Here is a 56394-nt window from a genome sequence, read left to right on the forward strand (position 1 = left end):
ACCGAAGATTTCCATCTTGATGGTGTAGCCAGTAGTAACGCCCACGACCATGTTGTTGATCAGGGAGCGGGACAGGCCGTGCAGGGAACGGTTCTTGCGGCGGTCATCGGGGCGGGAGACGACGAGTTCTTCGCCTTCCTGAGCCACGGTGATTGGTGCCGGAATCTCTTCAGCCAGGGTGCCCTTAGGACCCTTGACTTCAACGTTCTGGCCGTTGATGGTGACGGTGACGCCAGAGGGGACGGTCACCGGTGCCTTGCCAATACGAGACATGGTTAAACCTCCTCTTACCAGACGTAGGCGAGGACTTCTCCGCCCACGCCCTTGTTGTTGGCCTCACGGTCAGTCAGCAGACCCTGGGACGTGGAGATAATAGCCACGCCCAGGCCACCGAGAACCTTTGGCAGATTAGTGGACTTTGCGTAAACGCGCAGACCCGGCTTGGAAACACGACGCACGCCAGCGATGGAACGCTCGCGAGATGGGCCGTACTTCAGGTTAAGCTCCAGGGTCTTGCCGACGGTCTCGTCGTTAACGGAGTAGTCGGCGATGTAGCCTTCCTGCTTCAAGATTTCGGCGATGTTGGCCTTGATCTTGGAGGATGGCATAGACACGGTGTCGTGGAACGCATTGTTTGCGTTGCGCACTCGTGACAACATGTCCGCAATCGGATCAGTCATGGTCATGTGAAGTGACCTGTTGCCTTTTTCGTTACGGTTCCCGTGCTCACCCTTGATGAATCGCGTGTACCGCACGATCGCTGGCTACTCACGCTCCGCCTAACTCAGTAGTTAGGGGTGCTCGCTGCCTTTATCCGTGCGGCCGCTTCGGGCGAGGGGCCTGTAACAAAGTGGATGTACAGTTTTTCTCCCTTGTAGCGGGAGACTCTTTCCGCAGGTCATGTGGCATTCCCGGGATTTTGACGCGTTAGCGTCGAAAAAAAGAACATGGGGGTACCTACCTACGGCAAGACCTGACTAGCCTAGCAACCAGCTAAAACATGTCCAAATCCCTGCTCAGAAGCATAGAGCTGAGGTGTAGGGTCGGCGCCATTCAGGGCCGACCGACCTCACTAGCCGCACCTGCTGGCTCACACACTCACCTGCACAGCTCCACAATCCCTCCTTGTAGTACTTTGATTAGGCTTACCTTGTTCATATAAGCTTGCTCCCGTTAAGATCATGGACTTTCACGCGTCAAGGAGGGATGCATGGCTATCTCTACCCCGCATGCGCAATCCCCTTCTCAATCACACCTGGGGTCTCGCGCGGACGCTACTGCGGACGCTTCTGCCAGCGCTCCATCAGGTAAAATCCCGCGTCGCCTCGTCGGCCTCGGCGTCCTTTTCCTCCTATTGCTCGCCAGCATCGTTGCCAGCATCGTGTTTGGATCACGGCAGATCCCTTTTGGAGAAGTGTCCGCCGTGTTCCGCGATCTCGGCACGGCGTTCGGCCACGCGGAGGGGCTGAATGTGGATCAGCGCGTGATCGTCGAGCTCCGCATTCCCCGCACCCTGTTGGGCCTAGTCGCCGGTGCTGCCCTTGGCGCCTCCGGTGCATTGATCCAAGGGCACACGCGCAACCCTCTCGCGGACACGGGCATTCTCGGCATCAACTACGGTGCGTCCCTGGCCGTGGTTGCCAGCTTCTCCTTGCTGGGTGTGACGTCCGTGTGGGCTACCAGCATGTGGGCGTTCGGTGGGGCCATCGCTGCTACTGCGTTGGTGTTTAGTTTGGCGTCCATAGGAGGAGGACAGGCCAATCCAATGACGCTGGTCCTCGGCGGCGCGGCTTTGTCCGCGGTCCTCAGCGCCATCATCAGCGGTTTTATCCTCACTGACGATGCCAATCTGGATCGCATGCGCTTCTGGACCGTCGGCTCCATCGCGGGCCGGGATCTCACCGTGTTCTACGGCGTGCTGCCGTTTATCCTGGTGGGCCTCCTGCTGGCGTTCATCACGGCACCGCAGCTAAACCTCCTGAATCTGGGCGATGACATCGCCTCCGGACTGGGCATCAACACCCAGCGCGCCCGCCTGATTGGCATGGCTCTGATCGCACTGCTGGCCGGTGCCGCGACAGCTGCCGCCGGCCCCATCACCTTCATCGGCCTGGTGGTCCCGCACCTCGTGCGCGCCATCACGGGCCCTGATTACCGCTGGATCCTCCCTTACTCTGCCCTGACGGGTGCGGTGATGATGCTGTTCGCAGACGTGGTGGGCCGTCTGATCGCTCGTCCGGGCGAGTTGCAAGTAGGCATCATCCTCGCGTTCGTGGGCGCGCCGTTCTTCATCGCCCTTATTTATCGACGCCGGGTGGTGGCCATTTAATGAGTTCCCTCCTTGCCCGCCCTACCTCTTCCACTATCCCTGGGCGCCCGCCATTCCGCGTGGGCTCATTTTCTGTGGTCTGGCGCCCTCGCGCGTTGACGGTGTCTCTATTGCTGCTCGTGGCGATCGTCTTGCTAGCGGCGGTCTCCATCGGCCTGGGTGACTATCCTGTGTCCCCGGCTCGTGTGCTGGAGGTGCTGTTCACCGGCCAGGGCACCCGCATTGAGCGTCTGGTGGTTTTGGATTGGCGCATGCCTCGTGCGCTGACGGCCATTCTGGTGGGCTGTGCGCTGGGATTATCCGGAGCCCTCACTCAGTCCGTGACTCGCAATGCGCTGGCCAGCCCGGATATCTTGGGCTTCACTACGGGCGCGTCCGCGGCCGCGGTCACCGTCATCACTCTGGGTGGTGGCGCTGGTGGTTTCCTCGGCTGGCTCAGCAGCATCGGCATTCCCTTGGCCGCGGTGCTTGGTGCGGCTGTCACCGCAACGGTGATGTGGGCTCTGGCGTGGAGGAGATCGACTGATTCCTTCCGGCTAGTGCTGTTCGGCATCATCATCTCTGCTCTGTTGACCTCGTATATCAACTTCCTGATGATCCGCACGGAGTTGCGCGATGCCGCGGCCGCGCAGTTCTGGCTTACTGGCTCCCTGAGCACTGCGGACTGGTCCAAGATGTGGCCCATCGCCATTGTTGTGTTGGTGTTTACACCGCTGCTGGCCTGGATTGGTCACCAACTTTTAGCCACCTTGCTGGGCTCGGATACTGCACGGGCTTTGGGACAAAACGTCCAGGGTGTGCAGGTGCTTCTGCTCGCCGCTGCCGTGGCTTTGGCAGCAGTGGCGGTCTCGGCCGCTGGCCCCATCGGGTTCGTCGCCTTCGTGGCCCCACAGGTGGCGCTGCGCTTGTGCAACTGCTCTGCACCACCGCTTCTGGCCTCTGCGCTGACCGGCGCTGCGCTACTCCTGCTGGCAGATATCAGCACCCAAACTCTTCTGCCCGTAGAGCTGCCGGTGGGCATTCTCACCTCGGCAATCGGCGGTGCGTTCCTTATTTATTTGCTGGTCCAACGGAATAGGTCAACCACGGCATGAGAAAAGATCCCACGCTGGAAGTTAGCAGTGCCGCGAACAAAGAAGGACACATGACTCAGAAGCACAGCATGAGCGCACGCGGCCTCGCCGTGGGCTACGGCGACCGGACGGTCATCGAAGGCTTGGACGTGGACTTTCCTCGCGGGCAGATCACCACAATCATCGGCCCCAATGGCTGCGGCAAATCCACGTTGTTGCGAGCCATGTCTCGTCTCCTTCCGGCGAATGAGGGCGAAGTGCTGTTAGACGGCGCCGATATCTCATCCATCAGGCGCAAGGACCTCGCACGGACCATCAGCGTGCTGCCACAAACCCCTACCGCCCCGGAGGGACTCAACGTGGCTGATCTCGTCTCGCGCGGTCGGCACCCACACCAATCGTGGATCCGTCAGTGGTCGTCCACGGACGAAGCCGAGGTGCACAAGGCGCTGGAAATGACTGGCTCGATGGGGCTGGCGGAGCGCACCCTGGATTCTCTGTCCGGAGGGCAGCGGCAGCGTGTGTGGATCTCCATGGTTCTTGCGCAGAACACGGACATCCTGTTCCTGGACGAGCCCACCACCTACCTGGATCTGGCCACGTCGGTAGAGATTTTGGAGCTGGTGCAGCGTCTACGCCGAGAGCTGGATCGGACTGTGGTGATGGTGCTGCACGATCTCAACTTGGCTGTACGCTACAGCGATAATCTCGTGGTGATGAAGGATGGACAGGTCCTCGCCACCGGGCGTCCCAGCGAGGTCATTACCCCAGAGCTACTGCTCGAGGCGTTTGCCCTCAACGCGCTAGTCATCGAGGATCCTGTCACCGGCGGTCCGCTGATCGTCCCCAAGTGACGATCAGGGCTTAGTCCTCCATCAGCTCCTGGGCGGGAGTCTTCTTGGACTTCCGCCAGTTGATCATCGCGGAAATCACCACCGGAGTCACAGACACCAGCACGATGACGATGGCGATCATGTCGATGCGATCCGCAATGCCCGGGATATCCCCCAGCAGCACGCCAATGCCGACCATGCTGACAATCCACAGCACTGCACCCGTGACGTTCCATCCCACGAACTTCTTGTACGGCATCTCCGCGGTACCAGCGGCCACGGGAATGTAGGTACGCACGATCGGGATGAAGCGCCCCAGTACCAGAGCCAACGGCCCGTACTTCAGGAAGAAAGCCTCGGCTTGTTCGAGGTGCTCGGTTATGAGGATCTTGGCGTCGGGCTTAAACAACTTGCGGCCAAAGCGGTGGCCGAGCCAGAAACCTACCTGGTCGCCCAAGAACGCCGCGACGATGGCCACGCCCACCAGAATCGGAACGTTCAAGCCCAGCTGATCGCGCAAGATTGCCGCGGTGACCAGCATGGAATCGCCGGGGAGGAACGGGAAGAGCACGCCGGATTCAATAAAGATAATCAGCGCAATGCCGCCGAGCGCCCAGCCGCCAAAGTTCTGGAGCAGGGTGGTGGCGTCCATGAGGTCGCTTAAGTGCACAGGGAATCCCTTCTAGAAAACAACTGGTCTATTCTTACCCCGGTTTCTGACCGGAATACAGGCAGCTCGCCCCTAGCGTGCATCCGTTATCCCCATGAGTGCCCGTCCCCTAGCCAGCAACAGCAAAACCGCCCCAGCACGTTCATGCGGGGCGGTTCGGCAGTTGATTCAGACTACTTCGTGGCGTCTGCCAACGGCTGCTCGATCTTGTCCAGCAGGTAGTTCAGGCTCAGCACGGTCTGCCATCCGAAGGCCTTTTCCAGGTCGCCTTCCAGGTAGACACTGTGTCCGTCCTTCACGGCGGGCAGCTTGCCCACGATCGGATCCTCGGTCACAGAAGCCTTGCTCTGCTTCGGAGAGTAAGACAGTTGATCCCACACCAGCACGTCAGAGTTGATCTGGTCTGCGTTTTCCTTGGAGACCTCATCGTAGAACTTGTCCTTGGTGATGCCCGCGTAGGCCGGGTTGATCTTGAATCCCAGCTCGGTGAAGAAGCGGCTACGCGGATCGCCCTCGGCAAAGACAGCCAGGCTCTCGTCGGAGACAGTGGCCACGCCGAGTTCCTTTTCGGCCCATTCTGGGTGGCGGCCCTTGAGCTCTGCGAACTTCTCCTTGACCTGCTCCACCTGGCGCTTTGCCTCTTCAGGCTTGCCCACGGCCTGCCCGATCTCTTCCGTGGTCACGTCCCATGGTTGCTGTAGTTCTTCGTATTCGCCCTTTTGTACGACGACAGGGGCGATCTCAGACAGCTTCTTGTACGTGTCTTCATCGATGTCCGAGTACACGGCCACGATGAGGTCTGGATTGTCCTTGGCGATGGCTTCCGCGTTGACTTCTGTGTCCTTGTCGATCCGAGGAGTGTCGCCCTCGATCTTGTCATTGGACCAGTTGCCCGCAGCCTGACCATCCGGGGTCATTCCGTCCCAGTACTTCACGGAGACAGGAGTAACTCCCAGCGCCAGCAGTGCGTCCTGATCCGTGTAGCCCAAGGAGACCACGCGCTGCGGGGCTTCCTTGATTTCGGTGGAGCCGTAGCGGTGCTCGATGGTGGTGGGGAATGCGCCCTGCTCGGCGTTGACTGCCTGGGAGTCCCCGGAATTTCCGGACTGGTCATCAGTCGAGCAAGCGGTCAGTGCCGCGCCCAAGGTCAGCACAGCAGCGGTGCTAACGAGAATCTTCTTGAGTGTCATTTTTCTCCGTTGTTACTGGTGACGGATTTCCGCGCGAGGCGTGGCCCGTACACAAAAGGGAAAGGTCAAACCTTTGGTTGGATATATCCAGCCCTATGTCCAAAGAATTCGGTGGCGGTCAGTTCCGAGTTGTCGTCGAGACGAACACGATCCAGAACAATCGCCGGCGCCGGCACGTTGGCACGGGGCGATCCACAGACCACCGCGATTCCTCCCTCGTGAGGGATGGTGACTCGGCCGGGGGTTCCGCCGAAGCGGCCCTGCGAGACGTGCGCGGAAAGCACGCGGACGCGCTGGCCTCGGAATTCAAAGTAAGCATTGGGGTACGGGTCGGACTGCGCCCTGACCAGCAAGGCGATATCTTCCGCAGGTTGGGTGAAATCTATGCGAGATTCCTGCTCGCCGCGCTTGTGGAAGTACGTAGCGCGGGTGGGATCTTGAGGTTGCGCAGTGGCGGTGCCTTGGGCGACGTCACTCAATGCGCGTTCCACGAGGGGCTCGATGAGGTCGATGGTCTTGGCCACGAGATCCGTGGTGGTGTCCTGCGGACCCACGGGGATCGCGCGCTGGGCAACGATGGGTCCGCCGTCCAGCACTTCATCCATCTCGTGCACAGTGACGCCCACGTGAGTTTCCCGGTTCAACAGCGCCCACAGGATGGGCGAAAATCCGGCGTACTCGGGCAGGAGACCATCGTGGACATTCAATGCGCCGTGCTTGGCCAGGCTGAAAACCTCGGGAGGAAGCCAGGTTCGCCAATTGTTGGCCACGATGATGTCTGGTGCAGCATCGCGCAACGCCTCAATGACGTCTTGACCCACGCGCTCAGTGACACACACCTGGAGCTCATGTTCGCTGGCGAGCTCCTCAACGGAGTCTGCCCACATTTGCTCATAAGGGTGATCGCTGGCAGGGTGCGTAACTACCAAAACTACTTCATGACCAGCATTGATGACCGCAGACAACGTCCGGTGTCCCCACGACTGATAGCCGAAAACAGCAACTCGCATGCAGGGGATGTTAGCTTAGGTTTACCTATGTAGTCAATGATGAAAGTGGCGCAATTTTCATGCCAGACTCCCCGGACGTGACCACCCTTCACCGAATCTCGGTGCCCGCGGATGCGGAAGCCCTCGTTTTCCCGGACCCCTACCGCTCGAACGTCGAGCTCACCGAATCGATGTCCACCGTCGATGTGCGCATCCCGGCGCACTCAGCAGTGACCTATAGCTTTCAATCCGGCGAGCTGAAATATCCCGATCCACATAACGCACACGGCGCAGGCCCACAGGCGAGCCTATTGAGCGGCGATTCTGTGGACCAGACACTCTGGCCGCCTCGCTCCCCAGAAGTCATCGCGGACTTGCCCGGCGCACGCCTGTCCATCGACCGGAAGGTATTCGGCAGGCGCTGCACCGCGCGCCTCGATGACCGCGGTGCGGATACCACCGTGGTGTTTTTGGATGGCGATGACTGGATCCATCTGCATGACCTCACGGGCGCACTGGACCGGGCAGTCACGGCAGGGCTTATCCCCCAGATCAACCGCGTCTTCCTGCCGGCAGCCAAAGACCGCAGCGAGGAGTACACCTCCCAAACATTCGCCAGCGCACTGGCCACCGAGCTTCCGCCGATCATCAACAGCAGCCACATAGTCCTGGTGGGGCAAAGCTTCGGCGGTCTCTCCGCCCTGCGCGCAGCTCTTACGGCTTCCACCGAAACCACGCCTGCAATCAAAGGAGCCATCGCCCAGTCCCCTGCCGTCTGGTGGTCCGCTGACCGTTCTGCAGAGCTCGCGGACACGCTCTCGGACGGGCCCGCAGGAGGCGACATTGCCGCACAGCTCACTGGCCCCTCACTCGAAAATCCTGCGGCTCACAGTGGCTCCGGTCTGGCACGCATCGTACTGACGTGCGGTGCAGAAGAGCCGCCCATGCAACGACACGTGGATGCAGTGGCCGATGCCCTGACACGCCGCGGCTTTCCCACCACCAATCACCGCACGCCCGGTGGCCACGACCCTGCGATGTGGCGCCACGGGATCATCCCGGCACTCGCCGAATTGCTGGGCTGAATCTACGAGCGCGCCTCCACAAACTCCGCCACGCGCTCGACTGTCCGCAGACCGTAGAATTCGCGCACGCCAACCTCCACTCCCAGCTCTCCACGCAGCAGTGCGCAGAGCTTGATGACCGCCATGGAGTGCCCACCCATGTCAAAGTAATCAGCATCCACCGGCACGTCCTCGGGCTCAATATCTAGCGATTCGGCAAACAGCTCCGCCGTGATCTCCTCGGTTTCGTTCGCCGGTTCGCGGCCCTTCTCCATGATCCTTTCTCCCTCACCCAGTGCAGCAAGGTCGGTCTTTCCATTCGACGTCACCGGCAACTCATCCACGATCGACCATCGATCCGGGATCATGTAGCTGGGCAGTTCCTCGCGCAATGCATTACGCACGCCAGTCAGGAAACTCTGCCGCTCCCCCTGGTCCGCATCGCGCAGTTGTGGGGCCACGAGGTGACAGGCCAGGAGTGTGGCGTCGGATATACGAACAGGAACGGTCACGCAGTGGAGGATGCGGGGATCAACGCCGCGGGACACGGCGGCCGAGACGTCGCCGGGATCCACGCGGTGACCACGAATTTTCACCTGATCGTCGCTGCGTCCGAGGTACTCGAACATGCCATCCGCACGCACGCGGACGATGTCTCCCGTGCGATACATCCGCTCACCCGGGGCGCCCCACGGGCAGGCGACCATGGAGCTGGCGGTGCGCGCCGCGAGCCCATGATACTCCTGCGCTAAGCCGCTGCCCGCGAGGTAGAGCTCACCCGGCGCTCCTGTAGGAACGGGGCGCAACCACGGGTCCAAAACGAACGCCGCCGTGCGATCCACCGGCATTCCGATCACGGGCGTGGCGCTCTCATCCGTGCCAGCACCCAGGGCGTTGATGGTGTACTCGGTGGGTCCATAGAGGTTGTATCCGCGCACGTCATCGGCCTTTCGCAAGGTCTCCCACACGCCGTGCGAGACAGCCTCGCCGCCCAAGAGCACCAGCCGCGGGCGATGCGCGCCGGATTCCAGCATCCCCTCCGCGAGCAGCTGCTCGGCAACGGTCGGGGTGACGTTGATGACATCCACCTGATGCGCGCGAATGGCCTCAACCATGGCCGCAGCATCGCGTCGCAAATCCTCGGAGAAGATCCGCACCTCGTGGCCTTCCACCAGCCAAAACAGCTCTTCCCACGACATATCGAAGGCGAAGCTGATGGCATGCGCGATCCGCAACGTCCGCCCATCGGCAGCAGCTGGGGCGAAGATCTTGCGCCGGTGATTGTCCAGCATGTTGTGCAGCCCGCGATGCTTGATCACCACGCCCTTGGGCTTGCCGGTCGATCCGGAGGTGTACATCAGGTAGGCATCGTCCCCGGGCACCGCCGCAGGCGTGTGGGTGGTGGCGTGGGAATCGGCAGTGGTGACGTCGACGCAAGGAAGCGCACCGATCCGCTCCATGCGCTCCCGAGAACTCGAGTCCACCAGCGCGGCTGCGGGCTGGCTGTCCTCCACGAGGACCCGGAGCCGCCCATCGGGGTGCGTCAGATCAAGCGGCGCGTAGCGCACCCCTGCCCACAGGGCTCCCAGCAGAGCCACCACCGAATGCGCGGAGCGCTCCACCGCAATGGCGACAGTATCGCCGCTGGTCACGCCGCAATTCTTGATCTTTTCCGCAATGTCGGAACAGCGAGCAATCAGCTCACCGAACGTCCACTGCTGTGCGTCATCCGCTAGCGCGATGCGATCTGGGAAGCGCTGGGCGGTGTCCTTGAGCTCATCCGCAATGGTGCGGTCAATGCCTTCGGCCTTCTGCCAGGAAGCCATCTGCTCCGTCGTGCTTTGCGGGGAAGAATCCTCCGCTCGGGCTGGCGCCAACTGGGCCAGCTGAGCGAGCGGGACCTCTGGTGTGTCCACAAACGCGGTCAGGACTTCGGTCGCGGCCTTGAGCACGGAATGTGCGAGGGACTCGTCCACCACGTCGTGGCGGAATTCCAGCTTGATGCCCAGCTTCGGCCCCGGAGTGAATACCCAGGTCAGAGGGAAGTGCGTGGAATCTTCCGCGCGCTCCTCCACAACCCCGTGGCGTTCCCGAAGTTCCGCTGCTGCCTGCGGATCGAGGAAGTTCTGCACCACCACCATGGAATCGAACAGCGTGCCTACCCCCAGCTGCCGCTGGATGGCGCCGAGGTCCGCGGAATCGTGGTCCATATCCTCGATGCGCTGGCGATAAACATCCTGGACCAGTTCTTCTATGCTCTGGCCGGGCCGAGCTGTCACTCGCACTGGCACTGTGTTGAGCAGCACTCCCACCACATCAGACATGGCGGGGTCGCTCAAGGCATCGCGGCCACTGACAGACTGACCAAACACCACATCCGAATCCCCTGTGACAGCACCCAAGGCCACGGCCACGGCTGCGTTGACCACGGAGGTCAACGTCACGGCCTGCGCCCGGATCTTTTCCTGCAGTGCGCCGGTCAGCTGCTCGCTGACCTCGGCAAACACCTGGCGAGGCAACTCGCTACCAGCGTGCTCTGAAGAGATATCCGCGGCCTGCGGGGCAACGAGCGTGGGCTGAGACAACGTCTCTAGGCGATGTACCCAATAGTCGCTATCTGCCTGCTCTTTGCGAGTGTCAACGGACTCGAGCAGGGCGTCAGCAATAGAACAACCGCGAGGAACCAACTCTCCCGCACCCTGCGTGCGGGCCTGGCCGGACCTCAACGTCAGCCTCTCGAGGAAGGTTTGCAGCATCACTGCACGCGACCAACCATCGACCAGAACCAGGTGGTAGGTAAGAAGCAGCGTGTCGCCAGGCTGTCCGTCACTTCGGCCGGTGACGATGGTTGCCTTCGCCAGCGGCACGGATGCGAGATCGATGCCCGCGCTGCGATCAGCGTGCATGATCGCCTCGAGATCCCCTTCGGTGGTCTCGACGGGGAGGTCAATGCCCTGTCCACTCCACGGCAAGTTCTGCACGGGTTGGCCGGAAGCATCGGTGTGGAACTCCGCGCCCATGGCTGGATGCACGGTCACTGTGTCCCGGAAGGCTTCCACCACGGCCTCGGCATCCAGTCTCCGGTCAAACGTCAACGCAGTCTGTGCAACGTAGGCACCCGGTGCTGCCACCTGTGACTGGAACCAGATTCCGCGCTGCAGCACGCTCAGCGGAGCGCGGCGTCCTGAGGATTGCTCGCGGCTGACGTGCTCCTGCAACTCGCGAGCAACCTCGCCGATGGCGCTGCGCAAACGCTCGGCGGAAATCACCGCATTCACCACGGACAGCTCCATGCTTACGGCCCGCTCGCTAGACCACACATCGGCCTCCACCAGGTAATCCGTCCACTGGCAGGCGGCATCGCCCGGCGCGTGGAGGACAGCGCCAGTCTCTCCCCGTCCGAGGTAGTTGACCAGGATCTGTGCCCCATGGGCCAGGGTTCGCTGCCCTTGCGGGTGTGTGTATCGCAGTGCCTGATAAGTGCGGCGGTCCGGGGCTGTGCCGTCCTCGTGGAGCGCGCGCATTTCCGCTGCGGCACGTGCTGCATCCGCTGGATCAGCCAACGGGATTTCCACCGGCGCGATGGTGGTAAACCATCCGAGGGTTCGACCATAGGAATGATCAGCCGGACGTCCGTGGCCTTCTACGTCCACGGCCCAGCTCCGCGCGTCCGTGCCCATTGTTCGAGCCACCGCGACGGTCACCAGTCCTGCCACGAGGTCCTGAACGTCCACACCCATCACGTCGGGTGCAACGCTCTGCAGGACCTGCGCGGTCTGTCCGTCAATGTTCACTTCGAGCGTGCTCACATGATCCGTACTCCACTGGTTCGAGTCCTCGACGGGCCGTGGCAGCGTAGCCAGTTCACTCCAGTGCAGGGCATCCTGAGCTGCTGCGGTGTGAGCATCGTGCAGTTCTTGCAGGCAAAGATCCTTGTAGCTCGCCTGCCCGGAGAGAATCCTGCGCCCTGCGAGCGCATCGCGCAGATCGTCTTCCAGAATCATCCAACTGGCGCTATCGATCACCGCGTGATGAGCAACGGCCTTGACGTACCCATCCACACACCCGAGCACCACGCTACGACCAGCAGCAATATCGATGTGATCGATCAATGCATCCACGTCCAAAGCCCGCACAACCATAGGGCCGTCTCCCTCGGCACCAACAAAGTGCGCGAACGCAGAACTGGTGTCCACGCGCGTACGAAGCATCGGATGTGCCTGCGCTACCTGCTGCAGGGCCTGTTCCAAGTCCTCCACAGCGACTGGCCCCAGATCCAAGCGGCGCGCCTGCACAAAGCGGTCGCTCATGCCTCTTTCCATCTGCCTGCGCAGCATCGCCGGGATGGGGAAAGCCCCCGAGATCTCCTGGTGCCCGTCCTTGGGCAGGGCTTCTTCCTGGCTCTGCCTTGTTTCCTGGATTTTCTGCTGGGTGGCCTGCGGCGTGACCCGCTCGGCAATCTTGCGTGGCGTGCGGCCCAAGAAGAAGTCCCGCGGAGTCACGTTGAGATCAGCGCGCGCCAGCGCGTGAGTAACGCGGATGGCAAGAATACTGTCTCCACCTAAGCGGAAGAAGTCCGAGTCCGGCTCCACCTCGGCGCGGTCCAAGCGAAGTGCATCAGCAATTGCCTGCGAGATCGCCTCCACCAGATCCGAGGTGCCCGAAGCCTGCTGAGCAGCAGGAATCTCACCCAGAAGGTCCAGGATCGCGCGCTCATCCCGCTTGCCATTGATGGTCTGCGGCACCTGCGTACTCACCGCGAATAGCTGCGGAACCATGTAGGCAGGGAGCGCGTCTCGGGCCGCTGCGGCAGCTCGGGAGGTGATCGCCTTTGCGTCGGCACGAGAATCCGTAATCAACAACGCACCCGGCACCTGGCCTTCGGGCAGATCGACGACCACCACGGTGGCCTCCCGCACACCGCTGACCTTCTCCAGCGCGCTCTCGATCTCCCCCAAGCTCCACGCGATAACCGCGCAGCTGCACCTGCCTATCGGCGCGGCCCACGTAATCCAGATGACCGTTGTTCAGCACCTTTGCCATGTCATTGCTGCAGTACATCCGCGCGCCGCCGCCAACGAAAGGATCGGCCACGAAGCGGGAGGCCGTGGTAGAAGCAAGCCCCCAATAACCCGCGGTGACCTGCGGCCCGGCAACGTACATCATGCCGGTCTCTCCAGGCTGCACCGGCTGTAATTGCGCGTCCAGAACATAGGTACGCAACCCGTCCATCGGGCGGCCGATCGGGCTGCGGGCCTCCCCTGCGTTCTCGGAGCATTCGTGTGCTGTGACGTGCACTGTCGTCTCCGTGATGCCATACATGTTGATAAACCGAACATTCGGATGAGCACTGCAGTAGGCAGCCTCCGCGCGGGCCTCCAAGGCCTCGCCGCCGAAGATCACCGTGCGCACCGCAGAGTCCTGCCCGAGGTGCGGCTCCAACGCGGCAAAGGCGGTTGGGGTCTGGCTCAGCACCGTGATGGCTTCGGCACGCAACACCTCTGCGGCATCCTCGGGCGAGCGCATCAGCGCATACGGCATCACCACGGCACGCCCGCCGGAGCTCAGCGCTGCCCACATCTCCCACACCGAAAAGTCAAAGGCGAAGCTGTGGCTGATCGACCACACGTCCTCCTGCGAAAACTCCACGTGGCTGCGAGCATTGCCCAGCATCGCGGTCACGTTGGCGTGTGTGACGGCCACGCCCTTCGGCCGCCCTGTGGAGCCGGAGGTGTAGATCACGTAGGCGATGTCATTGGCACGGGCCACGCTTGCCGACCGGCCCGCAGGCGGCTTCGCTTCCCCGCTCATCGTCTGTTCACTGACCACGAGGACGGGACAATCTACCAGCTCAGAGACCATTTTTTCCGCGCTGGGAGACACCAGCACGGCATCGGGCTGGCAATCCTCCAGGATCAATTCCACCCGCGCTTGCGGGGACAACGGATCCACGGGAACGTAGGTGCCGGCGGACATCGTGGTCGCCAGAATGGCCGCAACCTGCCACGCATCGCGCTCCATGAGCAGGGCTACTCTCGGGGTGTGGATGGCAACCTTCCGGTCCAGCACAGCGCGTATACGCTGAGCGGCGTCGTCTAGTTCTTCGTAGGTCCAATGCTCCGCAGCACCGTCTTCTCCGATGCTGGTCAGGGCGGGCCGGTCGCGGGAGTGCTCGAAGCTGCGTCGCCACAAAGAAGGAAGCGTGTCCACACCAGATACCGCACCCAACGCCTCTGCAACCTCACCCACGGTCGCCACCGCACCGGATTCAGACAGCAAAGAATCCACACTCACCGCGAGCATCTGCGCGATCCTTTCGGCACGTACCTCGGTGATTCGCTGCGGATCGTAGATCAGGCGCAGTGGGTGCTCAGCGGAAGGGTTGACCACGACGGACAGGGGAAAGTGCGGCGCGCCATTGTTGCGCACGTCAGCAACCTGTAGTGGCGAGCCGGGGCAGCCCACGTCCTGTGGAGATAGCGGCACCTCCACCACCATCAACGTATCCAGCAGTTCGCTGGCGTTGGTTCCCAGGTCGCGGGCAATATCAGCCAGGCTGACGTGCTGCACATCGCGGACCTGATTGTTGTGATGGACCATGGCGTGCAGCATGCTGGTCACCGGCAGGGTGGGATCAGATTGCCCCGGCGCGACCACCGGGATGGTGTTGAGCTGCATGCCCACGGCATCGGCCACGCCAAGAACGGGAATGTCACGGCCGGAAACGGAAGTGGCAAACACCACGTCAGCCCCAGGTTCGCAGCCCACCAAGGTGCGAAGGACCAGCCCCCACGCCGCGTGCACCACATCCGGCAGGCCCACACCCGCTGCCCGAGCACGCTCAGACAAGCCAACAGTCCGCGGATCGTCTACCAGCAACTCCCGGCGCTCGAGCGAACTCGAAGGATTAGGGCACAGCACCGTGGGGCGTACCTCGCGCATTTCCTCGCGCCAGACGGACATATCGGCTTCCGCGTCTCTGCGCGCCACCCATCGCACGCTGCCGGCCATTCCGGCGTCCGGGTCGTAGCGCGGGATTCGGGCATCGTCATCCCGGTAGATCTCCAGGAGATCCCGCAGCATGATGGGCACGGACCATCCGTCGGCGATCAGGTGATGCACCGTCTGGATCACGGCGATGTCCTGGCCACACACCGCACCATCGACACTGGTCGGGAGCACAACGGTCCATCGCATGAGCGGCTCGGGCGCGGCATCACCGGGCGGCTGCAAGGAGATTCCCCGCGAGAGGTCATCAGCGGCAATCTCTTCCGTACGCTGCACGAGCCACCCGTCTAATCCAGGCCCAGCCAACTCGGCAGGCACCGTCACGTCCCGAAAGTCCACCCGCAAATGCTCGGCAATCCCCGGATCAATCACGGCAACCACATCGCCACCGTCAGTTTCCCAAGGGCGGGTGCTCAGTGCGGGGTGGCGTCGGATCAAATTACGCGCAGCGCGGGCGAATCGCTCCCGGTCAAACGGTTCGCTGCATTCCACCCGCAAGACCTGTTGCTCCACATACGAGCTGGCCGATTCCTCGAATAGCGAGTGGAAGTACATGCCGTGCTGCAGCGGGGTCAGCGGCAGCACGTCCTGCAGCTCCGCGGAGCTCTGCGCAGTGATTCGTGCCAGGTCCGCAGAGTTCACGGGTGCGGGGGCAACGTCGCCCACGGACAACACGCCGTGATCGGCAAGCGCTGCCACCTCGCGCAATGCCACATCCCAGTGCGCGACCAATTCGTCGATCCGTTCGGGGGAGATCCTGCCGCGCGCCCAGGAGATCGTGGTGCGCAGGACGTATCCCTCGCCGGTGTCTTCGGCGATCGCGTTGAACTCCAGCTCGCGGACCAACGGCTGGTCCGGGTCGCGTTGCTCGCCGAGTTGGCCGGTGGAACCCGCGGGAGCGAAATCTTGTGCTCCTGCGGATACGCGCCCCAAGTAGTTGAACAGCACCTGTGCCTGCGGAGGGGTCTTCGCGGACTGATGCAACCAGGTGTGGGCCTGGTAAGGAACGCCGTTGCCGGGGATGGCCGCGAGCTGGTCTTTCACTGCGTTGAGTGCCAGCGCTAGCGGGGCGATGCTGCCCTCGACCTCTGTGGAGGCCTCCTGCACTGCCGCCCGGGTGGGGTCGATCAGCATGGGATATAGGCAGGTGAACCAGCCCACCGTGCGTGAAAGGTCTGCTTCCCTGCCCTGTGGCCCGGGTACGAATCGGGTTTCGCGGCCGTGCCCCTCCATCTCCACCAGGGTCCATGTTTGTTTGTTTCGACGCCAACGCGCCAACGCCACGCTCAATGCCGTAAGCAATACGGAATTCGCCCCCGTGCGGAAAGCGTGGGGCACCGCACCCAGTAATTCGTCCGTGATCTGCACTGATGCCTCATGTACCACGCTGCGCTCCTCACGGACTGTGGGCGCTTTCTCGGGACTATCAGCAAGCGCTGGCACCTGCGGGTCCCGCAGAGGTTCATCTGCACTCGGCAATGGGGGCAGGGAACTATTGGCATCCTCCGCGAATTCGCCAGTATCAACGGCCTGTTGCAGCAGCTGCGTCCATCGGCGCAGGGACGTCCGCTCCGGCGCGAGCTGTTCCCCGCGATACGCCGCGGCGAGGTCCTCGCCGATAATGTTCCATGACACGCCATCGACCACCAGGTGATGCACCACAAGGCGCAATCTTCCGGGCACCAGCCCAGCCGCTACCACCACTCCGACTGCCGGATCCAGCAGTTCAGAAAGCGCAGCGATGTCCGTGGTGGGGTGGATCGCCACCGCTTCTTCGGCAGATTCCTCCGGGAGTTCCAGCCGCAAGGGATTCCGCTGCACACGGGCCCGCAGTGCAGGGTGCGCCTGCAGCACGTCAGCCACCATTCGCCCGGCCAGCTGCGCATCCACATCTTCTGGAACTGAAAACTCCACGGACTGAATGAAGCCGTCCACGTGATCAGTAATGGAATCGAACCAGCGCAGAATCGGCAGCGACTGCACCTCACCGGTTGGTTCATCGTCTGGATCCTGCACGAAGGTTCCGCGCTCTTCGGCGCACCGAGCCAGTTGCTGTGGAGTGCGCGCAGAGAAAATATCTCCCACACTCACCTCCACCTCATCGACGATCTTCCAACCATTACGGGTGATTTCACGAGCGACGACACTGTGGTGCCTATTTATTTTCTGCGCGATGGCTCGTGCCGAATCACCGACACGACATCCCGCTTCAATAGCAACACGGTCTTCAACAGTAAGCCTGCGACCACGCCCTACTAAGGCGTGTTTGTCGAATACGCCGCTAGGAAATCCATCAACGGCTTGAGTTTTCATCGGTGCTGGCATAACAGAATCTTTACCCAGCTTCTTGCCTGTATCTGGCAAAGACACCACCGCCTCATCAGGCGTTCGACGATGTCGCTGCCGGCGTAACTTCGCATACCGCTGCTTCCTTATCCACCCATACACGGTAGAAGGATGCACACCGATAGCATCAGCCACTGTCTGACAGCTCTCACCAGCAAGCACTCGCTCCACGGCCTGGGCACGTTTATCAGGTGACAAGTGGGCGCGTCTAGGCCGCACTTCGATTACACCAGCTTTCTTTAACCTGCTGTGAAGCAAGCCAGTCGATATTCCAACAGTCTGTGCTGCTTGACTGATCGACATACCTGCACGCACCAACCCAACAGCCTCACGGACAAACGGATCACGCAAACGACTCGCACGCCTGCCTGGAGGTTCGACACCTCTTACCCTCAACCAACCGTAAACCGATTCGGGGCCTACACCCACATCACGCGCGACCAGGCTAACTGCCTCGCCTGCCACCACGCGCTCAACAGCAGCATCCTTAACATCCTTCGGAGTCCAACGCGTCACAACTACCTCCCGGTCGAAGTGGCGCATTCACCCCTTGACAGCACGCCCGTTGCCACAACATCCAGGAGTCCAATTGTTTCATGCCGATTTAGAGCACTACTTAGCCATTGTTGAGCGGGTTTATGTTGCGGTGCAGCGGAGTGGAAGGCATAAACGAGAATGTTGACATCAGGAATGATCATCGAGTACCGCCCACACAGCTTCTTTGTTGCTGAGATCAACTAGAGCCGGTCCGCCGCAATCGAAGGAGGGCAGGTTAACGGGGGTGTCTTCGGTACTGATGCGGGCTTCCTTCTTGAGGGCAGCGCGGACCGCCTCTTCGACGTATGAGCTCAAAGTGACATTGTTGGCTTTGGCTTGGACCTTCGTTTCTTCAAGGAGTTTCGGCGGGAGGTTTATCGTCGTGCGCATACCTTTAGGGTAGAAAGCATCAAGTCATCATTCAAGAGGTGCAATGATGTATCTGCCTTCAGGAAGCCGTGAAAGGTTGACTGGTGTCTTAATTCAGTGCGAGCGTCAGGATCAGTACTCCGATGGAGAATGCGAGCATGCCTAAGCAGTTGATCCAGAATGCGCTACCGAGGAAGTGGGCGCGGACATGGGCTGCTGCGGCCGCGCAGAAATAGGCGATGACTCCAATCATGGCTGTGATTCCTACGCCGGGGAACCAGAGGCCGGCAATGAGTCCTACGGCGGCGAGGCACTTGATGACAATGAGCGCCCACCACCAGTCCTTGGGGAGTTTGACGCCGCTGAGGCAGGCTTCGATGAAGGGGACTGGTTTGAGGGAGAGGGCGGCGTCGCCAAGCAGAATGGCTGCTAGTAGAAGGGAGGGCCAGGCTGGGGAAGATTCTAGGATCATTGGGTTACTCCGAATGCGGTGTTGAGGCGTTCGATCGATGAGGCGGCTTGGGATGTGAGGTGCTCGGTGTCGTAGATTCCGGCGGCCCAGCCGATGAGTAAGCCGAGGTAGACGTTGTACAGCAGGTCGGCGTACTCGGCCGCATCGGCGCTGCTGAGCCTGGTGCCGAGTCGCAGGGTGATTTCATCGGTCAGGAGCGTTTTGAGTGCGGTGAGCGCTTCGCCTTGATTGCCTTGTTGGATGAGTGCTGCGCCAAAGGCGCGGGAGAGCTCTTCGTGGCCGGTAAACATCTGGAGGAAAGGTCTCAGGACATCGAGAAGGCTATCGGATTGTCCCCGGATGTCATCGTGGAGTTCTGAAATGTGTTGGCCAATGGTGCGGATGAGCAGCGTTTGTTTGTCGCCGACTCCCATGACGGTTCCCACGCTAACGCCAGCTTCGGATGCGATAGTCCGGATGCTGGTGGTGGCGTAGCCCTGAGTGAGGAAGAGTTCGTAGGCGGTGGCTAGGACCTTGCTGACGGTGCCAGCTTTGGCGGCCGAGCGCGATGAGTGAACGTGTTCAGTGAACATGTTCAAAAGGGTAGCTCTTGATGGTTTCGAGGTCAATGACGCCGAAGTGTTGACAGTTGGCGCTAGGCCAGCGTGGGGAAGACGCGGTCGCGCAGCAGGTGTGCAAGCTCGCGGTCGGGGGCTGCTGGGTTGACCCAGGCGGTGTCGCCGATTTCGGCGGCGGCATGGGGTTCGTCGGCGGTGACGGTGCGGGTGTAGGTGAAGATGGTGCCGACGACGACCTCGCCCGGTTCGTTGGCGGCGGGAGCGTCGAAGGTGCCGAGTTTGTTGAGGCTCTCGGCGTCGAGGGTGAGGCCTACTTCTTCGGCAACTTCGCGCAGGGCGGCGTCGACAAGCGCCTCGCCCGCCTCGGGCTTGCCGCCGGGCAGTTGGTACTTGGTGGAGGACTTCTTGCGCACGGTAAGCACGTGGCCTTGTGGGTTGCGGATGACGACGGCTGCTACTTCAATCATGGCTGCTGATTGTAGGCGGCCTAGAGCAGCGGCAGGAGCACGAGGGCGAGATTGAGTGCGATGACCAGCGCGGCAAGCGTCCAGCCCACGGCCATAGACCAGGGTTTCGCGGCGAACTCACCCATGACGTCCCGGGAGCCGGCATAGCGGAAAAGCGGGATGATGGCGAAGGGGATGCCCAGGGAAAGAAGTGCCTGGCTGACCACCAGTGCCATAGTGGGGTCGACCCCGCAGCCGATGATGACCAGCGCCGGGATGAGCGTGACCAGGCGGCGGACTAGTAGGGGGACCTTGATGTGAAGCAGGCCGTCCATGATTTCGGAGCCGGCGTAGGCGCCCACTGACGTCGAGGCGAGGCCGCTGGCCAGCAGGCCGATGGCGAAGAGAACGCCGGCCAGCGGGCCGAGGTGGCTGGCAATCGCCGTGTGGGCCCCGGAGATGGTCTCTGTGCCGTCCACGCCGTAGAGGGCCGAGCCCGCCAGGACCAGCAGGCCCACGTTGACGAGCCCGGCGATGGACAGCGCCACGGCGATGTCCGCGCGGGTGCCGGCCAGCACGTGGGGGATTTCCAGGTCGGGGTAGCGCTGCTTGGTCAGGGAGGAGTGTAGGTAAATGGCGTGCGGCATGACGGTGGCGCCCAACATGGAGGCGGCCAGCAGGATGCTGTCCTTGCCCTCTAGGCGGGGGATGAGGCCGCCGGCCACGTCGGCGGGGTCGGGCGGGGCGATGGCGAGGCCGGCAAGGAAGCCGATGCAGATGACCAGGAGCAGGCCGATGACAAGCCCCTCGAACCACTGGTTCTTCTTCTGGAAGATGAGGAGAATGATGGAGACCGCGCCGATGATGAGCGCGCCCGCGAACAGGGGGAGGTTGAAGAGGAGTTGCAGGGCAATGGCGCCGCCGATGACTTCGGCGAGGTCGGTGGCCGCGGCGATGAGCTCGGCCTGGGCCCACATGCCTAGGCGCGCGCGGCGGGAGAGACGCTCGCCCATGATTTCCGGCAGGGAGCGGTGGGTGACTAGGCCCAGTTTGGCGGAGTGGTACTGGATGAACATGGCCATGAGGTTGGCCACGACGAGTACCCACACCAGGAGGTAGCCGTAGTGGGAGCCGGCGCTGATGTTGGCGGCTACGTTGCCGGGGTCGACGTAAGCCACTGCAGCAACGAAGGCGGGGCCGGTGAGGCTGATTAAGGTCTTACGCATAGGCATCTCCATACCAAAAGTTCAACTACTTGAAGTCTAGTTTTCATCGCCATATGTTCAAGCCAGGGGGCTAAACAGCTTTATCACTGTGGAGAATCTGAATCCAAAGCTTCCACCGCTTTAGAAAGGGACTCGTTTGTAATTGCCGCTACTTTTGCTAGATACTCGCTAAATGTACGAATGACCCCCTCGGCATCATTTCGCTCGGTCGCGAAATCGACAACAAAAAGGAAATCACCGTACCATTCATCAGATACTGCTTCTTTAATCTTGTCGAAGCTTTCCCTGACTGAAGGATCACATACAAATGGATCCGCTTTTGCCAACTCCGACTTCACTCGAAAACGATATTTCTGCACAAGCGTCTTAGCAATTTCCGAAAAGTCTTCTTCAGAAGATACGAGCTTGTCTACTTCATGCGGCTTACTTATAATCTGCATTTCTTCTAGCGTTTCCCCTAGGACAGATCTAACAGCCTCCATCTGCCGAATGCGCTTCTTTTCTAACTTACTATCGGCGAGAGATTTTTCCTTTTGCTTGTCAACTTTCCGGTTTCTAACGTAATTGAAAAGCATTGTCGCAAAAGACCTGACTACCGCCCCAGATCCACTCCACGCTAAAAAATCAATCATTCCATCTCCGTAGGTAATGCTAGTTATATAGAGTACACCCTATTTTTACACACATCCATACCGGCAAGTTGTATGTAAAATAGGGTAGATTCAGGCATTGTTTTACACATGTACAGCAGGGTCTAAGCCTTAGGTTTACAGAAAGTGGTGAGCGTGGTGTTGTCGCCGGATGGTTTCCATATTGAAAGTCATATTGACTCTGTGCCCGCGTTGGCGCGGGTGAAAAAACTGCATGATGGGTTGTCGTCGGGGCAGCAGGCGTTGGGCAGGATTGTGCAATCCTTGCTCGCTGACGCTGACGCTCTCGACGGTATTCAGCTTTATGCGCTCTCGGATGCAATCGAGTCGTATCGTGATGCGGTCATCGCCCAAGAAAATGCTGCCTTTGACCCCTCGCGGGACGAAGACTAATGGCCAGCGACTCCGGCTCCCGTGGGCAGCGGGTGGGCTATATCCGGGTGTCCACGGTGGAGCAGAATAATCAGCGTCAGAAAGAACTACTAGCGAACTCCGGCAGGATTGACCGGTTCTTTGAAGATAAGACTTCCGGACGCACTAAAACTGCACGCCCTGGGCTTGGCGAGTGCATGGCCTATGTGCGCGACGGTGACGAACTCGTCGTCTCGTCGATTGACCGCCTCGCCCGATCGCTAACGGATCTTCGCGGCATCGTTGATGAGCTCACCGACAAGGGCGTGACTGTTACTTTCCTGCATGAGCACCTCACGTTTGCGAAAGACACCACCGATCCGCGTGCGGATTTAATGCTCGGCATTTTAGGTTCGTTTGCGGAGTTTGAGCGGGCCATTATTCGTGAGCGCCAGGCGGAGGGGATTGCGTTGGCGAAAAAGGCCGGCAAGTACAAAGGCCGCAAGCCCGCCCTTAGCCCGAGCCAGGTGGCGGAGATTAAGCGACGTGTTTTGGCGGGGGAGTCGAAAGCAGCACTCGCGCGAGAATTCGGAGTTACCCGCCCTACCGTGTATCGGGCACTGAAAAACGCATAGATACAGCGCGGCGTGAGGGTAAATATGCGCAGACGTTGAAACTGCCACATGCTAGAACATATGCCACACCATATGCTTTTCCGTATAGCTCCGAAAGTGTAGAACTACCTGCACTTTCTCCGCCTGGGCAACGTTCACCGAATAAAGAGAAAGGGCGCTCCCACCTGTGGGGCGCCCTTATTTGCTCTTTTTAGGAAGGGAGTTTGAGGCCAGGGATAAGACCCGCGAAGGCAGCGCCGCCAATGGACAATGCAATAGCGAGTACTGCGCCGATAACACCGGCAATAGTCCCAGCGGTGGAAGAACCACCGTTGTTTCCGTGGTCAGAAGGGCCAACAATCCAACCTGGTTGCACACCTGAATCATCTCCAGGGGCTACGGGGTTATTGGGTTCTTTTTCTGCCCGTACATTGCTGGTGACGATCTTGGAGGTTCCGTCTGAGAAAGTTACCTTGTAGACGAACTCCCCGTTTCCCTCGGCCGGAGGGGTGACAGTAAACGTATTTCCCTCCTGCTTTACATTCCAGTCTTCCGGTGACCTCAAGAGGGTCACCGTGGCAGAAGACGGAATGTCTGAAACCTCCAGACGAGTGTTCTTACTTACCGCGATGAGGTCATTTTTGATTTCAGGACGATATTGATGCATCTCGGCCGGATTCATAGTGAACGTACGCGTCACTACCTCCGTAGATCCATCTGGATAATCGAAAGCGAGGTCAACTGTATTTGAAACAGTTTTTCCATAACGGAAACTGTCCGGAAAAATCTGGAGCCAGATTTGACGTACGTTTTCCATAACGAGTAGGCCGTTTTTTCGCTGCCTCTAGTAATCCGATTGGGATTAAGAACGTACATGTTCGTCCCGTCGGGAATACCACTTACAGAAATCATTTCTACGGTCTTATCGGTGAATGCACTTGGATAATAGGGTTCACCGAAAGAGGGCTGGTATTGGTCAGCCATGGTCTTGTTCGCGGTGGCGGTCTGAGCCGTAGCAACCGGGGCGGCAACAGCTGTTGCCGAGGCGGTAGAGAGGCAGCATAGAGCAGCGACGAGTGCTCGCTTTTTCATGAGAAATCTCCTTGAGAGAACAGGGGATGGAAGAAGTTTATAGTACCCCGGCATTGCGCTTTTCTTTACTGCTCACCCCCCAATTCCACCCATTAAAAGAAAAACCGAACAGCCTTTAAAAAAGCAGGAAAGTGACTTTAAGTTCTTGCTTGGTCGGGCGGATAGCGCGTGGGCTTATATGCTTAACGGTTATGGCCCCTACGACTGTTTTCGACCGCGCTACCATTCGCCACAACCTCACCGAGTTCAAACTCCGCTGGCTTGCCCACATTGAACAATGGAAGGCGGAAAACCGGCCTGCAACTGAGTCGAGTCACGACCAACAATTCTGGGGCGACCTGCTCGACTGCTTCGGGGTCAACGCCCGCGATTTGTACCTGTACCAGCGCAGCGCTAAACGAGCCTCAACCGGGCGCACCGGCAAGATTGACATGTTCATGCCCGGCAAAGTCATAGGCGAAGCCACTAACGGCGAAGCCGCCCCCTTCCAACGTGCAAGGTCCCATATAAGTTTGATATTCGACACAGCAATGACCCAAACAAGGTGATCATGATGGAGCATTTCGCGATTGGGTTTTGGTGGTATCGCGCCACGGTACAGCTCATCGAACGGCTGCTGGAACGATAAAGCAACACACTACAAGACAAAAGTTCATGAAAATTTGGGTAAAAGTATTGCCATCTCTTGAATTCTTCAGTAATTTCCTCAACAAAACCAGATTGACAAGAGAATTAAGGAAATGAAGTTGAAGAATACATTCCAAAAAGTCTTTCCCGTTCTTGTTGTAGCCGCAACAATATTCGCTACCCCCACCGGAAGTTTTGCTCTGGAGACCACCCCAACAGTATCCGCCGCATCCCCAGCTGATAGCACGCAAGACAAAAACTTAGTTGGCAATCAAGCTTTAGCAATCCCTGCAAGCGAGGTATCAGAGTCAACAGATTTTGATACTGCGATGGCCACACTGTCTCACTACCTCGTATATCGGGCGGACGGACAACGCCATTTCGACACCGAAAAAGCCAAAGAAGAAAATGCGTCGCATTATTTACTCGTCGCAGGAGAAAACCTCAACCGCGTAGCCGACAATAACGAGGTCATGATATACAGCCTTGAAACGCGCGACATGCCTGGGTATGGAAACTGGTGCGGCCCAGGGCACAGTGGTCCGGGTGCCCCAATCAATACTCTCGACTCTCTCTGCCAAAAGCATGATAAATGCTATGGCTCGCGAGGATACTTCGCTTGCTCATGCGACAGGGAGCTGGTTCAAGGAATTCGTAAAAACCGGGGCAAATTCAATGGAGTCGGAGAAAACGCGATGGCCCTTGCGATTGCTACATATTTCAATTCCGCCCTGTGCAATCCATTAGCATAGTGGATCCCCAACGGTCCGGGAAGGAGAAAGAAATGAACAGGCACAAAAGCAACAAGAGCCTAAAGTTAAGTAAACTTCTCTCAGCTTTACTCTCAACAACTGCGATTGCGTTCCCGTATCTTTTTCCTTCCATTTTTCCGGAAGGGACCATGCCGTATTTCATCATTACCGTACCCATAGGTGTAGCAGCTGGAGTCCTTGCATACAAAAGCCAATCGTGGTTGCTGGTTGCATTCTCTATTCTTGCCGGATTATCCCCTCTACTGTTCGCTTGGATAATTTGGGTTGTTATCAAGATCATATATTTTGTCACGGGCGGTCGCTTACCCAGCGCTGAATGGCTCTAAAGAATTCAGAGCCGCAGCACACCCTCGGCAAACAAAATATGCATGAAATTTCCAGATCCCGCGCCCCCTACTGCGGTGCGGGCTTTCCGCAGCTTTAACCGTAAAGGTGTCAAAGTGAACTGCTCCCCATAAACCGGACTGAAAAATCAGAAACCAGATTGTGGGGAGTTTTTCTATGCATCCAGCAGCAAGTTGAGCCAAGCTCAGCGTGAACAAACAGTGGAACTATTTGAGCAGGGCTATGGCGCTAGAGCGGTCTCTAATCCTCTCGTCTCATACGCTTCGCTAGGTCTATCCTCCCCGGACGCGGCTGCCCTACTTTCGCCCTCATCACCAAGCTCTGGCGAACAGCACATGTCATGTCAGCGCACCTAAGTTTTCCAACGATCATTTCACTGATAGTCGACCTGCGTTTTAGTGGAAGACCATGCCGCCGTCGACGATGATGGTCTGGCCGGTGATGTAGTCAGAGTCGGAACCAGCGAGGAAGCCGATGATCTTGGCAACATCCTCAGACTCGGAAAGGCGTCCCAAGGAAGTGTCCTTGGTGAACTGCTCCCAGCCCCACCTCGGCGGGCTTGCCAGCGTTTTCTGCGAGTTCCTCAGCAAGACCCTTCATGAGCGGAGTCTTTACGATACCCGGCGCGTAGGCGTTGACGGTGATGCCGTCGTCCGCAAGGTCACGGGCGGTGACCTGGGTCAGGCCGCGCACGGCGAACTTGGGGGAGCTGTAGAGTGGAATGCCCTTGTTGCCCTTGATGCCGGCCTGGGAGGTGGCGTTGATGATCTTGCCGCCGTGACCGAGCTCCTTGAACTTCTTGGCCGCAGCCTGCGTGCCCCACAGGACACCCTTGTAGTTGACGTTGAAGATCTTGTCGACTTCTTCTTCGGTGATGTCCTCGAGCGGGATCTGCGGAGCGATGCCGGCGTTGTTGACGATGACGTCGAAGCCGCCCGCCTCGGCCAGGACGGCATCTACCCCGCGGTTTAGTCCTCGGCGTCGCCGCCGTCCTCAGCACCGTGTCTGAGGATGGCGTCGCCTCGCGCCTCAAGGTTTTTCTGGGTCTTGGCCTGGGCGCGCGCGGCGACGTCAGAACGCGGCGCTGCCTGGATGTAGTGCTGCGACTCGAGGCCTATCTGCAGCTCCTTCGCCCGCAGAACCTCGGCGTCGAGCTTGAGCCCCAAGATCAGCACGGTATTCATAATCCAGACTGCAACGAACAAAGCCAGCACGGTGCTCAGCGCGCCATAGGCGCTCACGCCTGCAAAATGGCTCAGGTAGAGACCGAAGAGCCACCACACCACGACGTTGACAAGCAGCGTCACCACAGAGCCCAAGGTGATCCAACGGAAGCGCGGTGGGCGCACGTTCGGGGCATAGTGATAGAGAACCGCAATCAGCACCATGACCATCACCACCGTCACCGGAAAGCGCAGCCAGTTCCACACAGGAAGGAAAATGCGCAGCAAGAAATCCACGGCGGATTCCAGATGCAGCGGACGCGAGACGGGTTCAATAAGCCCAGTGATGACGGTATCGCGCAGCAGGTTAGCAAAGACCAAAATCACCGCGCCGACCACCAAGAAGATGGTGAGAACCCACATCATCGCCCAGGTACGCAACAGCCCGCGGCCCTCCACGCGGCCATAGACCATGTTGGCGGTGCGCGAAAAAGCGCGGACGTAACCAGAGGCCGAGAACAAGGAAACCAGCACGGATAAAACCAGCGCTATGGTGCCCTTTGCACTCGAGCCAACGATGGTATTCACGATGTCCGTAGCCTGCGCCGAAACGTCCTGCGGCAGATAATCTTGAATGAGCTGCTCAGTCAGCTGCTCCACCTCTTGCTTCCGATTGGCAAAAAGCAAAGTGGCAATCGAATAAACGGCCAGGACGGTCGGGGCAAAAGCCATAAGCGTGAAATAGGTCATCGCCGCGCCGCGGTCGCCCAGCCCCTCAAGGAAATAGTCCGACCATGTCCGACGCAGCACAAGACCCCAGCTCTCCTTGCGCAGGCGATTTTTACGCGAGAGCGGGTTTCTCTCCGTTTGGTCGATGTCCAGCACCTCAGTGCTGTGCGGGGGAAGAATCTTGGAAGGCTCCTGCTGGCTCATTTCGCCAGACTAAGCACATTCAGCTAGCTGCCAGAGAAGTGACACCCGTGGCACGCCAAGTAGATACTAGGCTGTTATATATGACTGAACGCAGCAATGTTGAATCCTTCGAGCTGGACCACCGCAACGTCAAGGCCCCTTATGTCCGCGTGGCCGGCCGTACCCCGCTGGGAGGCGGCGCAGAGATTATCAAGTACGACCTGCGCTTCTGCCAGCCCAATGAGGCTCACCTCGAAATGCCCACTGTGCACTCCATCGAGCACATGATGGCCAACTTCATGCGCGATTACACCGATAAACTCATCGGTTTTGCGCCGATGGGCTGCCAGACCGGCTTTTATGCCATCACCAACGGCATGGAGCAAGAGGAGCTGCTCAACGCACTCGAGCACGGCCTCGAGGATATCCTCAACGCCACCGAGGTTCCCGCCGCCAACGAGCGCCAATGCGGCTGGGGCGCCAGCCACTCCCTCGAAGGCGCACAGGCAGCCGCCCGCGAGTTCTTGTCCAAGAAGGACGAGTGGCTCGAGGTTATGGCCTAACCTTTATCCGCGGGCCTTATCTACGGCCCTTATCCACGAAGCCTTCATGCTGTTGCGTCAACCGCGCGCCCTGCACGGGCTTTCGGCTTAGTACCTCGTCAACGGCCTCGCACTCCTGCGCGCTCAGCGCAGTGACTGCGAGGTTTTCTTTGATCCGTGCGAGGTTCGTCGAACCGGCAATCGGCACCACGTCCTTGGCCAGCAACCAGCCCAGCGCTATCTCGGAGACGTTGCGGTCAGACACTGCTGCCGCCACTTCCTGCGCCAGCTGCTTGTTGGCCGCGAAGTTCGCAGAGTGCAAACGCGGCGAGGAAGAATCATCATCTGGCTCGCTGCGGCCTGCCAAAAGCCCCTTCGCCAGCGGTGAATAGGCCATAAACTCCGCGCCCAATTCGCGGGCTAGCGGGATGATTTCTTCTTCTACGTCGCGGCTGAAGATGGAGTATTCATACTCCAGATACGTCACCGGGCAGACCTTGTTCGCGCGGCGAATGGTCTCCGGGCTTGCCTCGCACAGCCCGAAAGCGGCCACGTCACCTGCATCGATAAGTTCTTTTACTGTGCCCGCTACTTCCTCAATGGGCACGTCTTGGTCCACGCGATGCTGCATATACACGTCCAAGCGCTCCCGTTTTAGTCGGCGTAACGAACCATGGGCGCTCGCGCGAATAACCTCCGGGCGCGAGTTCAAAGCGCCGGTGGGCTTTCCTTCCTTAATCTCCCATCCGAACTTGGTGAGGACGCGGGCGCGGTTGCCCAGGGCGTCGCCAAGCATTTCTTCGCCCGTGAAGGGCCCCTGGATTTCAGAGGTGTCGAAGAGCTCTACGCCTGCCTCCACCGCGCCACGCAGGACATCGACCATCTCGGCGCGACGCGGGGAATCGGGATAGGAGTGCGGAGTCATTGAGGTACAGCCAAGCGCAATCATGGACACCACCGTAGCTGCTTCTCTCGTGTGCGTGTACCTCCCTGTGTAAATAGCCCCCTCAAACCGGCCCTATTTCCTGCACTAAATACACACAGAAGTACGGTGCCGCGGGCACAGCGCTCACCGCCACACGTTCTCGTAGCGGAAATAGTGATGCCACTTCCACGCTGGCGGCAGCAACTGCCCTCCCCCGCGGGCCACGGCGATGACCTGGTCGATGGCAACCTGCAGATGATGCTCAATCATCCCCGCCGTGAAATGCAGCGGCTTCCACCCGCGCTGCACTGCATCGTTGAGCTTCTGGCGGTCCAGCTCGAAACGTTGGATGCGCTCACCTTTGTGGTACTCGTAGCCATCTATCTCGATTGCGACCTTCTCCTTGGCCAGCACGATATCCCAGTAATACGGCCCGATGCGTTGGTTGTTGGCCACTGCGAGGCAGGCATCGGCAAGGGCTTGGGTGAGAAGACGCTCGTATTTGCTATCACTGCCGATGACGCTACGCTGCATAATCCGCCGCGTGCGCGAGGGAAAGCGCTGGAAATCCTCCTTATAAAAGGCCAGCCGTTGGTGGCCATCCTTGCCGTTGCAGAAACGCTCCAAGAACTCGATGGCTTTGTCTTCTTCCACAACCTCCAGCGCTTGCAGCGGATTGCACGCGTTTAGGCCGTTGACCATATATGGGCCCTTGGGCATGGCGCGCCGCGTGGAGAAATACGCGCAGGTGCGAGCGTGACGTGCCGCCATGAGCTGCAGCGGAAACTCCAGCTTGCGCTCTGTATAGACCGCAACGGCCGAGCCTCCATCCAGCACGGTGCCAGGATAACGCTCGTTCAAAATCCCCGCGAGTTCGCGCGGGGTGGGTTGGCGCGGCAACGCCAGGCCCGGCGTGATGCGCACGGCTTTGCCCTTCGCCACGAGACGGTCAATGGTGCGCGAGTGTTTCCCCCGAATTGGTTGCAGCATCCTCTACTTCCCCCAAGTGTGCGTGCTCCCCCAAGCACACGGATACCTCTCAATGTAAATAGGCCCTCCAATTCGCGCAATTGGAAGGCCGTATTTTCACACAGCGGTACGTCCTGGGGCAGGACGCCCTAAATGGACACCCCAATCCAGACCGGCTCCGGCACGAGCTCTACGCCGAAGCGCTTGGCGACGCCCGCGCGAATCTCGCGCGCCAACGCCACGATGTCGGAGGCCGTCGCGGCCCCACGGTTCGTCAGCGCGAGAGTGTGCTTCGTGGACAAGGTAGCCGGACCAGCACCCGGATAGCCCTTGGCGAACCCGGCGCGCTCGATGAGCCAGGCGGCCGAGAGCTTTATTTCCTCGCCGTCCGAGCCTGCGAGGACGGCGTGGCGCGGCATGCGGTCTGCGTCCTCGGCGCCGCGTTCGGTGCGCACGATTTCCTGGATGTTATCGGCAACCGCAGAGTCCACGATGGGATTGGTAAAGAAGGAGCCGGCGGACCAAGTGTCGTTGTCGGTTGGGTCCAAGACCATGCCCTTGCCGCGGCGCAGCTGCAGCACCTGCGAGCGCACCTCCGCGACGGGACGGCGCTCGCCCGGGGTCTGTGTGAGCTGGCCAAAGCGCAGCGGCTTGGAAAGCCCATCCGTAGAAAGCTGCAGTTCCACCTCGAGCACGACTGCACGGTGGGTGAACTTCAGGTTGGAGTAGCGATAAGCCAGGTCCAGGTCGGAGGCGGGAACCCACTCATCGGCACCGGTCTCGCGGGTATACAGGCGCACGCGGTTAAGCACGTCCGAGATTTCTGCGCCATACGCACCCACGTTTTGTACCGGCACAGCGCCCGCGGTTCCCGGGATTCCGGACAGGCACTCGATGCCGCCGAGGCCCGCCTCCACGGAAGCGGCAACCACTTCGTCCCAGTTCGCGCCGGCTTCCGCGCGGACCACGCCAGTCTCCGCGTCCACGCTCACCTCAGCGAAGTCGAGGACGAGTGCTACGACATCGATGCCCTCATCGGCGACCAAGAGGTTAGAGCCGCCGCCCACCACGACGAAAGGAATAGAAGCTTGATCCAGTGCCTTGACAGCGGAAATGGCGGCGTCGGCAAGCGTGGCCCGCAAACACAGCTCAGGTTTGCCGCCTACGCGCAGGGTGGTCAGGTCTGCGAAGGTGGTCTCCGTGTCGAGGACGAGGCCGTCGATCGCGGAGAGCTTCTGGGTCATAAATTCATCAAGCACGTCTACCAAGGTAGTCTGTAAAGCATGTCAACCCGTAGCGAAAACACCGTAACGATCAATCAGCCCATCGAAAAGGTTCACCAGGCGCTGCTCACGCAGGGTTACTGGGAGCACATTGTTGCTAACCTTTCTCCGGATCCGGGCCAGGTTCATGATTTCACCAACAACGTAGCCATCCTCTTCGAGGTGCTGCCAACCACCCTGCTGCCTGAAGCTGTCCGCGCCATGGTTTCTCAGGACCTGAAGGTCAAGCGTGTCGTCACCATTGGTGAGCTCAACGGCAATGCTGCCGATGTTAAATACACCGCAGACGTCAAGGGAACCCCTGTTGACTTCGGCGGCGACATCGCCCTGACCGGCGAGGGTGATACCACCACCCTGTCCTACGTCAACGAGATCTCCGTGAAGATCCCGATGATGGGCGCTGCCATCGAGCCGAAAGTTGCCGATGCCCTAGGTGAGCTCTTCAACAACGAGGGCAAGCTGACCGAACAGTGGATCGCTGACAACCTCTAAACGCTACTTTTAACAAAAATGGCCGATCACGCACATAACCTGCGCGCAAGCGCGAGTGCGGGTCGGCCTTTCGGCGTTATTACCCGCGGTACCACCAATCAAAACAGGCTTCGTCGCTGCGATAGGTGGGTCGCCGCACACCCCTCCATCACGGCTTTGCTGCGGTCCGTGGAGGAGCCGCTGGCTCTCGACGTCGGCTATGGCGCGTCCCATTTCACCACCGTGGAATGGGCGGGCTGGCTGCGGCGGGTCAATCCCCGTGTGCGGGTGACCGGCCTGGAGATTGCGCCGGAGCGCGTGCTGCCGCCTCGCGACGGCGTGACCTTCGAGCTGGGAGGCTTCGAGCTGGCGGGGTATCGCCCGCAGCTGGTGCGTGCTTTCAATGTGCTGCGCCAATATGATGTCTCCCAGGTTCCCGAGGCCTGGGAAGAAGTTACCTCGCGCTTGGCCCCTGGCGGTTTCTTCGTGGAAGGCACCTGTGATGAACTGGGCAGGCTATCCACCTGGATCCTGCTCAACCGCGAAGGCCCGCAGAGCCTACATTTGGCATGGGATCCCTTCAACGTGGAGCGTCCCTCCGACTTAGCGGAACGCCTGCCCAAGATACTTATCCACCGCAACATTCCGGGCGAGCCGATTCATGAGCTTTTGCAGGCCGCCGACCGCGCATGGGATCACGCCGCAGGGTGGGCTCCCCACGGGCCTCGTGTGCGCTGGCGAATGGCGCAACAGGCGATGATTGATGCGGGGCTGCCCGTGCATCCGGTGCGCAGGAGAATGCGCGATAGCGTCTTGAGCGTTAACTGGGAAGTCGTTGCGCCAAAGCTGTGAAGCAGGTTGCCCTCATTGGCGCTGTGAGTTCACATAAGTAACACTGGTAGGTATGGCTCAAAAGAAGACGTCTCTGGCTTGGAAAATACTCATCGGAGTGCTCGTGGCATTCCTCGTTCTCATTTTGCTGGCGGAGTTCGGCCTGCGCTGGTTCATGGGCAACCAAATGAAAGACCAGTTCGCCCAGGCCGCCAAGGACCAAGGAATTGAGTCCCAGGAGGATCCGAACATTAGCTTCGGCACCACTCCTATCCTGCTTGGACTATTCGGCGGCAAGCTCAGCGAAATGAACATGGAAACGCCATCCACGCTGCAGATCGACGGCACCGAGATCAAGGGCCAGCCAGCTACGAACGTCCACATCGAAGACATGACGCTGTCCGATGACCCAGTGGCAGGCTCCCTGCGCGCTTCCACCAAGGTTCCAGATGATTACCTGTTGGCCACCTTCCAGAAAGGCATCGCAGACGAGTCCGGTAGCGAACAGGTCGGCAACTTGGTGGTCACCAACATCACGGCTAACGACGCCGAGAATCTTCTCGACGTCGAGTTCGCTGGCGGCCTCGCCAATCTCGCGTTGGAGCCGAAGGCGCAGGACGGAAACCTGTCGATCACGGCAAAGAACGCCTCCCTGCTGGGCTTTGACCTGCCAAAGGAGGCAACCGACGCCATCTCTACTGCGCTGCAGAAAGGCATGAAGGATCAGTTCATCGGCGAGGGCTTGAGCGTCGACGAGGTGGATGTGGCAGACGGCGAGCTCAACCTCACCATCACCGGCCAAGACGTGCCGATGAGCGAGCTGGGCAGCGCCGCCAATGCGGCGGGCAAAGGCGCGAAGGAAGGCGCCCCAGCACCCGCGCAACAAGGCCGCTAAAAGGCGTTTGCACTTAGGCTAGCTCGCGGGCCAGACCTCGGCAGGCAACAAACCTGCCGGCTGGCCCGCGAGCTTTTCTTGTAATTGCTCGGCTTGGGCAGGCGAGGAATAGATGAGTTTATCGAAGCCCGCCTGCGTCGCAGCTTGCGCCGCGGTGAGAGCATTCTCGCTCGCGGGAAGGATAAGCCCAAGCTGGGCCGGCTGCGGGCAGGCCTCGCGGACAGTGATGAGATCGGTGAGCAGGCTGGTGGCGTCGCCAAGCAGGGCGTCTACCGCGACCCATACCTCCGCGGCGCCAGACTGCACCGCCAGGCGCGCCTCGGAGGCCTTGATGAGGCTGTGGTGGCGGCCGGTGGGATAGCCGGCGACGGTGACCACGTGGGCGGCGCCCTGTGCGGCCAGCACATGCGTGGGCGCGACGAGCAGGGCCTCATCCGGCTGCGCGGCGACGCGGACGTCGTCGAGAGCGGCGTTTAAGAGATTGCGCATCTTAGTAGCTGTAATCGCCGTTGACGATGGCCTTGAGCTGCGGGCGGACGTCGAACCAATAGACGCCGGTCACGACTGCGCCAATCCACGGCAGGAAAGAAAACGGCAAGTTCAGCGCCAGCGCGGAAGCTGCCAGCATGCCCACCCAGGTCCACTTGCTCTTGCGGTCACCGGCGCGGTAGGCATCCTCGCGAGTGGTGGCGGCGAGGATGGCGCCAACAATGGCGAAGATGCTCAAGAAGGTAAAGAACCACCCAGCTGCGTGGTTGAGAAGGTAAATGATGATGTCCATAGGTATCCCAGCCTAGCGGGCCGGGCCAAACGGATTCTCTTCGCCTTCTGCAATGACCTCGCCGTCGATGATGTTGCCGTTTGCCGAGGTAGAGCCGGAGCGCTTTTCCTTCACGCTGGCAATCGCATTCTCGACGCCCTCGCGGCCTTCCTCGTAGGCCGCATTAAAGTCCTTGCGGGCACGGGCGAAAGCCTCGGAGCCACGCGCCTCACCGGCGGCGTTGCTGACGCTTTTTCCAAGGCCGCGGGCGGTACCGGTGACCTTGTCGAGGAAAGAGCCTTCCGGTTTCGGCTGCTGCGCGTGCTCTGCCTTCACGCGGCTCGAAAAATCCTTGGCAGCTTCCAAGCCAGAAGCGCCCGCGGTCTTCAAAGAATTAACGAAGGAATTAGCCATTATTTTTCTCCTTTAAGCACCAAAGACGAGGTGATTTACGGTGTAGATAACCAATCCTGCCAGCGTTCCCACAACCGTGCCATTCAGGCGGATAAATTGCAGATCCTTGCCCACCAAAAGCTCGATATTTTCGGCGGCTTCGGTGGCGTCCCAGCGCTTGATGGTCTCAGGGATGATGCTGATGATGTCGCCGGCGAAATTCTCCGCCGCCCAACGCGCGGCCTTATCCACGATTTCATTCGCCTTGTCCCGGAAGCGCGGATCCTGCTGTATGCGCACGCCGAAGTTCTGCGCTTCGGCCGCGATCTTGGTGCGCAGGAAGGATTGCGGTTCGCTCGCCTGCTTGGCGACGCCCGCCCTAAAGGCCTCCCACGCCGCCCCCGGCATGGCTTGTACCTGCTCGGAGTTCATCATCTCCTGCTTGATGCCCTCAACGCGGGCGACCATCTCGGGGTCGTCCTGCAGGCGCCGTGCAAACAGCTCCAGGTTGCGACGGATGGACTGCCGCACGGCATGGTTCTTGTCATACTTGACCTCGGAGGCCCACTCCACGATGGAGACGTAAACCTTGTCACCGGCCATGCCGCGGGCGAAGCGGGGAAGCCAAGCCGGCATCTTTTCGTCGACAAGCTCGATGACTTCGTTTTCAAGGGTGAGGACTTTGGCATGCGCCCAGTCAATGAGGTCGTCGACAAGCGGCTCTGCTTTGCCGTCGGCGATGTAGCCTTCCAGCAAACGCCCTACCGGCGGCCCCCACTCGGGCTCCAGCATGCGGTCGAGGATTTGGGTGCGGATGAGATCCTCGGCCTCGGCGGAATCGAAACTATTGACAGCGCGTGCCAGGATCTCGGCTGCCTTGTGCGCGGCTAGCTGCGAGTTAGGCTCCTGGGCCAACCAGGCGCCGGCCTTTTCGGGAATGTTGTTTTCCGAAATCTTCGCCGAGAGGGCGTCCGGGGTGAGGAACTGCTCCTCCACGAAGGTGCTTAAGGCCTCGCCGACCTGATCCTTCTTCTTCGGAATGAGCGCCGTGTGCGGAATCGGGATGCCCATGGGGTGGCGGAAGATGGCGGTAACCGCGAACCAGTCAGCCAAGCCGCCGACCATGCCGGCCTCCGCGCCCGCGCGCACAAACCCCACCCAAGCCGGAGCATTCGCGTCCTGATGCTGCCACCAGGAACATGCGAAGAAGATGACGGCAGCCAAGATCAAAAGGCCGGTGACACCCCACTGGTACTTGCGTAGCGTGCGGCGACGCTCGGCGACGTCGGCGGGATTGGGGCCTGGTACGGCAATGCTCATGTTGGCTGTGACTCCTTTTGTTGCTCCGTATAACTGTACTAACGGATTCGGCGCGCGGTCTCTTCCCTGGTGCAGATAGGCAAATGAAAAGCGCCCCTAGCCTCCATCGAGGATGGCTAGGGGCGCTTGTGGCAGGAATGCTAAGTTCGCACCAGCTTAGTTGATACGACCGGTCTCAGAACGGTACTGACGATAGTAACGACGACCGTAGTGGATGAGACCAACGCAAGCGACAGCAATGACGACGAGCAGGGCAGCACCGACGATGATGGAAATCTTGGAGCTTTCCTGGCCCACGCCGTACTGGAAGGCACCAGCGCCGAGGCCCCAAATCAGGGTGCCGGCTGCCGGCAGCAGAGAAAGGATCAGGCCCATGCCGACCCAGGTGGAGGTGCGCAGCAAAGAAGAGTGCGGTGCGCCGAAGGATACTGGGTCGTATCCCTCAATGTAAGAGTCCTGGATCTTGCCGGTAAACTCCGGGTAGGTCTCACTTGCGTGATCAGCAACTGCGTGGGTGTTGTCGCTCATGGCTGAAACTTTCTCTCGTTCCTGTTATTCCTGTGAATGACTATATCTTAGTCGTCCTTGCCGCGGAAAGCAGCACGTGCACGTTCGCGGGTAACCGCGGACACAGCGGTCAGCGGAACGCCTGCTGGGCAGACGTCAGCGCATTCGCCGTAGAGGGAGCAGTGACCGAAGTTCTGCTCGAGGTCATCGACCATGTTGCGTGCACGACGGCCACGCTCTTCCTTGCCCAGCGGCATGAGGGAAAGGTGAACCAGCTTCGCGCCGGTGAACAGGTGAGCTGCACCGTTCGGGCAGGATGCCACGCAGGCACCGCAGCCGATGCAGGCAGCGTGGTCGAGGGAGTACTCGGCGGTCTCGTGGTTGAGGTGCAGGGTATCGGCATCCGGAGCGGTGCCGGCGTCCATGGAGACGTAGCCACCCTGCTCCATGACGTGGTCCAGCTTGGAGCGGTCCACGATCATGTCCTTGATAATCGGGTATGCGGCAGAGCGGAATGGCTCCAGCTTGATCTTGTCGCCGTCCTTGAACTGGAACAGGCGCTGCTGGCAAGCCGGGGTGTTCTGGCCTGGGCCGTGTGGGCGGCCGTTGACCAGCAGACCACAGGTGCCGCAGATGCCCTCACGGCAGTCGGATGCGAATGCGAAAGGCTCGTTGCCAGCCTCGACCATGCCCTCGTTGACGTGGTCGAGCAGCTCCAGGATGGACATCTGCTCGGCGGCGTCGTCAACCTGCACGGTCTCGAACTTGCCTTCTTGCGTCGGTCCGGCTTGACGCCAGATCTCAAGTGTCAGTTTCATTACTTGTAGTTCCTTGTCATCAGCGGGATCGAATCAAAGTACAGCGGCTCTGCGTGGCGGATGAACTCGCCAGCGTTTGCGCCTGGCTCCCAGGCAGAAACGAAGCACCAGTTCTCATCGTCACGCTCAGCCTCGCCATCCTCGGAGAGGTGGTCGTCACGGAAGTGCGCACCACAGGACTCGTCACGGTCCAGGGCGTCAACACACATGAGCTCGCCCAGGTCGATGTAGTCAGCAACGCGCAGACCGTACTCGAGGACCTGGTTCATGTCGTTGGCGTTGCCGGTGATGCGGACGTTAGCCCAGAATTCCTCGCGTAGATCGCGAATCTTCTGGATAGCGACCTTGAGGTCCTCGACGTTACGGGAAACGCCGCAGCCCCAGTAGAGAATCTCACCGAGCAGGCGGTGGTAGTGAGCTGGGCCGTGCGGGTCATTGCCACGCACTCCCATCAGACGGTCGATGCGATCTTGTGCGCGCGCAACAGCCTTCTGTGCCTCGGCCGAATCCTCAGCCAGCTTGTCCTCACCGAGGTGCTTAGCCAGGTAGTTAGGAACCGTAAATGGCAGGGTGAACCAGCCGTCGACGGATGCGGACAGCAGGGAGTTAGCGCCCAGGCGGTTCGCACCGTGGTAGGTCCAAGAGCACTCACCGGCGGCGAACAGGCCGTCGATAGCGGTCATCTCGTTGAAGTCGGTCCACAGGCCACCCATGGTGAAGTGGCAGGTCGGTGCGATACGCATCGGGGTCTCGTATGCGGATTCGCCGATTGCCTCTTCGTACATCTCGATGAGGTTGGAGTAACGCTCACGGATCTTGTCCTTACCCAGACGCTGAATTGCATCGCGGAAGTCCAGGTAAACGGAGTTGTGCAGTGGTCCGACGCCCAGGCCCTTGTTGATCTGCTGGGAGATCGCACGGGATGCAACGTCACGCGGAACGAGGTTGCCGAAGGCCGGGTAACGGCGCTCCAGGAAGTAGTCGCGCTCCTCCTCCGGAATCTCGTTGGCGGGGCGGTCGTCGCCTTCCTTGATCGGGGACCAAATGCGGCCGTCGTTACGCAGCGACTCGGACATGAGGATGGTCTTGGACTGCCACTCGGAGTTGACCGGAAGACCCGTCGGGTGGAACTGGATGAATGCCGGGGAAGCCAGGTATGCGCCGTGCTCGTAAGCACGCATCATGGCGCCAGCATTGGAGTTCTTAGCCAGGGTGGACATGTGGTAGACGTTGCCGTAGCCGCCGGTACCGAGGATTACTGCGTGGCCGGTGAAGGCCTTCAGCTCGCCGGTAATCAGGTTACGGGTAACGATGCCGCCCGCGCGCTTCACACCATTGTCGTTGTAGGTGATGATGTCCTGCATGTCGTGGTGAGCGAACAGCTCCACGTTGCCCAGGCCAATCTGGCGGTACAGCGCCGAGGTGGTGGACAGCTGCAGCTGCTGACCTGTTTGACCACGGGTGTAGTAGGTACGGGAAACCTGAACACCACCGAAGGAGCGGGTTGCCAGGGTGCCGCCGTACTCGCGGGCGAAAGGTGCGCCGATGGCGTTCATGTGATCGATAACGCGCACGGACTCATAAGCCAAGCGCCAGCAATCGGACTCGCGGCAGCGGTAGTCGCCGCCCTTCACGGTGTCCTTGGTGTGGCGGTATGCAGAGTCGTTGTCCACCTTCTTGTGGCGGGAGGAGTTGACGCCGCCCTGCGCAGCGATGGAGTGCGCACGACGTGGGGAATCGTGGTAGGTAAAGACCTTCACGTTGTAGCCCAGCTCGCCGAGGGCTGCGGCAGCAGCGCCAGCGGCCAGGCCGGTACCGACCACGACAACCTCAAACTTGCGGCGGTTGAGCGGGGAGACCAGATCCATATGATCCTTCTGGTAGCTCCACATTTCCTTCATCGGAACGCCGTGCGGCTCGTGGGACTCCAGGATGCGACCTGCGGTGACGCCCGGGACAATCGACGTCGGGTGCGAGAACTTCGGATGCTCGCGCTTGAGTTCAGTGTTAGTCATTTTTTAAAAAGCTCCTTTAGCTGACCCAACCCAGGGCGACGGACAGCGGCATAACGATGTTTGCGATGCAAACTACAGCCGGGATGATGTAGGCCAGAATCACGAAGACCTGACGCCACTTCGCACCGGTGATACCCAGGTCAGAAGCAGCCAGACGGATGCCGTGGGTCAGGTGCAGGAACAGGCAGCACATCGCCAGAACGTAGAAGATGGTGACTGGCCAGCGGCTGAAGGTGGCAATCATGTTTGCCTTGACCTCGCCGTGCACGAATGCCTCAGGCGCAACCGGCTGCACACCCATGGTGAGGTCCAGCAGGTGGAAGATGATGAACAGCAGCAGGACTGCACCGGTGACCAGCATGGTCTTGGTTGCAAAGGAGTCGAGGCCACCCATCAGATTGGTGCGCTTGAACTTGCCGCGGGACTGCTTGGAGCGAGCGGTAAGTGCGAATGCACCGTAAATATGTGCAATAACGCAAGCCAGCAAAACAATGCGGATCATCCAGAGCAGGTGGCCGTGCGGGATGAGCGGTGCACCCAGATCACGCAGGAACTCGCCGTAGATATCGAGTGCTTCGTCGCCGTCGTGTGCCGGCAAGTAAAGCTTCAGGTTGCCGGCCATGTGGCCGACTACGAAAAGCGCAAAGAACAGGCCGGTGATGGCCATCGTAATCTTCAGTGCCCAGGTGGGTACGGAAGGCTTAGTACGAATCGTTTCGTTAGTGATGCGGCCGTGAGCGATTGCCTCACGGTCAGGATTTTTTACAGACATGACACCTCCATAGTCGCTATTACCTTACGCAGCCTTATCTGCTGGCAACTAGTCAAATTCGGGCCAACGCAGCCTCTTCTTAAGGGCCTGAGCAGTCCGTAGAAAATTCTTTAGGTAAGGATCGCCTAAAACGGAGTATTCGAAAAGCCGTTTACCTTGCACGCTGCTTTTTACGCAATACTCACGTTGCGTAATTCCCAGGTGTCTATGAGGTTCGTCACAGCTAATTTTCGGAGTGACTAGTTCACCCCTTTATGCGTCAAACTTTCGCAGGAGTCACACCGCCCACACTCCACACATTTTTACCCCTATTCGCAGGGAGGTTAAGAACCTTCACACAGTCTTTGCAAAAATCCTGTTACAGGATGGCAGGGGCCGGTAATCTTTTTCACATGAGTAAGACTTACGTGGGTTCACGCCTGCGCCAATTGCGGCGCGAACGGGATCTAAGCCAGGCCTCTCTAGCCTCTACGCTGGGACTTTCGGCTAGCTATGTCAATCAGATTGAACACGACGTCCGCCCTTTAACCGTACCGGTACTGCTGCGCATTACTGAAGTATTTGGCGTCGACGCCACCTTCTTCTCCCGCGATGATGACTCCCGCCTGCTGGCTGAAATCCAGGATGTCATCCAAGACAAGGAGCTATGCCCCTCCCCCGTTGAACTGCAGGAATTGTCCGAGTTGGTTTATAACCACCCCACCGTGGCCCGCACGCTGGTGGAGATTCACCGCCGCTACGGCAATGTTCGCGACAAACTGTCTCTTGCCACCGATACCCGCCGCTCCGCAGGCACACAGGCACTTTCCATGCCACACGACGAAGTCCGCGACTTCTTCTATGCGCGCCAAAACTACCTGGATAAACTAGACGTTCACGCTGAGACGCTCGCTTCTGAGCTGGACGTTTCGCAATTCCGCATCCGCGATACCGAGGCCGCCCTGACAGCGCGCCTGCGCGACAAACACGGCGTCGAGATCGTAACGACACCACAAATGGATGGCACGCTTCACCGTTTCGACCGCGAAAGCGGAACGTTCCGCCTCGCCAGCCGCCTCTCTGAGGGGCAGCGCGCCTTCCGCATGGCTGCTGAGCTGGGATTTCTGGAAGCTGGCGAGATCATCGACTCCCTTGTCGACGAAGAGCCCTTCACTTCCGACGCCTCGCGCAACCTTGCTAAGCGAGGCATCGCCAGCTACTTTGCGGCAGCCACAATCCTTCCTTACACCACTATTCATTCTGAAGCAGAGCAATCGGGCTATGACCTGGAATACCTATGCCAGGTCTTTGGCGTGGGCTACGAAACGGTGGCTTCGCGCCTTTCTACCCTGCAGCGCACGAACAAGCGTGGCATTCCATTCACGTTCGTCCGCGTGGACCGCGCCGGCAATATGTCCAAACGTCAATCAGCCACCGGCGTCCACTTCTCCAACTCGGGTGGCACCTGCCCGCTGTGGAACATTTATGAGACCTTCTCTAACCCCGGAGTTATCTCCCGCCAACTCGCGCAGATGCCCGATGGGCGCAACTACCTGTGGATTTCGCGTTCGGTTCAGCACCACCAGGGCCGCTACGGCGATACAAATAAGCTCTTCGCCATTGGCCTGGGTTGCGAGGCTCGTCATGCTGACCGCACGGTATATGCCGAGGGCCTTGTTCTGGGCGACCTATCTGCCGCGACCCCGATTGGCAACGGATGCCGCACCTGCCCGCGTGCCAATTGCGCCCAGCGCGCCTTCCCCGCCATCAACGAAACGCTGACAATCGACGCCCATCGCTCCGCGGTGGCGCCGTACTAAGCACGCGACATCCCGGGCTTGCGGTGCCGCGCTTCGCTGCCGGAACGCAAATACCCAGCCCTGAAAAACCAGACCTCGTGGTCGTACTCGCATCCCCGTTTGTTCTCACGGGATCGCCACCAGCAGGTCTGTGTTTCCAGGGCTGGGTATTTGCCAGAAGATGCAGAAAAGGCCCCCTCGCGGGGGCCTTAACGCGAAAAGCGCTTAGAGGTTAATCATGTGGCCGCCGATGCCCTCGGCAGCTTCCTTCATTGCCTCAGAAAGCGTTGGGTGGGTGTGGATATTGCGTCCGATTTCCTCAGCGGTGAGGTCGAAGCGCTGTGCCAGCGTCAGTTCCGGCAGAAGCTCGGAGACGTTGGAGCCAACCATGTGTCCACCAATGAGCTCACCGAACTCACCGTCAGCAATGAGCTTGACGAAGCCGGCGGTCTCGTTGAGGCCCGCTGCCTTACCGTTTGCGGAGAACGGGAAGGTTGCGACCTTGATGTCGCGGTCAGCAAACTTCTCGCGTGCCTGCTCCTCGGTGTAGCCGAAGGAAGCAACCTGCGGGTTGCAGAAGGTAGCGCGCGGCATGTTCATGTAGTCACCCAGTAGCTGGGTCTCAGCGCCAGCGATAACCTCAGCAGCAACCACGCCCTGTGCCTCAGCAACGTGTGCAAGCTGGAGCTTTGCCGTGACGTCGCCAATTGCGTAGATGCCCGGAACGTTGGTGCGCATGTAATCGTCGATTGCGATAGCGCCGCGCTCGGTGAGCTCAACGCCGGTGTTTTCCAAGCCGAAGCCCTCAACGCGCGGTGCGAAGCCGATGGAGACCATGCAGCGGTCAACGGTCAGGGTGTCGGTCTTGGAGCCGTCCTTGGACTCGACCTCGACGGTGACATCGTTGCCATTGTCCTTGATGGAGGTGGTCTTGAAGCCGGTCAGCAGCTTCACGCCAAGCTTCTTGTACTGCTTAGCAATCTCCTTGGAGACGTCCTTGTCCTCGTTCGGCAGGACGCGGTCCATGAACTCGACGATGGTGACGTCCACGCCGTAGTTAGCCAGAACGTATGCGAACTCCATGCCGATTGCGCCGGCGCCCACGATAACCATGGACTTCGGAGCTTCATCCTTGAGGATCTGCTCCTCGTAAGAAACGATGTTGCCGCCGATTTCAACGCCCGGGAGGGAACGAACGACGGAGCCCGTTGCGATGATGCAGTTTTCGAAGGTGACGGTCTTGCCCTTGTCATCACCCTCGGTGATTTCGATGGTCTTTGCGTCTTTGAAGGAGCCAAGGCCGTTGATCTCGGTGATCTTGTTCTTCTTCATCAGGTAGTGGACACCCTTGACGATGCCTTCAGAGACCTTGCGGGAGCGCTTGTGAGCAACACCGAAGTCGAAGGAGACATCACCAGAGATGCCGAAAGCCTTAGCCTCATGGTTGAAGGTGTGTGCTACCTCGGCGTTCTTCAGCAACGCCTTGGAAGGAATACAGCCAACGTTGAGGCAGACGCCTCCCCAGTACTGCTTCTCAATGACAGCAACCTTCTTGCCAAGCTGGGCTGCGCGGATGGCGGACACGTAGCCGCCTGGGCCCGCGCCGAGTACTACAACGTCATAATGTTCTTGAGTCACGCGTACAAGAATACGGAAGATTATCCGCGCTGTCTCACTCTCCCCCAAGATTGAGTGCCTTTTAACTTTTTAAGGCGAAAACGCAGGCCTCGCAGGAATTAAAAAATCTCCCTTTCCTGCCTTAAAAGCAAGGTAGGAAGGGAGATTGGTTCAGCCGAAGCAGTGTCTTAGAACAGACCCATGCCCAGCGCAGCCTCGGAGGACATGGAAGAGCCAGCGTGTACCCAAGCGCCGAGGACGTTGTTGATGGCGACAATGAAGGAATCAAAAGCGTTCATGAAGTCTTACTTTCTGTTGTTGCTGCACAAATGCAGGGAGGCGGAAAGAAACCTGCTGGTGGGGATGGTTTCCTGCGAGCAAATTGTACTCTTTATAACGGCATCTTAGGCACATACGTTACGCAGTGCGCTAATTCCAGCCGAAATTATGACACAAAAGCCACATGTTCACCAGCATTCACTTTTGCTACTTGATAGTTTGACTGTAGCCCCCTCGTTGTCTCCTCTCTCCTACCTCTTGCCTTTGGCGAGGGCACAAGGGAATATAGTCAACGAAAATGCGCGTACCCTCTCACGCATTACCGACTCCCTCTAAGGAAGCAAACCTAAATGAAGACTCTCCACTCATTGGTCAAAGTCGCTGCCTCTGCAGCGCTGATTTTGGGGTGTACGACCATTCCGGCCACCGCATCTGAAGTGCCTGCTGCCCCTGTGGCAGGCGACGCCACCCCTTCCACCATCACCGAGGATTCCGCCTGGAAAGTCCTTAACGCAGATCCCTCCATTCAGGGCCTTTTGGTCTCCGAAGACGAATACCGAGAAAGCATCGAAACCTACCGCGCAGCCGCAGCGGACGGCACTCTCGATGCCGCGAAGTACAAGGAGCTGAGCTTCGACCTAGATCTGGCGAAGTTGCCAGACGAGTTGAAGTGGTACGGCTACGTTTACAAGTACCCGGACTACCGCGCCAAAATCGTCACCATGCAGGCCTCTTCCCCTGCCATGAATGGCCGCGAAATCCCGCTCGCCGTCATCACCCCTGACGGCAAATTCGATTCGCAACGCCCGACGCTATACATGCTCAACGGCGCAGGCGGCGCTGACCAAGGCATGGATTGGATCGTCAGCACCGCTGGCCGCGACCTAGATCCGGAAAAGCCGGGCACTCAAGACATCGATGACTTCTACGGAGACCGCAATGTCAACGTCGTCATCCCGCAGGCCGGCGCATTCAGCTACTACACCGATTGGCTCGAGGAACCGGACGGCAAGTACGGGCTTAAGGGCCCACAGAAGTGGGAGACCTTCCTAACCAAGGAGCTGCCTGGCCCGCTGGAGGATCACATCAACGGCAACGGGCAGCGCGGCATCGCTGGCATGTCCATGTCCGCCACCTCTTCACTGCTGCTGGCTGAACACAACCCACGCTTCTACGACGCAGTCGGCTCCTACGCCGGCTGCGCCGCTACCTCGAGGCCGCTGCCGCACTTCTACCTCCAGCTAACCCTGGGCCGCGGCGGCGCTACCCCAGAGCAGATGTGGGGCGAAATGGGTGGCGAGTACAACCGTTATAACGACGGTCTCATCAACGCGACCAAGAACAACCTGGGTGACACCGACATCTACGTGTCCGCCGGCTCCGGCCTCGCGGGCGCAACCGATTTAGGTTCGACCAAGTCTTCTTCCACCCTCGTGTTTGAAGGTGGTGCCATCGAAGCCGCAATGAGCGCTTGTACCCATGACTTGCAGGCAAAGCTCAACCACGAAGACGTGCCGGCTACATTCAACTTCCGCAACACCGGCACCCACTCCTGGCCGGGCTGGTTGGAAGACATCAACGCTTCCTGGAAGGTCTTCGGCACGGCATTCAACGCCCCAGAATCGGAGGCTCACGTCGCCGAGGCAAACAATGCTGATGAAGTACTTGCTAACGAAAAGCTTGACGACGCCGATATCCCTAATGATGAGCAGCCTGCCCCCGCTGACGCCCCGCCGGTAGACCTAGAAGCGCCAGCACAGTAAGCTCTCCTTAAAACTCTCGACACGTTGGGAAAGAAGTTAATGAAGCGTATTAGCTCTATCATCGCCGCAGCCGCAATCGCTGCTGGCGCACTCGTTGTACCATCTGCTGGTGCCGCTACCGTTGCACCAGCAACCATTGCAGGTGACACCGCGCTGTCCACCATCACTGAGATCGACCCGAGCGCCGTTCCTGCCGATGTGGCAGGCACCAAGTGGTACAAGAAGTACAAGGATGACGGCCGCGTCGAGAAGCTGCTGGCCCATTCGCCTTCCATGGATCGCGATATCCCGCTGGCTGTCATCAAGGCTAATGACGCTAACCGCCCAACCATCTACCTGCTCAACGGTGCAGGTTCCGCAGAGCAGGATTCTGACTGGCTGAGCTTGTCCGACGCGGTTGACTTCTACCACGAGAAGAACGTCAATGTCGTCGTTCCGCAGGCTGGTGCTTTCTCCTACTTCACTGACTGGGAGCAGGAGCCAAACGGTAAATACCTGCAGGGCCCGCAGAAGTGGGAGACCTTCCTGACCAAGGAGCTGCCAGGACCAATCGAGCAGCGCCTCAGCGCTTCCGGTAAGCGTGCAGTGACTGGTATGTCGATGTCCGCTACTTCTTCCCTGCTGTTCGCAGAGCACAATCCAGGCTTCTACGACGCAGCCGGCTCCTACGCGGGCTGTGCCGCAACCTCCTCCCAGCTCCCTTATGAGTTCCTGCGCCTGACCGTCAACCGTGGCGGCGGCCAGCCGGAGCAGATGTGGGGCCCAATGGGCAGCGACTACAACCGCTACAATGACGCCCTTCTGAATTCCCACAATCTGGAGGGCACCGCTCTGTACGTCTCGTCTGCCTCCGGCCTGGCTGGCAAGACCGATATGCCTTCTTACTACACCGCACAGGGCATGAACCCGGCCGCCGCATTCGTCGGATCCGCACAGCTCCAGGTCGAGGGCGGCATCATCGAGGCTGCGGTTAACAGCTGCACCCACAACCTGAAGGCCAAGCTGGACCAGCAGAACATCCCGGCTACCTTCAACTTCCGCAATACCGGCACCCACTCTTGGCCGGGCTGGCGCGAGGACATCGAGAAGTCCTGGCCCGTATTTGCATCGGCTCTCGGCGTATAGGCCTATAAGGCCCAACGCGAATAGGGTTTCATCCTTAAAGGGCGGTAGGATCGCAGCATTATGAAGCTGCTTTCCACCGCCCTTTCGCATGTCGCATCCACCGCCGGTCAATTATCTGAACAGCGCGATAGCTACACAGGTGTCGCGTTCAACTTAGGTTATGAGGTCACCCATTATGACCTGGACCTTACCTACCGCGTTGAGCCCAACCTTTTGCAAGGTGAAGCGGTGCTGCATATCCGGGTGCTAGAGGACGTCGACAAGCTCACGCTCGATCTCGGCGGCGCCATGGTAGCCCGCCGCATCACCGCCAAGGGCGCACCGCGGGTGGCGAAATTCCGCCAGTCCGTGGGCAAGCTGCGCCTGACTTTCGCGGATACCATCGCAGATGGAACCGAGTTCGAGCTACACATCCGCTACGGCGGCTCCCCACGCCCCATCCGCACCCCGTGGGGCGAACTCGGCTGGGAGGAAACCGAATCCGGCGCTCTAGTAGCTAGCCAGCCCAACGGCGCCCCGAGCTGGTTCCCATGCGACGATACCCCGAGCGAGAAGACCACCTTTGACATTAAGATCACCGCAGATAATCCGTTCCGCGTGATTTCGAATGGAAAGCTGGTTTCCCGCAAATCCGCCAGCGGTTCGATGACGCGCTGGCATTACCGCACCGAACACCCCACGGCTACTTACCTGGTTACGGTTCAGGTAGGCGAGTTTAGCGAGGTCAGACTTGGCGACGACGTGCGCGCCTGGGTTCCGCCAGCACTCAAGATGCCTGTCCAAGTGGTCTTTGCCCAGCAGCAGGAGATGCTGGACTTCTTCTCTTCCTGCTTCGGCGCCTATCCGTTTGACGAATATCAGGTTGTCATCACCGAGGACGAGCTGGAAATCCCACTGGAAGCCCAGGGCCTTTCGATTTTCGGCTCCAACCATGTCTCGCCTACCTTCGAGCGTCTCATCGCTCACGAGCTTTCCCACCAGTGGTTTGGCAATGCGGTAGGCCTTAGCGAGTGGAAGGATATTTGGCTCAACGAGGGTTTTGCCTGCTACTGCGAGTGGTTGTGGATGGAGCACACGCATGGCCGGGCGGTGCATGAGTCTGCGCGTTCGCACTACAACGTGCTCGCTCGCAAGGCACAGGATGTGCTGCTGGCAGATCCGGGCACTCAAGACATGTTCGATGATCGCGTGTACAAACGCGGCGCGCTCACGGTACATGCAGTACGCGTGCTGCTTGGCGACGCCGCCTTTTTCGACGCCGTGCGCTCCTACCTAGCAGAAGGCCGCCACGGCGTGGTTACGCCGGAAGACCTGCTTTCGAAGCTGCGCGAGCGCGCGGAAGATACGGCCGCGCTCGATGGCCTGCTGGAGCAGTGGCTGGAACAAGAACAATTGCCGCACTTCCCGGCTTAAACCCCCAAACGTTCGAAAGTATTTTCCAGCTCACCCTTGACAGGTTGCGCTATGTAGATAATATAGAACATGTAATCGAAACGCCGAGGGGGTGGGGCGCCATGCAAGACAAACACGAAGCGATTATTTCCACAGTCAACGAAATTGCCACATCACTAACAGAACTGCGGGAGCTTATGAAAGAACCCGCAGACCTCTACTTCGGCCGTTTGCATCCTGCTTTCGAGCACCTCGAGAACGCAATGGGAAAGAAGACCACCATCGATGCCGCCTTTGCCTTCCTTGCTGCCCGAGATGACGCTGGCCGTACAGTCGGCTCCAGCAAGCCGGAAGACTATCTCACCGCACGTTTGGGCCTGACCTATCCGGAGGCACAGGCGCGCATAAAGACCGGGCAATCGCTCTTTGCCCCACTTTCGGAGGAAGCGGCCGCAGATGCGCCAGCTTCTGCCCATCCAAGCGCGACGGGCAGTGACAGCGAAACGGCAGAACAAAAGCGTGAGGACGCCACCCGTGAACGCGCCCGTCGGGAGCGGGAAGCCGCAGAAAAGCGCCGCCGGCAAATGCTTGAAGAAGAAGCCGCACACGCGCGCACTATCGCACTCATCGAACAGGAACTTGAGCACCTCACGGAGGGCGCGCTCCCTGGCCCGCAAGAGCTTAGCCAGCGCGCTTTGGAGAAGTCTCGGGAGATGTCACATACTGCGCTCCGAGCCTGGCTGCGCGAGGCCATTCGTGCAGCAAACAAATCAGTCTCCGATGCAGACGCAGTTATTAAAAAGCGTCGCTTGCGCATCTCCCAGCCAGATGCTGATGGTGGCGTCTTCATCAGTGGATACGTCGATGCCGCCACGGCAGCAATGCTAAAAGCCGCATTTGCCCCAGCTCGCCATCAGGGAGGGCCAAATCTTCCGGCAGAGGAAGATTCCCGCACATACTCCCAAAGAATGGCAGACCAGCTTTCTGCCATCGTCCACAGCTATCTCGAATCACATCAGCACGGCACTGGTGGTGTGGGTTCCTTGCTTATCACCACCACGCTGAACGAGTTGGAAGAGATGGATTCTTCCACCCGGTTCGCCACCAACACTGGCGTGGAGCTCTCCCCGCTGGACCTGCTACGTATTGGAGCGGCATCACACGATTTCATCTGTGTGGTTGATGATAAGAAATTCCCGCTGGAATTGGGCCGCTGCAAGCGCAGCGCAAGCCTTTATCAAAAGATAGCCTTGGCGGCCTCGGAGTTGGTATGCACCCATCCCGGCTGTGACCGCCCTTGGGTCGAATGCGATGTCCACCACCTCCATGCGTGGGCAGCAGGTGGAGCAACGGATCTCAAGAACTTGACGCTCCTCTGCAGAAGACATCATGCGGATAACAATGACCGACGTGACGGTTTCCGCAACATGGGGCATGCAGAGCGAGACCCAATAACTCGAAGAGTTGGTTATCGTCCGGCGGGGTCGGAAAGGATCCATTTCAACGACAGCCCAGCTGCACATAAAGCCCCGGCCCACAAACTCAGCGCCTAATCGCAGGATACTTGTGCCCTGCGGGCGGATTGCGCTTGCGTTTTATCGCGAGGTGAAAATAGTGAAAGTAGGTAGCCTAAAATTGTTATCCATGCGCAGAATGCTAGTTACTGGCGGCGCCGGATTCATCGGCGCCAACTTCGTCCGCTTGGTCGCTGCCACGCGCCCAGAAGTCTCCATCACGGTGCTGGACAAACTCACCTACGCGGGTAACCGGGCGAACCTCGAGGGCGTAGAGTGCCGCTTGGTTGTCGGCGATATCGCCGATGCCGCGCTGGTGGATGAGCTGGTGGTGCAAAGCGACATCGTGGTGCACTTCGCAGCAGAGTCCCACAACGATAATTCGCTGCAGGATCCCTCCCCGTTCATCCAGACCAACGTCGTAGGTACTTTCACCTTATTGGAAGCCTGCCGCAAGCACGATGTGCGTTTCCACCACGTCTCTACCGACGAGGTCTTCGGTGACCTCGAAATCGGTGCCGCTACCAAGTTCACCGAAACCACCCCTTATGTGCCTTCCTCGCCGTACTCCGCGTCGAAAGCCAGCTCCGATCACCTGGTCCGCGCCTGGGCGCGCAGCTTTGGGTTGCGGGCAACCATCTCGAATTGCTCCAACAACTACGGCCCTTTCCAGCACGTAGAAAAGTTCATCCCGCGCCAAATCACCAACCTGTTAGACGGCCAGCCGGCCAAGCTATACGGAACGGGTGAGCAGGTCCGTGACTGGATTCACGTCGACGATCACAACAGCGCGGTCCTCGCCATCCTCGATCGCGGCGAAATCGGCGAGACCTACAACATCGGCGCTGACCAGAAAGACATCAACAACAAAGAGGTCATCGAGCTCATCTGCGAGATCATGGGCGCGACCAATGCTGCAGGCGGCGCGCTCTACGAGCACGTAGCTGACCGCCCCGGCCACGATCAGCGCTACGCCATGGACGCTTCCAAGCTGCGCCGCGAGCTGGGCTGGCAGCCGCACTACACTGACTTCCGCGAAGGGCTGGCACAGACCATCCAGTGGTACCGCGACAATGAGAAGTGGTGGCGCCCGGATAAAGGCGACGTCGAGAAGCATTACGCCCAACACGGCCACTAAACCGGCAGCGCAACCCCATTAAACGAAACCTAGACAGGAAGAAACGAGCACACGTGCAGGTAACCAAGACGGCCATCGAGGGCCTACTGTTCATCGAGCTTGACGTCCACGGAGACAATCGCGGCTGGTTCAAGGAGAACTGGCAGCGCGCAAAGATGGTTGAGGCCGGGCTGCCCGATTTCCAGCCGGTGCAAAACAACGTCTCTTTCAACGCCGCGGCGGGCGTGACCCGCGGTCTGCATGCCGAGCCCTGGGACAAACTGGTAAGCGTGGCCCACGGCAAGGTCTTCGGTGCGTGGTGCGATCTGCGCGAAGGCTCCGAAACCTACGGTGAGCTGGTCACCCATGAAGTAAGCCCCGATACCGCCGTCTTCGTCCCGTGGGGCGTGGCCAACGGCTTCCAGGCACTTGAGGAAACCGCGTATTCCTACTTGGTCAACGATCATTGGTCACCTGACGCGGAGTACACCTTCGTCAACCTCGACATGGTGGACTGGCCGCTCGATCCCACCGAAATCTCCGACAAAGACCGCGCGCACCCGCAGCTAGCGGACGTCACGCCCATGGCGCCGCGCAAGGTGCTGGTCACCGGCACCAACGGCCAGCTGGGCCGCGCGCTGCGCAAGGTGCTACCGAACGCGGAGTTCTGCACGCGCGAGGAATTCGACATCACCAATCCGCCGCAGCGTCCTTGGCGCCGCTACAGCTCCATCATCAACTGCGCCGCCTACAACGACGTCAACGGCGCAGAAAGCGACCGCGCCCGCGCCTGGGAAGTCAACGCGCTGGCACCTGCCAAGCTGGCGCGCATCGCCGCCGATAACAACTTGACGCTTGTACACGTCTCCAGCGACTACATCTTCGACGGCGAAACCGAAGTACACACCGAGGAAGAACCCCCTAGCCCGCTGAGCCTGTATGGGGCGTCGAAGGCGGCGGGTGAGGCGTCGGCAAGCGTGGCGCCTAAGCACTATGTGGTGCGAACCTCGTGGGTCTTCGGCGAGGGCAACAACTTCATCAAAACCATGGCTCAGCTGGCAAATAAGGGCATCGAGCCGAAGGTCATCAATGACCAGCGCGGCCGGCCCACCTTTGCAGAGGACCTGGCCAAGGGCATCGCGCACCTACTGGAAACCCAGGCGCCTTATGGCATCTACAACCTCTCCTCCGCGGGCGATACCGTGGGCCGCGATGAACTCGCCATGGCCACGTTCATCGGCATGGGGCACGACCCCGCCGAGGTCCACTCGGTCAGCACCGCGGAGTACGGCGTCGAGCCTGCCCGCCGGCCCAGCGAATCTACGCTGGATCTTTCCAAGATTGAGGCCACCGGCTTTAGCCCGATGAATTGGCGCGCCGCGCTAGCGCTCTACCTTGCGCTTTATCCTTTGGATTAGGCTTTCAAGCATGAAAGGCATCATCCTCGCGGGCGGTTCAGGCACACGCCTCTACCCCATCACCAAGGGCATCTCGAAGCAGCTCATGCCAATCTATGACAAGCCCATGGTCTATTACCCGCTCAGCACCCTGATTCAGGCGGGGATTCGGGAGATCCTCATCATCACCACCCCCGAGGATTCGGCGTCTTTTGAGCGCCTGCTTGGCGACGGCTCCCAACTAGGCCTCATGCTTTCCTACGCGGTGCAGCCACGTCCAGAGGGCCTGGCGCAGGCCTTCCTCATTGCGGAGGATTTCATCGGCGATGACTCCGTAGCCTTGGTGTTGGGAGATAACATCTTCGAAGGCCACGGCTTTGCCACCGCCTTGGGCCAGTGCCGCGACCCAGAAGGCGGAATCATCTTCGCCTACGAGGTCTCCGATCCGCAGCGCTATGGCGTGGTGGAATTCGACGCGGCAGGCAACGCGCTGTCCATCGAAGAAAAACCAGCCCAACCCAAGTCCAATCATGCCGTGGTTGGTTTGTATTTCTACGATAACTCAGTAATCGACATTGCCAAGGGCATTCGCCCAAGCGCCCGCGGCGAGCTGGAAATCACCGCCGTCAACGAGGAGTACCTGCGCCGCGGCAAGCTACGGGTGCAGCGCATGCAGCGCGGCGACGTGTGGCTCGATACCGGAACGGTGGACTCGATGAGCGAGGCCTCCGCCTACGTCGAGGTGATGCAAAAGCGCACCGGCACCGTCATCGGCTCGCCGGAGGTGACGGCCTACCGGGAAGGTTTCATCTCCCGCCCCGCCTTGGCCGCGCTGGCAGAGCCGCTCATGAAGTCCGGCTACGGCTCCTACCTGCTGGCCTCGGCGCGCGAGGATTAATCAGGCGGTTTTAATAATCAGCCGGGTTTAGTAACCGCGGGCGACGTATTCGTCGATGCGCGCGGCCTCTGCGCCCACGGTGGTCTCATCACCGTGGCCCGGCAGCACGCGGGTCTCGGCGGGCAGGTTGAAGACCACGTTGCGCAGGGATTCGATGATGACGTCAAAGTCGGAGTACTTGCGGCCGGTGGCACCAGGGCCGCCGTTGAAGAGCGTATCGCCGGAAAGCAGCACGCCCTCGCTCGGCAGGTGAAGCACCACGCAGCCCGGCGAGTGGCCCGGCGTATGGAAGACGGTAATGTCTTCGCCGCTGACCTGGAACTGCTGGTTATCCTCCAGCGGGTGGAACGCGGCGCCGCCGTTGGATTCTTCCCACAGCATCTGGTCATCTGGGTGGAGGTAGACCTCGGCGCCAAAGCGCTCGGCGGCCGCCGGCGCCAAGTCGCAGTGATCGTTGTGCGCGTGGGTGAGCAGGATGCCCTTGACCGGGCGATCACCCACGAGCTCGGCCACCGCATCCAAGTCGTGGGAAGGGTCCACGACGTACACACCCGAAGCATCGCCTACGACGTAGACGTTATTGTCCACGTCCCACTCTCCGCCGTCTAGGCGGAACTTGCCTTTGGTTACGGCCTTGTCGATCTGCATTGGCTTTAGTTCTCCTAATCTATGCGAATTCAACGACGGAGCGCAGCACCTTGCCGGACTTCATGGTGGCGAAGGAATCTTCGACCTCATCCAAGGAGATGCGCTCGGATACGAACTTATCCAGCGGGAACTGGCCGTTGCGGTGCAATGCCACATATGCAGGGAAGTCGCGCTCTGGCAAACAGTCGCCGTACCACGCCGGCTTGATGGAACCGCCGCGGCCGTAGAGGTCGATTGCTGGGATATCGACGTGGTCGGTGAGGTTAGGCACGCCCACCATCACCATGCGGCCGGCATGGTCGCGGGAGTAGAAGGCCTGGCGCCAAGTCGGCTGGATGCCCACGGCGTCGATGGAAACGTCGGTGCCGAAGCCGCCGGTTAGCTGGCGTACGGCCTCGATGACCTCATCCTCACTCATGTCCTTAGAGTTGACGACATCGGTGGCGCCGAATTCACGCGCGGTCTCGAGCTTTGCCTCGTCGATGTCGACGGCGATGATCTTGGCCGCGCCCGCCAGCTTCGCGCCGGCGATGGCTGCGGTGCCGACGCCGCCGCAACCAAAGACGGACACGGACTCGCCGAGCTGGATTTCCGCGGTATTGACGGCCGCACCCAAGCCGGCCATGATGCCGCAGCCCAAAAGTCCCGCCGCCGCCGGATCCTCCTCCGGATCCACCTTGGTGCACTGACCCTCGTGCACGAGGGTCTTCTCCGCGAAGGAGCCGATGCCCAGGGCCGGGGTCAACTCGGCGCCTGCGTCCTTATCATCCTCGGCCAGGTACATCTTGGCGGAGGCGTTGTGTGTATTAAAGCAGTACTTTGGCTCGCCCTTCTTGCAGGCGCGGCACTCGCCACAGACCGCGCGCCAGTTAAGGATGACGAAGTCGCCCTCGGCAACGTGGGTAACGGCGGAGCCTACGCGCTCGACGACGCCCGCGGCCTCATGGCCAAGCAGAAATGGGAAGGCGTCCTCGATGTCGCCGTCGCGATAAGCCAGGTCCGTGTGGCAGACTCCGCAGGCCTGCACCTTGACGATGACGTCGTTTGCGCCTGGCTCAGGGATTACGATGTTGACGGTCTCGACCGGCGCTCCCTTGGAGCGGGCAATTACGGCTTTAACGGTGTTGTTGCTCATGCGGCCCCAGCGTACACAAATTTCCAGCAAGGACGCACTAATGAAAATTCATTTCAGAAGATATGCGAAAGCGTGCGCGGGTTACCCCAGCGCACGCCAAAAATTAGAAATTAAGAGCCAGCAATAACGTTTGCCGCATACTCGTGGCCGCGCGCATTTACGTGAAGCGGCAGGTTGCCGTCGCCAGCAGTGAAGTCAACCAGGCCGGCCCACATGCGGCGATCTGCGGTGGCACACATGCCTTTATCGCGGGTGCTCGGCTTCAGATCGAGGAACTCGGTCCCGGTACGAGCGGCCAAGTCCACCTGCATCCATTGGGAAGCATTCTCCCAAGCCTGCACATTCGGCAAGAAGGTGTGATCGAGCGGTGCTGGACCCACGTGCAGCAGGCAGTAGCTACCAGCAGAGCCGATAGTGGGATACCCGACGATCTGAATGCGTGCATTTGGCGCCGCAGCACGGATGCGGCCGATGAGCGGAGCGTTCGCATCCACGAAGCGGCGGCGCAGCTCGCCCTCGCTCATGCCTGGGTTGTTATACGTGTCATTAAAGCCCGTGGTGTAGAGAACGCGGCGGGTATTTGGGCTCAACGCGCCGGTCTGGATCGCGCGATCAACCTGGGCGAACATCTGCGGGCCGCGCGAGAAGGAAACAGCGCCGGAGCAAGAAAAGTCCGCGACCGGCAGGCCCAGCTTCGCGCCAGTGCGGCGGGCATAGTTATTAGACTGCGGACAATTCACGCCGCCAGCACTCTGGGAGCTCAGGCGCGCGGTGAGATAAGCACCCGCGTCTGGATCGGCCAACACGGAATCACCAAAGGCCACCAGATTTGCATCGGCTGCCACCGCTTGAGGTGCCGTGCCCAGGCCTACCGCGATGCAGGTCGCAGCAAAAGCTGCCATTACCTTCTTTTTCAGGTTCATGGATTTCCTCTCAAATTTTGCTGCCCATCATCTTAGCCCAACCTGGGCGGTCCGTTTAGAATCAATATATGTTCTATGGCAAAAATATACTATAGTCCACAGGGGCAACTTCTGTAACATTAGTAACAATCTTCCGAGCCGTGCAACAGCCTGTGCAGCCCACACGATTAACAAGCCGGTAGCCTAACTGTCGCGCTAGCTTTCCCTTATTGACGTAGGACTTTTACTCAACATGCCTTTTAATTTCTCTGATTTAACCTTCCACGCCGCTGCCCTGAGCCGCTTTATCCCGCAGCTTTTTAAGTCCGGCATCATCACCCACCGTGATGGCATTACCCCGCTACTCAAGGCCGGCCCCATCTTAAGCCGCTACCGCTTTACCACTGCCCGCGAGCTCGAGCAGGGCTATATCACCTGCCCAGAGCGCCTCGCGCTAATCGACGACGACGGCACCCTCACCTACCGCCAACTGCGAAACAACGCGCAGACCCTGGCCAAACACCTACGCAGCCTCGATCTGTCAGAAATCCGCCTCGGTGTGATGGCCCGCAACGGCCGCGGCATCATCACCCCATTAGGCGCCAAGGGATACGCGGGCGCGCATATCTTCCTGCTCAACGTCGGTTCTTCCCCAGAGCAGCTCGCAGGCTGCATCGAGGAAAACAACATCA

General features: G+C 59.8%; 54 protein-coding genes and 3 pseudogenes (1 of these 57 cut by a window edge). 22 read left to right on the forward strand and 35 right to left on the reverse strand.

Annotated features, from left to right (window positions below; translation table 11 throughout):
- Both rplF and rpsH read right to left on the reverse strand, forming a co-directional pair.
- Window positions 1–273 (reverse strand): 50S ribosomal protein L6 (rplF, locus tag HMPREF2888_RS07605; RefSeq protein WP_070518599.1); only part of this gene is annotated, 273 nt, incomplete at its 3' end.
- 14 nt (window positions 274–287) lie between these two features.
- A complete protein-coding gene (gene rpsH, locus HMPREF2888_RS07610; RefSeq protein ID WP_034986964.1) occupies window positions 288–686 on the reverse strand; it encodes a 30S ribosomal protein S8 in 399 nt (132 codons plus the stop codon).
- 524 nt (window positions 687–1210) lie between these two features.
- Between rpsH and HMPREF2888_RS07615 the strand changes: the two genes are divergently transcribed.
- The 3 genes from HMPREF2888_RS07615 to HMPREF2888_RS07625 are packed head-to-tail and all read left to right on the forward strand — an operon-like array spanning window position 1211 to window position 4256.
- Window positions 1211–2329 carry a FecCD family ABC transporter permease gene (locus HMPREF2888_RS07615; protein ID WP_005325331.1) on the forward strand — a complete coding sequence of 373 codons (1119 nt, stop codon included), beginning with the start codon at window positions 1211–1213 and terminating at the stop codon, window positions 2327–2329.
- Window positions 2329–3423 carry a FecCD family ABC transporter permease gene (locus HMPREF2888_RS07620; RefSeq protein ID WP_005325330.1) on the forward strand — a complete coding sequence of 365 codons (1095 nt, stop codon included), beginning with the start codon at window positions 2329–2331 and terminating at the stop codon, window positions 3421–3423. Before HMPREF2888_RS07615 ends, HMPREF2888_RS07620 begins: the two co-directional genes overlap by 1 nt.
- Window positions 3424–3473: 50 nt before the next feature.
- Window positions 3474–4256, forward strand: a complete 783-nt coding sequence (locus tag HMPREF2888_RS07625; protein WP_019176090.1) for an ABC transporter ATP-binding protein — start codon at window positions 3474–3476, stop codon at window positions 4254–4256.
- 10 nt (window positions 4257–4266) lie between these two features.
- Here HMPREF2888_RS07625 and HMPREF2888_RS07630 read toward each other — a convergent pair whose 3' ends face one another.
- The 3 genes from HMPREF2888_RS07630 to HMPREF2888_RS07640 all read right to left on the reverse strand — a co-directional run bounded on the left by HMPREF2888_RS07630 (window position 4267) and on the right by HMPREF2888_RS07640 (window position 7105).
- Window positions 4267–4905 carry a DedA family protein gene (locus tag HMPREF2888_RS07630; RefSeq protein ID WP_005325329.1) on the reverse strand — a complete coding sequence of 213 codons (639 nt, stop codon included), beginning with the start codon at window positions 4903–4905 and terminating at the stop codon, window positions 4267–4269.
- 173 nt (window positions 4906–5078) lie between these two features.
- A complete protein-coding gene (locus HMPREF2888_RS07635) occupies window positions 5079–6095 on the reverse strand; it encodes an iron-siderophore ABC transporter substrate-binding protein (RefSeq protein WP_061920309.1) in 1017 nt (338 codons plus the stop codon).
- A gap of 65 nt (window positions 6096–6160) precedes the next feature.
- Window positions 6161–7105: a methionyl-tRNA formyltransferase gene (locus HMPREF2888_RS07640; protein WP_005325328.1), complete on the reverse strand. Its 945-nt coding sequence runs from the start codon at window positions 7103–7105 to the stop codon at window positions 6161–6163.
- A 77-nt stretch (window positions 7106–7182) separates the two neighbouring features.
- Between HMPREF2888_RS07640 and HMPREF2888_RS07645 the strand changes: the two genes are divergently transcribed.
- Window positions 7183–8169 carry an alpha/beta hydrolase gene (locus HMPREF2888_RS07645; RefSeq protein ID WP_224784305.1) on the forward strand — a complete coding sequence of 329 codons (987 nt, stop codon included), beginning with the start codon at window positions 7183–7185 and terminating at the stop codon, window positions 8167–8169.
- Window positions 8170–8171: 2 nt separating this feature from the next.
- Here the strand turns inward: HMPREF2888_RS07645 and HMPREF2888_RS13110 are convergent, their stop codons facing one another.
- The 10 genes and pseudogenes from HMPREF2888_RS13110 to HMPREF2888_RS07680 all read right to left on the reverse strand — a co-directional run bounded on the left by HMPREF2888_RS13110 (window position 8172) and on the right by HMPREF2888_RS07680 (window position 21741).
- Window positions 8172–13106: a non-ribosomal peptide synthetase gene (locus tag HMPREF2888_RS13110; RefSeq protein WP_246815051.1), complete on the reverse strand. Its 4935-nt coding sequence runs from the start codon at window positions 13104–13106 to the stop codon at window positions 8172–8174.
- Between the two features lie 55 nt (window positions 13107–13161).
- Window positions 13162–17253 (reverse strand): annotated as a pseudogene (locus HMPREF2888_RS13115) (amino acid adenylation domain-containing protein); the annotation flags it as partial.
- Window positions 17254–17576, reverse strand: a pseudogene (locus HMPREF2888_RS12755) (helix-turn-helix domain-containing protein); the annotation flags it as partial.
- Between the two features lie 19 nt (window positions 17577–17595).
- A pseudogene (locus HMPREF2888_RS13290) lies at window positions 17596–18045 on the reverse strand (helix-turn-helix domain-containing protein); the annotation flags it as partial.
- A 141-nt stretch (window positions 18046–18186) separates the two neighbouring features.
- Window positions 18187–18429, reverse strand: a complete 243-nt coding sequence (locus tag HMPREF2888_RS07655) for a YlcI/YnfO family protein (protein WP_005292604.1) — start codon at window positions 18427–18429, stop codon at window positions 18187–18189.
- An 88-nt stretch (window positions 18430–18517) separates the two neighbouring features.
- Window positions 18518–18880, reverse strand: a complete 363-nt coding sequence (locus HMPREF2888_RS07660) for a DoxX family protein (RefSeq protein WP_005292602.1) — start codon at window positions 18878–18880, stop codon at window positions 18518–18520.
- Window positions 18877–19452: a TetR/AcrR family transcriptional regulator gene (locus tag HMPREF2888_RS07665; RefSeq protein ID WP_005292598.1), complete on the reverse strand. Its 576-nt coding sequence runs from the start codon at window positions 19450–19452 to the stop codon at window positions 18877–18879. The genes HMPREF2888_RS07660 and HMPREF2888_RS07665 overlap by 4 nt, the downstream gene beginning before the upstream one ends.
- A gap of 62 nt (window positions 19453–19514) precedes the next feature.
- Window positions 19515–19904 carry an NUDIX hydrolase gene (locus HMPREF2888_RS07670; RefSeq protein WP_005292595.1) on the reverse strand — a complete coding sequence of 130 codons (390 nt, stop codon included), beginning with the start codon at window positions 19902–19904 and terminating at the stop codon, window positions 19515–19517.
- Between the two features lie 20 nt (window positions 19905–19924).
- Complete coding sequence (locus HMPREF2888_RS07675; RefSeq protein WP_011272788.1) at window positions 19925–21109, reverse strand: Nramp family divalent metal transporter; 1185 nt, start codon at window positions 21107–21109, stop codon at window positions 19925–19927.
- Window positions 21110–21192: 83 nt separating this feature from the next.
- Window positions 21193–21741, reverse strand: a complete 549-nt coding sequence (locus HMPREF2888_RS07680; protein WP_061920307.1) for a hypothetical protein — start codon at window positions 21739–21741, stop codon at window positions 21193–21195.
- Window positions 21742–21888: 147 nt separating this feature from the next.
- Between HMPREF2888_RS07680 and HMPREF2888_RS07685 the strand changes: the two genes are divergently transcribed.
- Complete coding sequence (locus HMPREF2888_RS07685; RefSeq protein ID WP_210386814.1) at window positions 21889–22152, forward strand: hypothetical protein; 264 nt, start codon at window positions 21889–21891, stop codon at window positions 22150–22152.
- Window positions 22152–22745, forward strand: a complete 594-nt coding sequence (locus tag HMPREF2888_RS07690) for a recombinase family protein (protein WP_061920306.1) — start codon at window positions 22152–22154, stop codon at window positions 22743–22745. The genes HMPREF2888_RS07685 and HMPREF2888_RS07690 overlap by 1 nt, the downstream gene beginning before the upstream one ends.
- A 190-nt stretch (window positions 22746–22935) precedes the next feature.
- On the opposite strand, the gene HMPREF2888_RS07695 is transcribed toward HMPREF2888_RS07690, so the two are convergent.
- Together HMPREF2888_RS07695 and HMPREF2888_RS07700 are read right to left on the reverse strand one after the other, a co-directional pair.
- Window positions 22936–23424, reverse strand: a complete 489-nt coding sequence (locus HMPREF2888_RS07695) for a hypothetical protein (protein WP_061920304.1) — start codon at window positions 23422–23424, stop codon at window positions 22936–22938.
- Window positions 23424–23816, reverse strand: coding sequence for a hypothetical protein (locus HMPREF2888_RS07700; RefSeq protein ID WP_061920302.1), 393 nt, complete (start codon window positions 23814–23816; stop codon window positions 23424–23426). Before HMPREF2888_RS07700 ends, HMPREF2888_RS07695 begins: the two co-directional genes overlap by 1 nt.
- A 191-nt stretch (window positions 23817–24007) precedes the next feature.
- Between HMPREF2888_RS07700 and HMPREF2888_RS07705 the strand changes: the two genes are divergently transcribed.
- The 3 genes from HMPREF2888_RS07705 (at window position 24008) to HMPREF2888_RS07715 (ending at window position 25542) form a co-directional block, all read left to right on the forward strand.
- Window positions 24008–24364, forward strand: coding sequence for a type IIL restriction-modification enzyme MmeI (locus tag HMPREF2888_RS07705; RefSeq protein ID WP_061920300.1), 357 nt, complete (start codon window positions 24008–24010; stop codon window positions 24362–24364).
- Window positions 24365–24556: 192 nt separating this feature from the next.
- Window positions 24557–25195, forward strand: a complete 639-nt coding sequence (locus tag HMPREF2888_RS12995) for a phospholipase A2 family protein (RefSeq protein WP_201040627.1) — start codon at window positions 24557–24559, stop codon at window positions 25193–25195.
- Window positions 25196–25227: 32 nt separating this feature from the next.
- Window positions 25228–25542 (forward strand): hypothetical protein, encoded by a 315-nt coding sequence (locus HMPREF2888_RS07715; protein ID WP_070456777.1) that lies wholly within the window; start codon window positions 25228–25230, stop codon window positions 25540–25542.
- Window positions 25543–25956: 414 nt separating this feature from the next.
- Here the strand turns inward: HMPREF2888_RS07715 and HMPREF2888_RS13120 are convergent, their stop codons facing one another.
- The 3 genes from HMPREF2888_RS13120 to HMPREF2888_RS07725 are packed head-to-tail and all read right to left on the reverse strand — an operon-like array spanning window position 25957 to window position 27657.
- Window positions 25957–26076, reverse strand: coding sequence for an SDR family oxidoreductase (locus tag HMPREF2888_RS13120; protein ID WP_160330552.1), 120 nt, complete (start codon window positions 26074–26076; stop codon window positions 25957–25959).
- Window positions 26054–26509, reverse strand: coding sequence for an SDR family NAD(P)-dependent oxidoreductase (locus HMPREF2888_RS12530; protein WP_082778537.1), 456 nt, complete (start codon window positions 26507–26509; stop codon window positions 26054–26056). The genes HMPREF2888_RS13120 and HMPREF2888_RS12530 overlap by 23 nt, the downstream gene beginning before the upstream one ends.
- 20 nt (window positions 26510–26529) lie before the next feature.
- A complete protein-coding gene (locus HMPREF2888_RS07725; protein ID WP_061920296.1) occupies window positions 26530–27657 on the reverse strand; it encodes a YihY/virulence factor BrkB family protein in 1128 nt (375 codons plus the stop codon).
- Window positions 27658–27737: 80 nt separating this feature from the next.
- Between HMPREF2888_RS07725 and HMPREF2888_RS07730 the strand changes: the two genes are divergently transcribed.
- On the forward strand, window positions 27738–28199 hold the full coding sequence (locus tag HMPREF2888_RS07730; protein WP_061920295.1) for an S-ribosylhomocysteine lyase: 462 nt from the start codon (window positions 27738–27740) through the stop codon (window positions 28197–28199).
- Between the two features lie 16 nt (window positions 28200–28215).
- Here the strand turns inward: HMPREF2888_RS07730 and HMPREF2888_RS07735 are convergent, their stop codons facing one another.
- The 3 genes from HMPREF2888_RS07735 to HMPREF2888_RS07745 form a co-directional block, all read right to left on the reverse strand.
- Window positions 28216–29127, reverse strand: coding sequence for an aldo/keto reductase (locus HMPREF2888_RS07735; protein ID WP_070518601.1), 912 nt, complete (start codon window positions 29125–29127; stop codon window positions 28216–28218).
- Between the two features lie 120 nt (window positions 29128–29247).
- Window positions 29248–30093, reverse strand: a complete 846-nt coding sequence (locus HMPREF2888_RS07740; protein ID WP_061920290.1) for a PDDEXK family nuclease — start codon at window positions 30091–30093, stop codon at window positions 29248–29250.
- Window positions 30094–30221: 128 nt separating this feature from the next.
- Entirely contained in the window at window positions 30222–31331 is a 1110-nt protein-coding gene (locus tag HMPREF2888_RS07745; RefSeq protein ID WP_070432511.1) for a UDP-N-acetylmuramate dehydrogenase, read from the reverse strand.
- A gap of 24 nt (window positions 31332–31355) precedes the next feature.
- On the opposite strand from HMPREF2888_RS07745, the gene HMPREF2888_RS07750 reads away from it, so the two are divergent.
- From HMPREF2888_RS07750 to HMPREF2888_RS07760, 3 genes are read left to right on the forward strand one after another with little or no spacing between them, the layout of a single operon-like run.
- Entirely contained in the window at window positions 31356–31847 is a 492-nt protein-coding gene (locus HMPREF2888_RS07750) for a DUF2505 domain-containing protein (RefSeq protein ID WP_061920287.1), read from the forward strand.
- 18 nt (window positions 31848–31865) lie between these two features.
- Window positions 31866–32678, forward strand: a complete 813-nt coding sequence (locus tag HMPREF2888_RS07755) for a class I SAM-dependent methyltransferase (protein WP_061920285.1) — start codon at window positions 31866–31868, stop codon at window positions 32676–32678.
- A 52-nt stretch (window positions 32679–32730) separates the two neighbouring features.
- Window positions 32731–33552, forward strand: coding sequence for an LmeA family phospholipid-binding protein (locus tag HMPREF2888_RS07760; protein WP_061920283.1), 822 nt, complete (start codon window positions 32731–32733; stop codon window positions 33550–33552).
- Window positions 33553–33570: 18 nt separating this feature from the next.
- On the opposite strand, the gene HMPREF2888_RS07765 is transcribed toward HMPREF2888_RS07760, so the two are convergent.
- From HMPREF2888_RS07765 to HMPREF2888_RS07800, 8 genes are all read right to left on the reverse strand, one after another.
- Window positions 33571–34041 carry a deoxyribose-phosphate aldolase gene (locus tag HMPREF2888_RS07765; protein ID WP_070518602.1) on the reverse strand — a complete coding sequence of 157 codons (471 nt, stop codon included), beginning with the start codon at window positions 34039–34041 and terminating at the stop codon, window positions 33571–33573.
- A gap of 1 nt (window position 34042) precedes the next feature.
- Window positions 34043–34333 carry a DUF2516 family protein gene (locus tag HMPREF2888_RS07770; protein WP_061920279.1) on the reverse strand — a complete coding sequence of 97 codons (291 nt, stop codon included), beginning with the start codon at window positions 34331–34333 and terminating at the stop codon, window positions 34043–34045.
- Window positions 34334–34345: 12 nt separating this feature from the next.
- Window positions 34346–34726, reverse strand: coding sequence for a hypothetical protein (locus HMPREF2888_RS07775; protein WP_070518603.1), 381 nt, complete (start codon window positions 34724–34726; stop codon window positions 34346–34348).
- 12 nt (window positions 34727–34738) lie between these two features.
- Window positions 34739–36025 (reverse strand): DUF445 domain-containing protein, encoded by a 1287-nt coding sequence (locus HMPREF2888_RS07780; protein WP_070518604.1) that lies wholly within the window; start codon window positions 36023–36025, stop codon window positions 34739–34741.
- Between the two features lie 156 nt (window positions 36026–36181).
- Window positions 36182–36553, reverse strand: coding sequence for a hypothetical protein (locus tag HMPREF2888_RS07785; RefSeq protein WP_061920272.1), 372 nt, complete (start codon window positions 36551–36553; stop codon window positions 36182–36184).
- Window positions 36554–36600: 47 nt separating this feature from the next.
- A complete protein-coding gene (locus tag HMPREF2888_RS07790) occupies window positions 36601–37350 on the reverse strand; it encodes a succinate dehydrogenase/fumarate reductase iron-sulfur subunit (protein ID WP_070432508.1) in 750 nt (249 codons plus the stop codon).
- Complete coding sequence (locus HMPREF2888_RS07795; protein ID WP_070518605.1) at window positions 37350–39365, reverse strand: fumarate reductase/succinate dehydrogenase flavoprotein subunit; 2016 nt, start codon at window positions 39363–39365, stop codon at window positions 37350–37352. The genes HMPREF2888_RS07790 and HMPREF2888_RS07795 overlap by 1 nt, the downstream gene beginning before the upstream one ends.
- Before the next feature lie 16 nt (window positions 39366–39381).
- A complete protein-coding gene (locus HMPREF2888_RS07800; RefSeq protein WP_061920266.1) occupies window positions 39382–40137 on the reverse strand; it encodes a succinate dehydrogenase cytochrome b subunit in 756 nt (251 codons plus the stop codon).
- 392 nt (window positions 40138–40529) lie between these two features.
- Between HMPREF2888_RS07800 and ramB the strand changes: the two genes are divergently transcribed.
- Entirely contained in the window at window positions 40530–41936 is a 1407-nt protein-coding gene (ramB, locus tag HMPREF2888_RS07805) for an acetate metabolism transcriptional regulator RamB (protein ID WP_070518606.1), read from the forward strand.
- A gap of 204 nt (window positions 41937–42140) precedes the next feature.
- Here ramB and lpdA read toward each other — a convergent pair whose 3' ends face one another.
- Entirely contained in the window at window positions 42141–43553 is a 1413-nt protein-coding gene (lpdA, locus tag HMPREF2888_RS07810; protein ID WP_061920262.1) for a dihydrolipoyl dehydrogenase, read from the reverse strand.
- A gap of 608 nt (window positions 43554–44161) precedes the next feature.
- On the opposite strand from lpdA, the gene HMPREF2888_RS07815 reads away from it, so the two are divergent.
- The 7 genes from HMPREF2888_RS07815 (at window position 44162) to rfbA (ending at window position 53017) form a co-directional block, all read left to right on the forward strand.
- Entirely contained in the window at window positions 44162–45574 is a 1413-nt protein-coding gene (locus tag HMPREF2888_RS07815) for an alpha/beta hydrolase (protein WP_070518607.1), read from the forward strand.
- Between the two features lie 39 nt (window positions 45575–45613).
- Window positions 45614–46699 (forward strand): alpha/beta hydrolase, encoded by a 1086-nt coding sequence (locus HMPREF2888_RS07820; protein ID WP_070518608.1) that lies wholly within the window; start codon window positions 45614–45616, stop codon window positions 46697–46699.
- Between the two features lie 60 nt (window positions 46700–46759).
- The gene (locus tag HMPREF2888_RS07825) at window positions 46760–48112 is read left to right on the forward strand and encodes a M1 family metallopeptidase (protein ID WP_070518609.1); all 1353 of its coding nucleotides are present in this window, start codon (window positions 46760–46762) and stop codon (window positions 48110–48112) included.
- A gap of 176 nt (window positions 48113–48288) precedes the next feature.
- Window positions 48289–49644 (forward strand): HNH endonuclease signature motif containing protein, encoded by a 1356-nt coding sequence (locus tag HMPREF2888_RS07830; protein ID WP_246815052.1) that lies wholly within the window; start codon window positions 48289–48291, stop codon window positions 49642–49644.
- 100 nt (window positions 49645–49744) lie between these two features.
- Window positions 49745–50743, forward strand: coding sequence for a dTDP-glucose 4,6-dehydratase (gene rfbB, locus HMPREF2888_RS07835; protein ID WP_193391045.1), 999 nt, complete (start codon window positions 49745–49747; stop codon window positions 50741–50743).
- A gap of 53 nt (window positions 50744–50796) precedes the next feature.
- On the forward strand, window positions 50797–52140 hold the full coding sequence (gene rfbD, locus HMPREF2888_RS07840) for a dTDP-4-dehydrorhamnose reductase (RefSeq protein WP_070518611.1): 1344 nt from the start codon (window positions 50797–50799) through the stop codon (window positions 52138–52140).
- 10 nt (window positions 52141–52150) lie between these two features.
- Entirely contained in the window at window positions 52151–53017 is an 867-nt protein-coding gene (rfbA, locus tag HMPREF2888_RS07845; RefSeq protein ID WP_070518612.1) for a glucose-1-phosphate thymidylyltransferase RfbA, read from the forward strand.
- A 27-nt stretch (window positions 53018–53044) separates the two neighbouring features.
- On the opposite strand, the gene HMPREF2888_RS07850 is transcribed toward rfbA, so the two are convergent.
- The 3 genes from HMPREF2888_RS07850 to HMPREF2888_RS07860 form a co-directional block, all read right to left on the reverse strand.
- Window positions 53045–53665: an MBL fold metallo-hydrolase gene (locus tag HMPREF2888_RS07850; protein ID WP_049146096.1), complete on the reverse strand. Its 621-nt coding sequence runs from the start codon at window positions 53663–53665 to the stop codon at window positions 53045–53047.
- A gap of 19 nt (window positions 53666–53684) precedes the next feature.
- On the reverse strand, window positions 53685–54800 hold the full coding sequence (locus tag HMPREF2888_RS07855) for an S-(hydroxymethyl)mycothiol dehydrogenase (RefSeq protein ID WP_049146094.1): 1116 nt from the start codon (window positions 54798–54800) through the stop codon (window positions 53685–53687).
- Window positions 54801–54910: 110 nt separating this feature from the next.
- Window positions 54911–55723 (reverse strand): GDSL-type esterase/lipase family protein, encoded by an 813-nt coding sequence (locus HMPREF2888_RS07860; RefSeq protein ID WP_070518613.1) that lies wholly within the window; start codon window positions 55721–55723, stop codon window positions 54911–54913.
- A gap of 232 nt (window positions 55724–55955) precedes the next feature.
- Here HMPREF2888_RS07860 and HMPREF2888_RS07865 point away from each other — a divergent pair, with 232 nt between their 5' ends.
- Window positions 55956–56394, forward strand: the 5' end (the start) of a protein-coding gene (locus tag HMPREF2888_RS07865; protein WP_070518614.1) for an AMP-binding protein. It continues 1211 nt past the right edge of the window; only the first 439 of its 1650 coding nucleotides appear in the window; its start codon is at window positions 55956–55958; its stop codon lies beyond the right edge, outside the window.

It is taken from the genome of Corynebacterium sp. HMSC077D03, from assembly GCF_001808545.1.
GTDB classification, from domain to species: Bacteria; Actinomycetota; Actinomycetes; order Mycobacteriales; family Mycobacteriaceae; genus Corynebacterium; species Corynebacterium simulans.

Excerpts from the sequence above, each read along its gene's own strand:
- rpsH (WP_034986964.1), bottom strand. The coding sequence starts at position 686 with ATGACCATGACTGATCCGATTGCGGACATGTTGTCACGAGTGCGCAAC.
- HMPREF2888_RS07615 (WP_005325331.1), top strand. The coding sequence starts at position 1,211 with ATGGCTATCTCTACCCCGCATGCGCAATCCCCTTCTCAATCACACCTG.
- HMPREF2888_RS07620 (WP_005325330.1), top strand. The coding sequence starts at position 2,329 with ATGAGTTCCCTCCTTGCCCGCCCTACCTCTTCCACTATCCCTGGGCGC.
- HMPREF2888_RS07625 (WP_019176090.1), top strand. The coding sequence starts at position 3,474 with ATGACTCAGAAGCACAGCATGAGCGCACGCGGCCTCGCCGTGGGCTAC.
- HMPREF2888_RS07635 (WP_061920309.1), bottom strand. The coding sequence starts at position 6,095 with ATGACACTCAAGAAGATTCTCGTTAGCACCGCTGCTGTGCTGACCTTG.
- HMPREF2888_RS07640 (WP_005325328.1), bottom strand. The coding sequence starts at position 7,105 with ATGCGAGTTGCTGTTTTCGGCTATCAGTCGTGGGGACACCGGACGTTG.
- HMPREF2888_RS07655 (WP_005292604.1), bottom strand. The coding sequence starts at position 18,429 with ATGCGCACGACGATAAACCTCCCGCCGAAACTCCTTGAAGAAACGAAG.
- HMPREF2888_RS07660 (WP_005292602.1), bottom strand. The coding sequence starts at position 18,880 with ATGATCCTAGAATCTTCCCCAGCCTGGCCCTCCCTTCTACTAGCAGCC.
- HMPREF2888_RS07665 (WP_005292598.1), bottom strand. The coding sequence starts at position 19,452 with ATGTTCACTGAACACGTTCACTCATCGCGCTCGGCCGCCAAAGCTGGC.
- HMPREF2888_RS07670 (WP_005292595.1), bottom strand. The coding sequence starts at position 19,904 with ATGATTGAAGTAGCAGCCGTCGTCATCCGCAACCCACAAGGCCACGTG.
- HMPREF2888_RS07675 (WP_011272788.1), bottom strand. The coding sequence starts at position 21,109 with ATGCGTAAGACCTTAATCAGCCTCACCGGCCCCGCCTTCGTTGCTGCA.
- HMPREF2888_RS07680 (WP_061920307.1), bottom strand. The coding sequence starts at position 21,741 with ATGATTGATTTTTTAGCGTGGAGTGGATCTGGGGCGGTAGTCAGGTCT.
- HMPREF2888_RS07690 (WP_061920306.1), top strand. The coding sequence starts at position 22,152 with ATGGCCAGCGACTCCGGCTCCCGTGGGCAGCGGGTGGGCTATATCCGG.
- HMPREF2888_RS07700 (WP_061920302.1), bottom strand. The coding sequence starts at position 23,816 with ATGAAAAAGCGAGCACTCGTCGCTGCTCTATGCTGCCTCTCTACCGCC.
- HMPREF2888_RS07705 (WP_061920300.1), top strand. The coding sequence starts at position 24,008 with ATGGCCCCTACGACTGTTTTCGACCGCGCTACCATTCGCCACAACCTC.
- HMPREF2888_RS12995 (WP_201040627.1), top strand. The coding sequence starts at position 24,557 with ATGAAGTTGAAGAATACATTCCAAAAAGTCTTTCCCGTTCTTGTTGTA.
- HMPREF2888_RS07715 (WP_070456777.1), top strand. The coding sequence starts at position 25,228 with ATGAACAGGCACAAAAGCAACAAGAGCCTAAAGTTAAGTAAACTTCTC.
- HMPREF2888_RS07725 (WP_061920296.1), bottom strand. The coding sequence starts at position 27,657 with ATGAGCCAGCAGGAGCCTTCCAAGATTCTTCCCCCGCACAGCACTGAG.
- HMPREF2888_RS07730 (WP_061920295.1), top strand. The coding sequence starts at position 27,738 with ATGACTGAACGCAGCAATGTTGAATCCTTCGAGCTGGACCACCGCAAC.
- HMPREF2888_RS07735 (WP_070518601.1), bottom strand. The coding sequence starts at position 29,127 with ATGATTGCGCTTGGCTGTACCTCAATGACTCCGCACTCCTATCCCGAT.
- HMPREF2888_RS07740 (WP_061920290.1), bottom strand. The coding sequence starts at position 30,093 with ATGCTGCAACCAATTCGGGGGAAACACTCGCGCACCATTGACCGTCTC.
- HMPREF2888_RS07750 (WP_061920287.1), top strand. The coding sequence starts at position 31,356 with ATGTCAACCCGTAGCGAAAACACCGTAACGATCAATCAGCCCATCGAA.
- HMPREF2888_RS07755 (WP_061920285.1), top strand. The coding sequence starts at position 31,866 with ATGGCCGATCACGCACATAACCTGCGCGCAAGCGCGAGTGCGGGTCGG.
- HMPREF2888_RS07760 (WP_061920283.1), top strand. The coding sequence starts at position 32,731 with ATGGCTCAAAAGAAGACGTCTCTGGCTTGGAAAATACTCATCGGAGTG.
- HMPREF2888_RS07765 (WP_070518602.1), bottom strand. The coding sequence starts at position 34,041 with ATGCGCAATCTCTTAAACGCCGCTCTCGACGACGTCCGCGTCGCCGCG.
- HMPREF2888_RS07770 (WP_061920279.1), bottom strand. The coding sequence starts at position 34,333 with ATGGACATCATCATTTACCTTCTCAACCACGCAGCTGGGTGGTTCTTT.
- HMPREF2888_RS07775 (WP_070518603.1), bottom strand. The coding sequence starts at position 34,726 with ATGGCTAATTCCTTCGTTAATTCTTTGAAGACCGCGGGCGCTTCTGGC.
- HMPREF2888_RS07780 (WP_070518604.1), bottom strand. The coding sequence starts at position 36,025 with ATGAGCATTGCCGTACCAGGCCCCAATCCCGCCGACGTCGCCGAGCGT.
- HMPREF2888_RS07785 (WP_061920272.1), bottom strand. The coding sequence starts at position 36,553 with ATGAGCGACAACACCCACGCAGTTGCTGATCACGCAAGTGAGACCTAC.
- HMPREF2888_RS07790 (WP_070432508.1), bottom strand. The coding sequence starts at position 37,350 with ATGAAACTGACACTTGAGATCTGGCGTCAAGCCGGACCGACGCAAGAA.
- HMPREF2888_RS07795 (WP_070518605.1), bottom strand. The coding sequence starts at position 39,365 with ATGACTAACACTGAACTCAAGCGCGAGCATCCGAAGTTCTCGCACCCG.
- HMPREF2888_RS07800 (WP_061920266.1), bottom strand. The coding sequence starts at position 40,137 with ATGTCTGTAAAAAATCCTGACCGTGAGGCAATCGCTCACGGCCGCATC.
- ramB (WP_070518606.1), top strand. The coding sequence starts at position 40,530 with ATGAGTAAGACTTACGTGGGTTCACGCCTGCGCCAATTGCGGCGCGAA.
- HMPREF2888_RS07815 (WP_070518607.1), top strand. The coding sequence starts at position 44,162 with ATGAAGACTCTCCACTCATTGGTCAAAGTCGCTGCCTCTGCAGCGCTG.
- HMPREF2888_RS07820 (WP_070518608.1), top strand. The coding sequence starts at position 45,614 with ATGAAGCGTATTAGCTCTATCATCGCCGCAGCCGCAATCGCTGCTGGC.
- HMPREF2888_RS07825 (WP_070518609.1), top strand. The coding sequence starts at position 46,760 with ATGAAGCTGCTTTCCACCGCCCTTTCGCATGTCGCATCCACCGCCGGT.
- HMPREF2888_RS07830 (WP_246815052.1), top strand. The coding sequence starts at position 48,289 with ATGAAAGAACCCGCAGACCTCTACTTCGGCCGTTTGCATCCTGCTTTC.
- rfbB (WP_193391045.1), top strand. The coding sequence starts at position 49,745 with ATGCTAGTTACTGGCGGCGCCGGATTCATCGGCGCCAACTTCGTCCGC.
- rfbA (WP_070518612.1), top strand. The coding sequence starts at position 52,151 with ATGAAAGGCATCATCCTCGCGGGCGGTTCAGGCACACGCCTCTACCCC.
- HMPREF2888_RS07850 (WP_049146096.1), bottom strand. The coding sequence starts at position 53,665 with ATGCAGATCGACAAGGCCGTAACCAAAGGCAAGTTCCGCCTAGACGGC.
- HMPREF2888_RS07855 (WP_049146094.1), bottom strand. The coding sequence starts at position 54,800 with ATGAGCAACAACACCGTTAAAGCCGTAATTGCCCGCTCCAAGGGAGCG.
- HMPREF2888_RS07860 (WP_070518613.1), bottom strand. The coding sequence starts at position 55,723 with ATGAACCTGAAAAAGAAGGTAATGGCAGCTTTTGCTGCGACCTGCATC.